The organism is Ectobacillus panaciterrae DSM 19096 (genome assembly GCF_000430785.1).
GTDB lineage: Bacteria > Bacillota > Bacilli > Bacillales > Bacillaceae_G > Ectobacillus > Ectobacillus panaciterrae.
This window is the reverse complement of record NZ_KE387246.1, coordinates 115,343-173,013: the sequence shown is the minus strand read 5'-3', so window position 1 is coordinate 173,013 and position 57,671 is coordinate 115,343. Positions and strand designations below refer to the sequence as shown.

Genomic DNA, 57,671 nt, shown 5'->3' with positions numbered 1-57,671 from the left:
CGGGAAGCCGTCTTCCATGCGCTTGTAAGAAAAAATTACGGCTGCACACATTTTATTGTCGGCCGCGATCATGCCGGAGTCGGAAATTACTATGGTACTTATGATTCTCAATTAATTTTTAACCGTTTTAAAAAAGATGAATTACAAATTGTTCCGCTCTTTTTTGAACATAGTTTTTATTGTAAAAAATGCCATGCAATGGCATCTTCAAAGACATGTCCGCATGATGAAACGGATCGATTCATTTTGTCTGGAACAAAGGTGAGAGAAATGTTAAGAAACGGAGAAAGACCTCCGATGGAATTCAGCCGTCCCGAAGTAATTGATACTTTAATAAAAGGACTAAGTTTGGAGGAATAAGCACGTGGACAAACCAAAAAAAGAGAATATTATTTGGCACGAAACGGCGATAACAAAAGAAGACCGTCAGAAATTACACGGCCAAAAAAGTTGTGTCCTATGGTTCACAGGATTATCAGGCTCGGGCAAGTCAACCTTAGCGAATAAAGTGGAAGAAAGGCTGCATTCTCTTGGGATTTCTACTTATTTATTAGATGGAGATAATATAAGATACGGGTTAAACAAAGATTTAGGCTTTCGGGAGGAAGATCGAAAAGAAAATATAAGACGTATCGGTGAAGTAGCCAAGCTATTTGTTGACAGTGGAATCATTGTCCTCTCCGCTTTTATTTCTCCATATACAGAAGACCGTCAAAAGGTAAGAGATCTTTTAAAAGAGGACGAGTTTATTGAAATATACACAAAATGTTCGTTAGAGGTTTGTGAGACACGAGACCCAAAGGGCTTATATAAAAAAGCAAGAAAGGGTGAGATTACCGATTTTACTGGTATCTCCTCACCCTATGAAGCCCCAGTTTCTCCTGAAATAACCGTCAATACGGAGAGTATGTCAATAGACAGTTGTACGGATCAAATCATTAGCTATTTGATGGATAAAAGATATATTTAGTATTTTGTTTAATGAAATAAAGTTCATTGTTGATTTTATTTTTAACTCTGAGTTCACATCCTACTTAATTTTATTCAGGGATGTGATCTCAGAGTTAAAACGTTTACTGTGAATAGTTTGCACTGATGCAGGCTGGCTTTATGTATTCCCTGAAAATCGAGGGGCAAATTTCTTTTGAAAAATATAGAAAGAGGCTGACGGGGAAACATAAAAAACATACTTCCCCGTCAGCTTCCAGAAAATGAATCATCATGAGAAATCTAGTAAAATCAAATATTAAAGAAGTTAATGATGAATCTACGGTGTTCTACTTAAAAAATTCTTTAAAGCTATATCCAAAAGCATTTATTTCCCTTTCGTACTTATTCACTATATTAGCTCTTTTAGTAGCGGGTAATTCCATCCACTTTTTTAAGTACTTCTCATTAGTGTTTGAATTGATTGGAAGTGCGACGTCGATAGGGTTACATTTAATAAAATTAGATATTGACTGTAATATATTTTCTGGATTAGCCGCCAATTCCTCATATTTAATTATAATGACGTTTTTTAGTAGTGGCAGATCTGTTTCCAGCTGCTTATGGCATAAAATCCAATGATCAATTAACTTTTCCAATTCTATATTTCTCCCTGAAAAAGCATTTGTGGCTAAAGAAACAGCGACAGGATGTCTTTTAATTACAATAAAATAGGAGTTCGGAAACATCTCCTGTAGAAAGCGGGTTCTAATTATATTTGGAGGTGACTTTTCCAACAAGATAGGCTTGGACAAATCCCAATGTTTTCCCCATTCAAAAAATAATTTATTTTTGTTTTCAGGTGTAATTAAATTAGAGTGTTCATCCAAATAAGAGGCTTGGTCAAAAGCGAAAACACCCGGTCCACCAAATCGCTTTGCCGGCGGGAATACTGTTTGTAAATGTTGTCCTTCGTCCATCGGCGAACCTGTATTACGGAAACCACTTACTTCATAATGTTCCCTAAGTAATTTAGATAAAATGGTCGTGCCGCTTCGGTGTAGACCACAAATGAATACAAATTTTTTCGAGTTCACGGTTTTCCCCCTATGAAATTTTTGATTTTTTGTTATACCAAAAAAATATAACATTTACATTGCGATACAAAAAATAAAAGGAGTAATTGGTATATTAGATCATTCCTTATTGTGCATGATGCTGGTATGCCTTCATAGTTGACAAATATATACGATAACATTATATGTGAATATATTTTTAGTGTTCGATAGGTGGCTTGTTCATTTTTCTTCACTTCCGTTGTTAAAATGATTAGGGGAATCTTACCATAAGTAACAGCGAGAATTAGCTTTCAAATGCAAAATCTAGGTTCAAGTTTGTTTATAGAAATGGCATTTCCATCCAATTTGTACACCCTTCCATTTCCATCTTCATATAAATAACATTAGGAACATTTTGAAACACAACAATCTTTAGATTATTTCTAGTTATATCTTCTCTGTACATTAATTTAAAAAGGGTGTGTGAAATGCGGAGAGCTGTTGTAGTGTTTGTAGAGGATAATAAACATTTATTGCTTCAATTGGGTTGCTTATATACCTCTCTAAAATATATACAATCGAATGATACTGATCTTGTTGTATTTGGAACAAAGGAAGCCTTAAAAAAAATTCCGGATGACTGTATAAAAGTTGAATGTGAGTTAGCCAGTAATCCTCCTGAATTTCTCCGTTATCGATTTATTAATTCAATTAGTTGTTTAGCGGGAGAGCAAGCAGCTTTTTTAGAGCATTACGATTATATTCTGAGAACCGATGCGGACACATTTTTAACACCCGCATGGAATTCCTTTTACCCTGCTTTCTATACTGTAGGACGAGGCGGTTATGTAAACGATGAAAAAACACGCTCCAATTTAAAAAGAATCTCATCACAATTTCATTTGCGTCATCAAGGGCTTCACAATCTAGGATCGACTCATTACGGTAATGGCTGGTTGGTAAGAGAAGTTTGTAAACTCGCGACAACTATTACAGCTCATATTTTGACAGAAGAATTTAAGGGTGATGAGGGAAAATGGCCTAGCTGGTATCGGGGGGTTGCGTCAATGTACGGTTGTGAAATTGCAGCTAACCATTTTGTAGATCAAATTACAATAGACCCAAAGAGACTTGATTATGGTAGTGCCTCATTAGAATCAATCGATAATCATCCGCACATACACTGTTGGCATACAAATAATATGTTTTCTAAGTTTCAATTTACGGCGGGAAAATATGATGATTTGAGTACCGATCATTTAGATATAAATAGGATCAGAGATTACTGTTTGTTTATAGCCTTAAAGTCGAAACAATTTTTCCATATTCAATAATTAAGTGTGTTTTAAAAACTTACATTACTTAAAATAACCTAAAGAATACTAGACAAGAAGAATCTAACTTCTTTTGGTTAATAAGTCACTTATGAAAGGCTGAATTTAAATGGAAAATAGAAAATTTTTAGTTTTAGGACATCCAAGAAGCGGTACCGGATTTATGGTGAAATTATTTCGGCAATTTGGGTATCAAATTGGACATGAAATTATGGGCAGGGATGGAATTAGCAGTTGGATGCTTGTAGTGGATGATTATCAAGTATATACTGACCTTACTCTTAACCGAAAAGATTTCACCTTTGACTACATTATAATGAATTTGAGACATCCTCTTGATATTATAAGCAGCAGTTATTTTACAGAAAATCCATCTAGGGTAAGTTTAGATTACCGTAAAAAACATCTAAATTTGGAAGGTTTAAATCGGGTAGAAGTAGCTGTAAAAAGTGTTCTTGATTGGTATAAAAAAATAGAACTGCAAAGACCTAATCTAAAAGTTTGTATCGATAAAAATCCAGAAGAAAAATTATTTTATTTTCTAAAGCGATTTGAAAATAAAGAATCATTATTACCAGTTGAAAAAATAGAGAGGAAAGTAAACGCAAGAAACCACCCTGATCTAACGTTCTCCTTTATAAAAGCAAATTGTAATAAGGATATCGTATTAGAGTTAGAGAATTTTTGTAATTTATACGAATATAAAATCGCGTAATCTCTCGAACAGTAAAGAGGAGGTTAGTCTAGCAAAATGATTATATCTCATAAACATAAATTTATCTTTTTGAAAACGAAAAAAACAGCCGGCACCAGTATCGAAATTTCATTGTCAAGATATTGCGGTGATAAGGATATCATAACGCCGATAAGTCCTGCTGATGAGGAGATTAGGGCCAAGCTTGGAATACAACCACAAAACTATCAAGGGAAATTTTATAATCATATTAGGGCAAAACACGTTAAGAATTTAATAGGAGAGGAAATATGGAACTCATATTATAAGTTTTGCTTTGATAGAAACCCGTGGGACAAAGTTATATCGCTTTATCACTATAGGAGTAATCCGGTCACTGTTACTTTCGATGATTTTTTAAAATCATCGGAGTTCCAGCTTTCATATAATTTTCCTATATATACGATTAATGATCAATTAGCCGTTGACTATATTGGAAAATATGAAAATTTAGAGAATGATTTGAAGATGATCTGTAATAAAATCGGTTTACCTTTTGATGGCTGGCTGCCCAGGGCAAAAGGGAACTTCAGGAAAAATCATCAACATTATAGAACGGTTTACAATAAACAACAAAAAGAATTAATCCAGCATTATTATAAAAAAGAAATTGATTTACTCGGATATGAATATTGAAACCCTTCCATTAACTTCTTAGCTAGACCATTCGCAGCCTCTTTCTAATCTACGCATCTCAAGCGTTAAGCTCTTTTACAGTAAGACCGATGATTACAACCGGGTATAATTTTGTCAAACACTCATATAAATTTTAAGGTAGATATTTTTAACAACGGGTTCGTAAAAGGGGGCTTGACGAATGAAAGTTGCGCTTCTAACCATGTTTAATGGTTTAGATAGTACGTACTCATTAGTAAATGTTGTAGCGGAACAAATAAGGATGTTGTTGGATGATCATAAACAGCCGATCATGCTTGTAAGTGAAAGTTGTCCGCTTGATGCGCGGCACGGAATTTTCTTGGATGAACGGATTGAATGGAGAAAAGTGACCAATCATCTCAACGGCAAGCAAATACATTGGAGAGACTATACACAGGCCAGTGGAAAAGTACATGATACCTTTTATCAGGAAGTGGATGTGATTGCGGATGATTTGGTAACAAAACTATCTGATGTAGATGCATGTATTATGCATGATATTCATTATCAAGGCTGGCATTTACTCCACAATGTGGCGGTGAGAAAAGCACAAGAAAAGCTGCCGCATGTCAAATTTATCGCTTTTACACATTCCGCTCCCGTAAATCGTCCCCCAAATCCTAAATGGCCGTTTTCAGCAAGGTTTACGCCCATGCCTAATACTTTATATATCTATCCTACCCAATCAGGAATTTCTGCGCTCTCCAAACAGTACAATGCTCCGGAAGGGAACTGCCGAGCAGTCAATAACAGCCTTGATTTGTTAAATTACATGAGCGATGAAGTCAAGCTGCTCGGACAGGAAGTTGACTTAATGTCCCCTGATATACTTGTCATTTACCCGGGGAGACTGACACCTGGAAAGAAATTTGAAAAAGTCGCATCGTTATGCGGGGCCATTAAGAAAAACTGCGAAAAGACGGTGAAAGTCATATTTTGCGATTTTCCAAGCGCGGATATCGGGACTAAGCAATATAAAGCTTTAATTAAGGCACAAGGAGCGGCATCCGGTTTAGAACATAATGATATGTTTTTTACTTCAGATATGAAAGCTTTTGAAAATGGATTCCCTAGAAAGGGTGTTTTAGAATTATTTTCCCTTTCTAATCTTTTTATATGTCCTTCTTTTTCTGAGTCGTTTGGACTAACCGTTTTAGAAGCGGCAAGTAAAGGGAATTTCATTGTATTGAATGAAAGGGTTCCTGCTTTGGAGGAAGTTGGAAAAGTATTGAATTCTTACTTTATGAAGTGGGATGCAAGAAATTTTGGGTATAATACCCACGAAACATACCACCCTTCCGAGGAAGCATATTTGAAAGAACATGCAGAAATTATTACCAATCTAATGCGTGAAAATCACGTAGTCCACGCGAAAACAATGGCAAGACAACGTTATAGTCCTCAATGGATATGGTTTAATCAACTAAAACCTATGCTGCAGCCCTTTTAAGTGTTAATCTTTCGCCAAAAGCGTTCGAAAAGGGTGAAAATCAACATTTTTTTACATGGCGTAATTGTAAGATAAGATAAAAGCAGATAGGTACAGTCCGATAGAAGTTCCTTTCCTTAAAATGGACCTATGTCAATAAAGTGGACATAGGTCCATTCGTCTGCGTATCGTATAAACTTGTGTCCGTGTCGCTCCAACTGTCATATTGCTTACTTAGAGAGACTATTCACAATCGTCGCAACTAAATTTTCTAATACACACCTTGACGATGTCTTTTTCGAGAACTTTCCAGAATACATCGACAGAGCCTATTCCTTCACGTCCTGGACGAGTTCCTCTATTTTGCAATCTTGGTGTACCTTCACATAAAACGGTAAATCCACAAACTTTGAACGGGTCTCCTTCATTTGCATCATCACGGTCAATGATACATTGAAATGGTCTTTCGTCACAAATGACTTTCGGACATTGGTTTCCTTGTTCATCCACCGCTGTGTACGTAATTCGTTTCGCTACCGTGCCGCAAACGATGACTTTTTCAGGGCAGACATCTTCCACAACAGGAGGCTGCGTGAAAAATACCTTAGTCGTAACGTCTGCCGAGGCCAATGCAGGCGGAACGAGCTGTGTTTTGAATTCAATAACAATTTGACAACATGTTCGGGGGTTGATGATTGGACAATTTCCTGTTGCAGAATGCCCAAAATGTCCAGAATGCCCACTACATTTACATCCCATAATAATCCCTCTCCTTTTCTGTATGATTAAATCATGCGGTACGACTTCATAAAATATCGATTCATGTTGCAAGTGAATCCCTAGTTTATAAGATTTATATAATATGGACATTGTCACCTACTAGTCATCTCTGAATATCGTACGAGATTCCCTAGCTCTCATTTACGTAATCGGTCACAAATCCCATTTACTTTAATCCTCCTTAGATATTGATACTATACTCTATGTCACCAGCACTCTTTTTGTATGGGTACACAAAGAGGTGTATTCCCCTTGATCCCGCTCATTTATTACACTGGCTTGAGATTGGGAAAAATCAGGAAACATTCCCTATCTCTTTGAATCTAGCCATGATTCAAGGGTTTTTTTATGAACAAGTATGAAGTCAAAAATATCCGTTACCAAGTGAAATAAAATCCCCATCAGTCGAATACCGATGGGGATTTCCGTCAATAGTTGGTTTATCTTACTTTTTTAACGCATATCTTAATAATATCTTTTTCTACAAACTTAAAGGCGATTGAATGGTCTGATCCGCCAAAATTCGCTTCATGCGCGAAAACCTCGCACAAAATATCCTGTTGGGTAATACGGAATCGATCCCCTTCTTTGATGCTATCCTGTTGAATAATACAGAATTTATCCTCTTCCTTTTCCTTGATGTCATCTTGTTCAATCAGACATTGAAATGGGATGTCGTCTTTAATTATATGGTTCGGACACTCCTTACCATCTATTATTGCCGTATAGGTTATGGTCTTATGAAGCACGCCGCAAATGACAACCGTTTCCGGACATACCTTTTCAATTTTAGCCTCTACAGTTTTAGTGGCTCTGGCAGTCCCCCTTTTTGCAGGAGGCACCAGTTGCGTCTTATGTTCCACTATAATTCTACAGCATAGTTCTTTCCGGGGAGGACGGGGTGAAAACGCGCAAATACAATCACAACTTAATTTCTTAATAATTCCATCACAATCTTTCCCTGTAATACAGCCATCCTCAGGATCGAATTTTATAAAAGTCAGGATTGTTGTTCTAGGGGTTCCTCTTAATAAAAAATCTATCTCAGTTCCTGGTTTTAATTTACATAATTGATTACAGAGGCCATTCATTTCGAGCACCTCCTTTACTTAGATGTTAATACTATATACTTATATGCCATTGGCATTGTTGTTGTATGGGCATACAAACAGGCGGATAAGCCTTGATATAACTAAGTGGGTCTGTCAATCATTTCTGTAATTGTGTTGACGGCTAGTGATGTTTTTTGATCTTATTGTTTGTATGTTTTAGGGTATGTTGAGGAGTCTCGATGAGCTACTACTAATGATAAACTTTAATAGACAAAAAAGAGGCACTAATAATAGTAGCTTAATCAAATAGAAATGAATATATTAAATAGAATTTAAAATTTAACGCAATTACTAGAGATTCATCGATTTTGAGCCGATGAATCTCTTATTATGAAAGGATGATAAAATGGAACAAAATCAGAATCACGAAAATAAATTAGGGCAAGCCCATGCGGCAAAGATGAACGTAAACAAAGGAAAATCGTGCGAAATCGGACCTTTAAATGCACAGAAGCGTCGTGAAGAGGCATTTCAAGTCCGTCTCAAAGCAGCGCGTTTCCAAAAGAACCTTCCTCTCCCGAACCATCCATGTAACGGAGACGAAAATTTGTTTTGTAATAAGATCGGGAATTTTTCTAAGGGATTGCCGCATAATTGCCTCGGTGAGGTTGACCTCTGTGCTTATAAAGCATTGATTCAGGCACTGAAGACTGGCAATCCGAACGATTTTGAATCCATACCTCTTGGCGGTGTTGTCAAACTTGCCAATCCCCAAGCCGCCTATGCATATGATCTGACAGGACCTGATAGCCATCATCTGGGCGTGACTGTGCCGCCAGCCTTCAGCAGTGCTTGGGAGGCTGGCGAGATGGCTGAACTTTACTGGCAGGCATTGACTCGCGATGTGCCTTTCTCAGAATATGAAACCAATCCGCTTATCCTAGCGGCTGCTTCTGAGTTATCAGGATTTTCGGATTTTCGCGGCCCGAAGGTCAATGGGGCCGTTGCCGCGGGTACCTTGTTCCGCGGAGATACGCCCGGTGATCTCATAGGGCCTTATATCTCCCAGTTCCTGTGGAAGGACATCCCCTACGGAGCTACAACAATTGTCCAGCAATATCGTACTACGGCGGTTGGCACCGACTATATGACCTCTTATAAGGAATGGTTGGACATCCAAAATGGTTCATCTCCGAATGCCCCATTATTCGACCCCACACTCCGTTATATCCGCAGTGGCCGTGATTTGACTGCATTTGTTCATCAGGATTTCACCTACCAAGGCTGTCTTTCTGCTTGTTTGATTTTGCTTAGTTTTGGGAAGAGCGCACTCAATCCGGACAACCCCTACCTGAATTCAAAAACCCAGGGCGGTTTCATCACTTTCGGCGCCCCGCATATTTTGGATTTGGTGGCTAAGACAGCACAGGCCGCACTAGAGGCCGCTTGGTTCCAAAAGTTTCTCGTTCATCGCAGACTCCGGCCTGAAGAGTTCGGGGGCCGTGTTCACAACCGTTTGACAGGCGGCGCCAACTACCCGATTCACTCAGAACTGCTCAATTCACAGGCGGTTTCTGAAGTCTTCAGCAAGTTTGACACTTATTTGCTTCCTATGGCCTATCCGGAAGGCTGTCCCACTCATCCCGCTTATCCTGCTGGCCATGCCTGCATTGCAGGAGCCGGGGTCACTGTACTGAAGGCGTTCTTTAATGAATCGTTTGTTATCCCTAATCCGGTCGTAGCCAATTCTGATGGTCGCTCGTTGCTTTCTTACTCGGGGTCACCTTTGACGATAGGCGGGGAATTGAACAAGCTTGCCGCCAATATCGCTATTGGCCGCGACACGGCCGGGGTCCACTGGCGCTCCGACGGGATCGAGGGTCTAAAGCTAGGCGAAGCAGTCGCAATCGGGATCCTTCAGGATTACAAGGCGGCCTTCAATGAAAATTTTAGCGGTTTCTCCTTTACTAAGTTTGATGGGACTACTGTAACGATCTGATAGAATGACAGCAATACGGAGTCCTTCAATTTACCTGCTATAAGGGTATGGTTTTATAACCATATCCTTATTAGCGTAGCAAGGTTTTCAGTGAAAACATCCATAACATGTAAATAAAAAAGCAACTAGCTGCATGCAGCCAGTTGCTTTTTATAGTTACCCTAAAATATGATATCCAGAATCCACATGCAAATTCTCGCCAGTAATGCCGCGTGACATATCACTGAACAAGAACATCGCCGCATCCCCAACCTCTTCCTGCGTCACATTGCGGCGAAGCGGAGCCCTCTCTTCAATATCTTTTAAAATACTGTTAAAGTCGCCTATACCCTTCGCAGACAATGTACGAATCGGACCTGCTGAGACAGAGTTTACGCGAATATTGTGCTGACCTAAGTCATTCGCCAAGTATCTCACGCTTGCTTCTAATGCCGCTTTCGCTACACCCATAAGGTTATAGTTCTTCACTACGCGCTCTCCGCCAAGGTATGTCAGTGTCACGATGCTGCCGCCTTCTGTCATCAATTCCTTCGCAGCCTTCGCTACAGCCGTTAAGGAGAATGCGCTGATGTCTAAAGAAAGAGCAAATCCGTCACGGGATGTGTCTACAAATTCGCCTTTAAGATCTTCTTTGTTTGCGAATGCGATACAATGTGCCACACCATGGATTGTGCCGACTTCTTCTTTGATTGCCGCAAAGCATTTTGCGATGTCTTCGTCGCTTGTTACGTCGCATGGCAAGATTAAAGATTGTTGCCCCTCTAATGTTTCAGATAATTCACGTACGTTTCTCTCCAGACGCTCTCCTGCGTATGTAAAGATTAAGTTCGCGCCTGCGTCATGCAGGGAGCGTGCGATGCCCCAGGCGATGCTTCGCTGGTTGGCTACGCCCATTACAACGATGTTTTTTCCTTTTACGTTGAGAAGATTCATGATTATATCCTCCTATTATATATATAAGTAGTTATTAGTACCTGATACTATAAATAGTGTATCATATTTTTTTTCTGATGGAAACGAGAAAAGAAAATATGTATGAAGTGTTTTTCGCCATCATCACTTCATTTCCCTTCTATCTGCCAAATGACGATTTTATCTTTCATTTTGTTGGATACTAGGAATACAATAGCTTATATACTTTAACTGAGAGTAAAAGGGTTTGCAAACCCTCAAAAATTCGTTAAGATAGTAATAATGTCTTTTACATGATGCGACACTAATAGAAAGGATTGAACCATGGATAAAGAAAAAAATTCGCAATTTCAAATAGATTACGCATTATTGTTCATATTGTTTGTTATCGCTGCAGTGAGCTGCTTTGCGATTGCAGCGGCACAGTCACATCCGTCGTTTCCGGGGAACTTGAAGTCCATCAATTTCGTTGCCCAGCAAATTAAATGGTACGTGATCGGACTTGTTGCTATCGCGGGCATTATGGTGATCGACTTTGACCGTTACAAGCAGATTTCATGGTATTTGTACACTTTTGCGATGGTTCTGCTTCTTGGTCTTGAACTAAAGATACCGGGTGCGCAGACGATTAAAGGTGCTACTGCTTGGTACAGCTTGCCGGGAATCGGAAACTTCCAGCCATCTGAATTCATGAAGCTGTTCATGATTCTTGTTTTGAGCCGGATCGTTGTGAACCATAATGAAAAATATTCGTTTCGTTCTCCGCGTGAGGATGCGATTTTGCTTGGGAAAATTTTTGCCGCAAGCTTGCCTCCTCTTCTTCTGATTGCGAAAGAACCGGATCTTGGGAATACGATGGTTATGACGTCTATTATCGCCTCCATTATTCTCGTTTCCGGTATTCGCTGGCGTTTCGTTCTCGGTTTGACAGGCTTTGCGACAATAACGGCATCGATTCTTGTATACATTTATTTCGCGCATACAGCATTTTTTAAAGCGCATATTCTAAGAGAGTATCAGCTGGACCGCTTCTATGGCTGGCTGGCACCTTATGAATACCAAACACAGGGCTATCAGCTGAGACAAGCTATTTTGGCTTCCGGGTCGGGAGAGCTTTACGGGAAAGGATATGGGAACGGAGCGGTGTACTTTCCTGAACCGCATACAGACTTTATCTTCACAAATGTTGCGGAGCAATTCGGCTTTTTGGGAGGAAGTATAATCGTTTCTCTCTTCTTCCTGCTGATTTACCGTATGATTCACATCGCGCTCGAAAGCAATGACCCATTCGGAAGCTATATCTGCGCGGGCACAATTGGAATGTTCACCTTCCAGGTGTTCCAAAACATTGGCATGACGCTCGGGCTTCTGCCGATTACCGGGATTACGCTCCCGTTCATGAGCTACGGGGGAAGCTCCTTGCTGACGTATATGATTGCAATTGGATTCATCTTAAATGTGCGCTCCCGCACGAAGAAATATATGTTTGATTAAAAAAAGCTCCTATCCTTTTTGCAGGATGGGAGCTTTTTCTGTAAAATAATAGAAAATACATAAGCAGGTGAAATGATGCAATATGATGTAATCGGAGATATTCATGGATGCTTTGAGGAATTTACGGCGCTTACTAAGCAATTGGGCTATGAATGGGATGATGGTGTTCCTGTTCATCCGAATGGCAGAAAGCTGGCATTTGTAGGAGATTTAACAGATAGAGGCCCCGCTTCTTTGCAAACGGCAGAACTCGTTTGGGAGCTTGTCGTACACCGGAAGGAAGCCTATTATTCACCAGGAAATCACTGCAATAAGCTGTACCGCTTTTTTCTGGGGCGTAAAGTACAAGTTACGCATGGACTGGAGACAACTGCCGCAGAGTACGAGACGCTGCCCCCTAAAAAGCAAAAAGACATCCGCCGCAAGTTCATGGAACTGTACGAAAGCTCGCCGCTCTATCACCTTCTCGATGACGGCAAGCTCGTTGTTTGTCATGCGGGAATTCGGCAGGATTATATTGGACGCTCTGATAAAAAAGTGGAAACATTCGTATTGTACGGCGATATTTCAGGCGAAACACATCCTGACGGTTCACCTGTGCGCCGTGACTGGGCAAAACGCTACACCGGAAATGCTTGGATTGTTTACGGTCATACGCCTGTAAAAGAGCCTCGGTTCGTAAACAATACTGTCAACATTGATACGGGATGTGTATTTGGCGGAAAATTGACGGCGCTTCGTTATCCGGAGATGGAGACGGTATCTGTTCCTTCTTCCATGCCGCTTGTGCCGGAGAAATTCCGGCCTCTTGACTAAGAAAAGCGGAACCGGCTCGTTCAGGCGCAGAACCAGAGGTTCTTCGCCCTAAAAGGCGCTTTTTGCCTTTTTGTGGCGGAGGTTCTCTGGTGGCAGCGCCTAGCCGGTGGAGCTAGACACCACCGAAAAGCGGAACCGGCTCGTTCAGGCGCAGAACCAGAGGTTCTTCGCCCTAAAAGGCGCTTTTTGCCTTTTTGTGGCGGAGATTCTCTGGTTCTTCGCCTAGCCGGTGGAGCCGGACATACTCCCATATACTTTCTTGCCTTTTGAAAAAGGAGCTTCCTATGGAAGCTCCTTTTTCAGTACTTCTTTCATATCGGAAGGCAATGCAGCCGTAAACATGAGTTCCCGCTCCAAAACAGGATGATAGAACCTTAGCGCTTTACTATGAAGAGCCTGTCTGTCCATTTGGCCGCGTTCCCCACCGTACAAATCATCGCCTAATAAAGGATGACCAAGATGCGCCATATGGACGCGGATTTGATGCGTTCTTCCTGTTTCAAGCTCCAGCTCCACCCTGCTTATATGCTGAAACCTTTCCAGCACACGAAAATGGGTGACAGCACGCTGACCATCTTCATGCACAGTGCGCTCAATGATGCTGTCTGCTTTTCTTGCGATCGGCGCATCGATTGTGCCATTGTGCTGTTCGACTATACCATGAACGAGCGCTTCGTACGTACGCCGGATTTTCTTTTCCTTTTGCTGTTCGGACAAAAGGTGGTGCATGAAACGGTTTTTCGCAATGAGCATTAGACCGGATGTATCGCGGTCCAGCCTTGTAACAACATGGACAGTGCTTTGCAGCAGCTGCTGATCGTAGTGATATAAGAGCGCATTGGCGACCGTTCCATGCGGATGCTCCCGCGACGGAATGGTTGACATGTACGGCTCTTTATTAAGAACAACTACATATTCATCTTCATATACAACGTCAAGCGGGATGTTCTCGCTCGGCATTCCTTCGCTTCGCTCTTCGGGAGGAAACACGATGCGCAGCGTTTCTCCCTTTTGCAATCTATGCCGGACATTTACTGTGCTTTCGTCTACTGTAATGCTTCCGCCTTTAAATTTAATATCGGTTAAGGCAGCCTTAGAAATTCCTTTTGTACGTAGGAACTCCCGTATGAGCATACCTTCTTCTTGAATGCTCCATGTTAATGTAAAGCTCAATCAGCATAACCCTTTCTACTTATCCGCCACAAACGAGTCGCGCACGCGGTTCCAGAACGGAAACGGACGGAAGCGGACAAAGCGAACTTTTTGATTTGCGACGCGGCATTGAATTGATTTTACATGCTCATGCACAACAGTCAAATGATCGATGGTGAGCTGCAAACCTGTATCGTTTACAGACCTCAGCACACATGTATGATGCTTTGGCAGAACGAGCGGAGAGCCCACCGTACGAAAGACGCGGTTATTAATGGACGCCATTTCCGCAACTTGAATTGCTTCAATAGATGGATGGATGATGGCGCCGCCGAGCGCTTTGTTGTAGGCGGTGCTTCCTGACGGCGTGGAAATGCATAGGCCGTCTCCTCTGAAGGTTTCAAAGTACTCGCCGCGAATTTCCACATCAATGACGAGCGTTCCGTTACTGCTTTTGATTGTCGCTTCATTCAATGCCAAGTATTGCGTTTCCCTGCTTCCGTCTAAGTAGCGGATGATGACTTCAAGAAGCGGGTATTCCACAACTTGAAACGGAGTTTTAGCTATTGCAATGACAAGCTTCTCTACTTCATTTGGAAGCCAATCGGCATAAAATCCAAGGTGTCCCGTATGCACGCCGACAAATGCAGTTTTGTCCAGCCGCTTGTAATAGCGGTGAAACGCATGCAGGAGCGTTCCGTCTCCGCCTACGGAAATGACGATATCCGGCTCTTCTTCATCACTTACAAATTCGAAATCAAGCAAATACTCCCGCATCGTATCCGCAAGCGAATTTGATGCCTGGTCTCCCTTTGACGTGATTGCAAACTTCATTTATATACACCCTTTAAGAATTATTCTGATTCTGTTTTACGCGAAAAAATCTTCTGCGCTTCTTGAATTTCAAAACGAATGGAGGACATTTCTTCGTCGAGACGAAATGCCGCTTCCGCTGCACGCTGCAGGCGCTCTCTAATATCCTTCGGGAAACGTCCGCTATATTTATAGTTCAAAGAATGCTCAATCGTCGCCCAAAAATTCATGGCCAGTGTGCGAATTTGAATTTCTACCAACACTTTCTTTTCTCCGTAGATTGTTTGAACAGGATAGCGGACTACGACGTGATAGGAGCGATAGCCGCTTTCTTTATTTTGCATGACGTAATCGCGCTCTTCTACGATTTCAAAATCATTTCGCTTGCGAAGCAGCTCTATAACCGGCTTGATATCGTCTACAAATTGACACATCATGCGCAAACCGGCAATATCCTGCATCTCTTCTTCAAGCTTGTTTAAAGGAATATTCCGCTTGGCCGCTTTATCGATGATGCTTGGCACCGATTTGACTCGTCCTGTAACAAACTCAATCGGCGAATGCTGCACCGCTCGTTCAAACTGCGCTCGCATCCCCTTTAGCTTTACCTTTAATTCCCCTACAGCCTGTTGATAAGGAGCCAAAAATTCTTCCCAGTTTCGATCCATTTCTAACCACCATCCATTATGCCAAAAAAATTGCTTCTACTTTGCTCACTAATTCCTCCCCATAGTTTGCATTTCCTTCTATATTAGAAATTAAATACTCCAATTCCTCTTGCAGCTGTTCAAGCTCAAGTTCTGTTTCATTCACTCTCACATATGCCTTTTTATGCTCATCAAGCATTTGCTTGCATGCAGGCCATACTGTATGCGGAATGCTTACATACATATAGTCTCCATCGCCTTCAAGGATATATAAGAACGCTAAGTTATCTGAATCAACAAGCATATGATGTCTCGGTTTTAACTCTTCTGTTTGCAAGTCTGTATGTTCCGCACAAAATACAAGAGCATGCTCTGTTTGTTCCGCGCTCTTGACGCTAATCTTCTTTTGCATATTTTAATTCCTCCAATAACGCCAGTCATAATCACTCTTATTGTAACACAACAGGCGGCAGAACAAATAAAACATTGAATCAAAATTCACAAAAAGGGATAATAAGTAACGGATACCATAGGAGGGAAACTGTGATGAAACAAGAAATTGAAATCGAATTTAAAAATATGGTGACAAAGAACGAATTCCAAACACTGTGCGAAGCGTTCTCCATTACAAGCTTTATAGAGCAAACGAACCATTACTTTGAAACAAAAAACTTCGCTCTAAAAGAAACCGGATCAGCGCTGCGCATCCGTTTTAAGAGCGGTTCCTATATATTGACGCTTAAGCAGCCGGCAGAAATCGGATTATTGGAGACACATCAGCGTTTGACGGAGCAAGAAGCAGAGCAGATGATGGAAACAGGCATTGTCGTTCCGGGATCAGTCGCAAACCAGCTACAGGCTCTGCATATCCCGCTGCAGCTTTCCTATTTCGGCAGTCTGACAACAAAACGCGCAGAAACGATGTATAAAGAAGGTCTTCTTATTTTTGACCATAGTTTCTACTTTAATCATGATGATTATGAGCTGGAGTACGAAGTAAAGGACGAAAGCAAAAAAACGGATTTTCTTTCCCTGCTAGGGGCATACAATATTCCTGTACGTCCGACACAAAATAAAGTACAGCGCTTTTTTCTTGCAAAACAAAACAATGCGCTCTAAACTAGCATAAGACTGGGGCATCCAACTTTTGGAGAACAACTTTCAAAACGGTTTATTTGCTCTATATAACGAACGGTTGCTACAATAAGTATACATTTACGGAAAAAGGAGTAGCCAAAGTATGAATCAAAATTCAATGACACCATATGAAGCAATCGGCGGCGAAGAAGGAATTGCAGCGCTTGTTGATACATTTTATTCGTACGTGAGTCAGCATCCAGATTTAGCTCCCATCTTTCCGAAGGATTTAACGGAAACGGCCCGCAAGCAAAAGCAATTTTTGACACAATATTTTGGAGGACCGGCGCTTTATACAGAAGAACATGGCCATCCGATGCTGCGTGCCCGCCATCTTCCGTTTGCAATTACACCAAAGCGAAAAAACGCTTGGCTTTCCTGTATGGAGCAAGCAATGGACGATACAGGCATAGACGGCCCCCTTCGCGAATTTATATGGGAGCGTTTACGATTAACAGCGGAGCATATGATGAATACCCCGGATGAAATGGGTGAGGAATAATGAATAAACTAGAAGACAAGATTATGCCGATTTCTTTCCAAAAATGCGTGCATAGACCAATTGAAGCTTATTTATTCATTGATCCGCTCTGCAGGGACTGCTGGGTCATTGACCCTTTAGTTACAAAGCTTTTGCTCGAATACGGCCATTACTTTACGCTTCGTCACGTACTGACCGGCAAGGTTGAATCATCGCACAAATGGAATAAACCTGCTAATATTCGATTTGTGTGGGAGAAGACAACAAGCCTTCACGGCTTTTCGTGTGACGGCAAAATTAATATGCATAAGTCCGACTCTTCACCGTATATATCTTCGCTCGCAATTAAAGCAGCAGAGCTGCAAGGCCGAAAAGCAGGTTCAAAGTTTTTGCGAAAGCTGCAGGAAGCTATTTTTCTGTCTAATGTTCATAAACCGGACAGCGAAACGTTGCTTTCATGTGCTGAAAAGAGCGGTATAGATGTGAAGGAGTTTATGGATGATTTACATGCAGCAGGCGCACGAAAAGCATTTCAATGCGATTTAAAATTTACAAACGAAATGCATATAACAGAAATTCCATCCCTTGTCTTCTTTCATACGAACTCTGATGAAGAAGGCATTAAGATAGCCGGCATTTACTCTTATGATGTGTATGTACAAGTATTAAGAGAAATTGTAAACGAAGAGCTTGTGCCAAAATCGCTTCCTTCTATAGAAGAGCTTCTTCATGAATACGAATTTCTTTCAACGAGAGAAGTGGCGACTATTTACGGCATGTCACACGCAGAAGCTGAACGTGAGTTAAAAAAGCTTGTTTTAAAGCGAAAGGTGAGGCAACTTCCGACGGAACGAGAAATGTATTGGAAATTCACAAAAGAAAACGACCTGGTGTAAACACCAGGTCGTTTTCTTTTACGGCTTATAAAAATTTAAAGGGGATGGGAGAAATTTCACGTTCAAACAAAGGGGTATATGTTTGTTTGTGAATTCGTTCACAGTTATTATATTACAAGATTCGACGTTAGATGACAACAACTTTATTTTCTATTTCACAAAAATGTCACATTCTAAACGCTTTCATTTTTGAATACATTATAACAGGACTTTTTAAAGGAGTGAAAGTGCTTTGAAAACAAAAATCTTTATTAGTATAGCAATTATTGGTATTGCCTTTGTTCTCTACTTATTATCTTTATTGGAAGTTTTCCCGCTTCTTCTGTCTGTTCCTCTTCTATTCGGCGCTGTTTTTTTATCCGTTTCCTTTGTTAATGGCCGAAATCGTTTTAAAGGTTTTTAAGCATGAAAAAGACGCCCAAGGCGTCTTTTTTAAACGTAAGAAAGTATGAAATTCCGGAGTATGCTCCTGATCGAGCCGGTTCCGCTTTTCTTGATGTCCAGCTCCACCGGCTAGGCGCTGCCACCAGAGAACCTCACCCTCACAAAAGCAAAAAGCGCTTTTGAGGGGCGAGAACCTCTGGTTCTGCGCCTGATCGAGCCGGTTCCGCTTTTCTTATTTCTCAAACAAAAGCTGCTCCAATTCGTTCAGCTTTTCTTCAAACACTTGCAATGCTTCCTTCACAGGCGCAGGGGATGTCATGTCTACTCCTGCCTTTTTCAATACTTCAATCGGATAATCAGAGCTGCCTGCTTTCAAAAAGTTATTGATATAGCGTTCTACAGCCGGCTGCCCCTCTTCAAGAATTTGCTTGGACAGCGCCGTTGCAGCACTGAAGCCCGTTGCATATTGATATACATAATAGTTGTAATAGAAATGCGGAATACGGGACCATTCTAAGCCGATTTCCTCATCAATGACAAGAGCTTCGCCGAAATACTTTTTGTTTAAGTCATAGTAAAGGCTTGTAAATAAATCAGACGTTAACGCATGTCCTTCCTGTGCCTTCATATGAATTAAGTGCTCAAATTCCGCAAACATTGTTTGACGGAACACAGTGCCGCGGAAGCCTTCTAAATAATGATTCAGCAAGTATAAACGCTTTTTCTTGTCTTCTGTAGTTCTCAGCAAATAATCATTCAAAAGCGCCTCGTTGCACGTAGAAGCAACCTCTGCGACAAAGATGGAATAATCGCCGTACACATACGGTTGGTTTTTGCGCGTATAGTAGCTGTGTACGGAATGGCCGAACTCATGCGCTAATGTAAACAAGTTGTTTACGTTATCATGCCAGTTCATCAAAACGTATGGATTTGTTCCATAAGCTCCTGAAGAATAGGCGCCGCTTCGCTTGCCTTTGTTCTCATACACGTCTACCCAACCATTTTCATACGCTTCTTTTAAAATATCGACATACTCATCGCCAAGGACAGCAAGCGATTTTAAAAGAATATCTTGCGCTTCTTTATAAGAAACCTCCATCTTAACTTCCTTTACAAGCGGCGTGTACAAGTCGTACATATGCAGCTCATCTACCCCTAAAGCGCGCTTGCGGATATCGATATAGCGATGAAGCAAATGCAAATGATCACGCACAGTGTTCACAAGCTGATCGTATACGCTCTCCGGAATATTGTTGTTGCTTAGCGCTGCTTGACGTGCGGAATCGTATTTTCTCACACGCGCATAGAAATTGTTTCTCTTAACAGCGCCGCTCAATGTGCTGGCAAGCGTATTTTTGTATTTACCGTATGTTTCATACACCGCTTTAAATGCATCGTGACGAACGCGGCCATCTTCGCTTTCCAAAAATTGAATGTAACGGCCATGCGTAATTTCTACTTCATCGCCATTTTCATCTGTAATCTCAGGAAACTTCAAATCAGCATTGTTCAGCATGCCAAACGTATTGCTTGATGTACGCAATGCATCAGAAGCTTGCGCAAGAATCGCTTCCTCGTTTTCAGACAGCACATGCGGACGCTGACTATTGATTTCCTCCAGCGAGTGCTCATACAGCTTTAAATCAGCATTTTCTTGCAAGAAAGATTTTAATGTTTCTTCCGGAATAGATAAAATCTCCGGCACAATGTATGCCATTATGCTGGATGACTCTGTATATAAGTTTGTTGCACGGTCGTTCAGTGCCTGATAAAAGGAGTTCGTTGTATCCTGATCATATCGCATATGCGCATATGTATAAAGCTTTCCGAGACGAAGCGATACTTCATCTTGATACTGAAACAGTGCAAGCAAATCCCCTGCGGAGTTTCCAAGCTTTCCTTTAAATTCACCGAGCTTCGGAAGCATGCCCTTAATTGCAGTAAATTCCTTTTCCCATTCCTCATCTGATGCAAATATGTCTTCTAACCGCCACATATAGGCTTTATCTAATTCATCGCGTGCCGGCAACTTTTTTACTGTTTTTTGTTCCGTCATAACACGAGCCTCCTTTTTTCCATTTCCTAATTTACAATTCGATTTCTCCTGCTGTATTCCTGCTTTTCCTTTCCGTCGCTTATATTATATCCGTTTTTCATGTTCTAATGTTGCATGCGGTCCAAACAGCCGAAGGGCATAACCTATCATTTCCTCATCCATTCGATATGCCTCTTCTTCGTGCTGCGGAATAAGTGGTTCTCTCTTTTTGCGATACTTAAATGTGTCTACATGTTCAATATAGCCGGTAAAACAAAGAAAATGAAGATATTCAAGAAGTGCCTTTTTCGGCATGGAAGAGGATAAGTACGGGAGAGACCGGATCTTCACCTTTCCTTTTCGCACTAAACGGGTGTACATGTAGTGAGAAGAAAAGAAATCTCCGACACGGAGCTTTCCGATTTCCTCTATTAAGATGAAACTTTGCCATAGAAGCGCCGGTGTTTGGATGGAGAGAAGTGAGGGCAGCGGAATGAGAGATTCAGGAGGAAAACAAGAAAGAGGAATTCTTTTTTCATACAAATAAGCAAGAAAGGGATGATAATAAGGATGCATGACATATAGGCCGTTTCGGCGCCATGCCTTTTTCTTGTTGTTCCATTCCCGCTGAAGCTGTGAAAGAGTTACATGAGAAGGAGCTAACACACTTGATAAATTAGAAGAGCGAAGCGGATGAGGAACCATGTGAGAAAAAGCGGCAGCAGAAGAAAAAGGAATGAGCGAAGAGCATTGAAAGAAAGAGGATGCTTCAGGACAAAAATACAACAGATATGTTCCCGGCTGTACACATAACGTATGAAAGGCAGATAACCGAAGCCAATGTGCGCCTTGGCGTTTAAACTGATTGCCGCCAAGAATCCATAAAACCCGAATGCCTTCCTTCCAATAAGAACAGGTTCGTTTCATAAACACATCAGCTGATATCGTTGAGCATTGATATTCAATGGCCAGCTGTGTTTCGTCGGCTGTAATGAATAGATCGGGACGCTGTGCAATGGAAGGAAAATACCGCTCTACTTTCACGTCAAACCCTTGCTTATGAAGCCACTGATATAACAGTTCTTTCCCTTTCAAATGATAGGGAGATTCTCGCTCAAACTCCAACAAACAAGTATGCGCGCGCTTATGTGCAAAATGAGGCTGCTTGTGTTCGCCGATTTTCAGCTGCACCTCCTGTTTGCAAACCGGACAAAAAAACTGTTCCTCCCTGCGCAGCGATAACAGCCTCTCCTTATTTCGAATGTGCAGCAAGTTATATCGCTTTTCTTTATCATTGATCGCGACAAACAATGTTACCACGCTCCTTTCCTCGTTTACTTTCGACAGAAAACGAGAATCTCCTACCTTATATACAAAGAAAAACAGCGCCTAGCCGGCGGAGTTAGACAATAAGAAAAACGGCGCCGGCTCCTCAATTTATAAACTCTTACAAGTAAAGCCTGCAGTCAGCAGGCTTTACAATAACGGCGACAACAGGCGATAAGTAGATTCGACAATGCGCATGACAAGCCGTCTGTTTTTAAATCTCTCCATATGAATTTCTTCAGATACAGTGATATCCTCTTCAAAGTCTTTTACGAGCTTTTGAATGCTCGGCGTATCGTACAAGAAAGCATTCACTTCAAAATTCAGATGAAAGCTGCGCATATCCATATTCGCTGTTCCGATAGAGGCTAAAGTCGAATCGACAATGACAATTTTACTGTGCAAAAAGCCTTGCTTATACTCATATACTTTTACCCCAGCTTCAAGCAATTCCGGAAAGTAAGAGCGCGATGCATAAAAGACAGTGCGCTTATCCGGTTTGCTCGGCGTAAGCAGCCGAACATCTATGCCTGCCAGCGCAGCAACCCTTAAAGCAGATAAAATGTCATCATCCGGAATGAAGTACGGCGTTGCAATCCAAATCGATTTGCGCGCGGATGCAATCATAGTAAAATACAAATCCTTAATCGTTTCCCATTTGTTATCCGGTCCGCCTGCTATGAGCTGAACGCCGCCAAGATTTTCCTCTGTACGCTCTGCGCTCATAAACATTGTATCCAGTACTGCTTCCCCTGTCATATAAAACCAATCTTGCAGAAATATAAGCTGTAAGCTTTGTACTGCTTCTCCTCTTAAATATAAGTGCGTATCGCGCCAAAAGCCAAAGTACTCGTCTTTCCCTAAATATTCATCGCCAATGTTCAGTCCCCCGATAAATCCTTCATTTCCGTCTACGACGATGATTTTTCGATGATTGCGGTAATTGATTTTATCACTTAATATCGGAAACCGAACCGGAAAAAACGGAAAAATTTCCACACCGGCGTTCTTTAAATCCTGTATATACTCTTTTGAAAGGCGGAAGCTGCCGACCGCATCGTACAAAAAGCGTACTTTAACTCCCTCTTGCGCCTTTTCCATCAAAATGTCTTTAATCTCTGTGCCAATTTTATCATGACGTACAATATAATATTCCATATGTATATGACGCTTCGCTTTTTGCAGCACTTCTTTAATGGAAGAAAAGGTTTCCTCTCCATTTGTAAGAACTTTTGTTTCTGTATGAAATGAAATATTCAGGGTACCTAGACGATCTGCCAAGCGAAACAGCAAGCCCTGGTGCTCATTCTCCTCCAAATATTCCCTCTTTTGCTTCGCGTTTTCTTTATATTGCAGAAATGCCTGCTCATCTAGAAGCGCTTTCTTTTGAAACAAACGTTTTCTGCGGAAATTTTGACCGAACAATAAGTAAGCAAAAAAACCGATTACCGGAAAAATCCCTAATACGATCAGCCATGTCAGCGTTTTCGCTGGCTGCCTGTTTTCAAGGAAAATGACAAAGCCGATTAGGAAAGCGGATAGTGTGAATAATACGCTGAACACACCAAAAAACGTAATTCCTTTAATTTCCGTAAACTCAGAATAAAAGGCAACATCCTTAAATATACGCAGCGCGAGAAATACGCTAAATAATATAATAAGAAATAATCCCAGCTTTAATGTGTTTTTCAAACCCTGTCCTCCCTTCCATCCTCTTTCTATTATGCCACAGAAAAGCGGAGCCTTCGAGGCGCAGAGCCTGAGGTTCTCCGCCCTAAAAAGCGCTTTTTGCTTTTTTGTGGCGGAGGTTCTTAGGTGGCAGCGCCTAGCCGGCGGAGCTAGACATACCTAAATTTCACAATTTCAATACAAAAAAAACCGATTTCATCATAAAGAAATCGGTTTATGCTAGAGGAGGAAAATTATTGCGAATTGTTTCTAATGCTTGCTCTGCAATAATCTGCTTCCCATACTCCTGTACACGATAAACTGTCATAGCAGACTCTTCTCCGTATTCCAGTACAATGCTAAGTATACTATCTATATCTTCTTCTTCATGTAACGTTTCATCAAATTCTACATATAAATAGTATCGTTTATCAAATACATACAGTTCATTTTTAATATCTTCCAATTGCAGGCGGTGACTTAACGAGATAACATCCTCTAAATCTGCAAACTTCACAAGAAACCCTAAGATGCCGTCTTTGCTTAAGTACGTAAAGTCTTCTTGCTCTAATTGCTGCTCAAACAAGGATTCAAGACTTTCATCAAGCGGAATGTCGATGATTTTATCCAGAAGCGGAAGCTCGAGCTTCTGGCCGTCTTTTGAAAGCTGCGCTCTTGTTACAATTACTTCAATACCTTTATCAAGTGCCTGCACTTGGATCCAAAGCGGGCCGTCTACAAAGAAATCATCATGATCCCGCGCTTCATCCATCATCTCCCAAAACAGCTGCTCGCTCCGCTCGCGATTATACCAAATTTCATCACGGTTAAAGCCGCGTTCCTCGATATCGACGTATGATATATAAAACTTAACAGTATTCTCATTAATTCTTTCAATTTCCACTTAAGATCTCTCCCTTCTTTCTTATGCTTGTTCTATGAAGGGAAACCCCCTAGAATGTATTTGCATTATCATATCATGTTTACAGAAAATCACCTAAAAATCTTGTACTCTCATTTTATGATAAGACCGCGCATAATGGAAATAAAATTACTGCTTTTTTTGAAAAACAGTCATTTACCTATTCTCCTCTGTTCGACAAACTTAGAAAGTTTACCATTCTTGACACAGTGGACAGATTCCCTTATAGTGATTAAAGTACTTAGACAGAAAGCAAAACACCATCAGCAGAACGGGTTTATCGCAGATGTCAGTTGTTTCAATCAGGCTCTTAACTCCGGTTCTTACTCCTAAAAAAGAAGAGTTTGTGGACAAGTAGAGCGGAATTTATTTCGGTAAACGGGGGAAAATTATGGATTTAGATTTCCTGATGTCGGTGTTAATCATTATTGGGATAGACATTGTTTTAGGCGGAGATAACGCCATTGTAATTGCCTTGGCAAGCCGAAATTTGCCGGAAAAACAGCGTAATAAAGCAATTTTTCTTGGAACCGGCTTAGCAATTGTCATTCGTATTTTATTAACAATTGTAGCTGTTTACCTATTGCAAATTCCATTTTTACAGCTGGTCGGAGGTATTCTTCTTCTATTTATTGCCTACAACCTTCTTGCAGATGAAGGAGATGACCTATCAAATATTAAAGCCAGCACTACATTGATGGCTGCCGTACGTACCATTGTATTTGCTGATATTGTAATGGGATTTGATAACGTACTAGCGATTGCAGGCGCAGCAGAAGGTCATATCATTCTTGTTGTTCTCGGTTTGTTAGTATCTGTTCCGATTATCATCTGGGGAAGCAAGCTCATTTTGACTTTTATGGAGAGGTATCCTTCTTTAGTATATGTAGGTGCGGGCATCTTAGCGTATACAGCCGGAAAAATGATTCTGCATGAACATCGATTAGCAAACTTCTTTGCACAATATCCTTATTTAGATTTTGCATTGCCAATTATAACGGTAATTGCCGTTTTATCAGCTGGATATATTATGAATCAAATTAAGATGAAAAAAGCTCATAATTAAAGTTCAGGGCTGTACCGCTATGGTACAGCCCTTCTGTCTCATTCATTTTTATATAGTAAGAAACGCAGCACGGGTGAAATCTATGCTGTGTTCTTTGTTAGATGGGCATAGAGTGCCTGCCGAATATGTAACGGTCAAATCCTTTAAGACGGCGTCTGTATTACTAAACATATATTGTATACTGTGAGCATCATGAGTTTCAAACGAAGGAAAGTAATTGGTAGCATTACCGCGAAATTTTATCATTTCTTATGTTTACAAAAAAAAGCTCCTGAATCAGGAACTTTTTACACAAGGAAGGCCGATTAGTTAACCAGTTTTTGCGCCTCGCGCAACTGGAACGTTCTTACCGTACGCGGTAAGAAGCGGCGAATTTCATCTTCGTTATAGCCTACTTGCAAACGTTTCTCATCAATGATAATCGGACGGCGAAGAATGCCTGGATAATCATGGATCAGTTTATATAAATCTTGAAGCGGTAATGATTCTAGGTTAATGTCTAATTCTTGGAAAATCTTAGAACGAGTAGAGATAATTTCGTCTGTTCCGCTCTCAGTCATACGAAGAATTTCTTTAATTTCATTAATTGTTAACGGTTCAGAGAAAATATTTCTCTCTGTATAAGGAATGTGATTTTCCTCCAACCAAAGCTTTGCCTTTCTACAAGACGTGCAACTTGGTGAACTATATAATGTTACCATTATTTACTCACTCCTCTTTTGACGAGTATTGAACTACGCACTTACCTAAATGAAATCTAAGTAAAACCTAAGTGAAATTCGTTTTCAGTTTACAATTACTTTAAATAAGTAGCTTAATACTCATTATACAATAAGACAAGCAAGAAATATATATTAATTTCTTTAAAAAAACGAAAAAAAGGTTATACAAAATATATACAAAACGTAAGATATTTGCAAATTTTGTAATAAATTGTCGTTTGTAATTTTAAAAATAAGCTGAGAAAAACCGGGCAAAAACCGCCTAATCCTTTTTAGATGGGCATAGTGCTCCTGCCAAGTATAGTAGCGGTCAAATCCTTCAAGACGCCCTCCTTGTGTCTCTAAGCATATAGGCTTGTTCTTTTGTTTGTTGTGTACTGCAAGCATCATACGTTTCAAAATAGGGAGTATAATAAAATAATTTCACATTTTTGTTTTGCAAGATAAACAATTTTGAATGCTCTTCTTTTCTTCTCACAGCATTTCCAATACAATAGAAGAAAGGGGATTTTTTAACGAGGGGGAACAAAAATGGGGGCATACTTTTTGGATTTAGCGATTGTAGCCATCCTTGTCATTGGCATTACCGCTACGGTCGGCGTCATTACAAACGGAATCGGCGAGAAGATTTTCGGCGGGAAACGAAAAAGCGAGTTTATTGATCAAAGCGCTAAAACACAAACCGGCTGGAATGCTGTCGGTGGAAAAGGAATTTATAAAAAGCGGACATACTAATGTACAATATTTGTATAAACAGGGCATTTGCCCTGTTTTTTTATTTCTCTTATACAAAACTTGCATCTCATACAAAAGCTCATTCACCGTTTCTGTCTGTTATAGATGAATTGCTGGAACCCTATAGAACGTTTAATTCTTCGGTACAAAATAAATGCAATAAGGAATACTGGATACACATATTGCGGAACAGAATGCACATCACTCACTCCCCTATAAAAGGTAAATAGCAGAAATACATGTAAATTATATCTCAAAGTTCGAAATTTAAAAACAAATTTTACCAAAACAGCATTAAAAAAAGACCTGCGGAAACAAATTTCCTCAGGTCTTTTGAATTATTACTGATATAGCTCTTTATATTTTTTGTATTCCGCTTCGGAGCAAAGTACAAAGTGCTCCGGACGAACTTCGCGCATAACAGGCTCTTCGCTTCCGTAGTTATGCTGTGTCGGATCATAAATGATACGCTTGCGGTTGCGCTCATAATCTGGATCTGGAAGCGGGATCGCAGACAGCAATGATTTTGTGTAAGGATGAATCGGATGTTCGTACAGCTCTTCACTTGCTGCAAGCTCTACAATTCTCCCGTGATACATTACACCGATGCGATCGCTGATATATTTTACCATGGATAAATCATGAGCGATGAACAAATACGTTAATCCTTTTTCCTTTTGCAGCTGTTTAAGCAAGTTTACAACCTGGGCTTGGATCGATACGTCCAAAGCTGAAATCGGCTCGTCCGCGATAATAAATTCAGGCTCAACAGCCAGTGCACGAGCAATGCCGATACGCTGCCTTTGACCGCCGGAAAATTCATGCGGGTAACGGCTTGCATGCTCACGGTTCAAACCTACTGTTTCAAGCAAATCATACACACGCTTCATGCGATCTTCTCTGTTCTTCGCAAGACCGTGAATGTCAATTCCTTCTGCGATGATATCTGCAACTGTCATACGCGGATTTAAGGATGCATATGGATCTTGGAAGATCATTTGCATTTTGCGGTTAAATTTCTTTAACTCTGTTCTTGATTTTTTGCCGTGTACGTTTTCGCCGTTGAACAAAACCTCTCCGGCGGTTGCATCGTACAGGCGGATAATTGTGCGGCCTGTTGTAGACTTACCGGAACCGGATTCTCCTACAAGACCGAACGTTTCTCCTTTAAAGATGTCGAACGAAACATCGTCAATAGCTTTTACAACGCCGCCGCCAACTTTAAAGTATTGCTTTACGTTTTTAATTTCAATTAACTTTTCGCGCTTATCGGCCATTTCGCACACCTGCTTTCATTTGGCGAATACGATTTTGTACGATTTCAGGAGGCTCTACGTTTGGCGCATTTTCATGAAGCAGCCACGTTGCCGCATAGTGTGTTTCGCTCACCTTAAACATTGGCGGCTCCATTTCAAAATCAATCTTTAGCGCACGAGGGTTCCGTGCTGCAAAAGCATCGCCCTTCGGCGGCCTAATCAAGTCTGGAGGAGAACCAGAAATCGCATACAGCTCTTCATCTTTGCCGTCTAAGCTTGGCATGGATGCCAATAGTCCCCATGTATACGGATGCTTAGGATTGTAGAAAATTTCGTCAACCGTTCCGATTTCTACAATTTTCCCTGCATACATTACTGCAACGCGGTCAGCCACGTTTGCAACTACACCAAGGTCATGCGTAATGAAAATAATTGCTGCTTCTGTTTTTTGCTGAATATCCTTCATAAGCTCTAAAATTTGCGCTTGAATCGTTACGTCAAGAGCTGTCGTCGGTTCATCAGCAATCAATAATTTCGGGTTACAAGCAAGTGCCATCGCAATTACAACACGCTGTCTCATACCGCCGGAAAATTGGTGCGGATATTGCTTCAAACGAGCTTCAGGATTCGGAATGCCTACAAGGTCAATCAGCTCAATCGCTACTTTGCGAGCGTCTGCTTTGCTCATCTTTTGATGCTTGATCAAACCTTCCATAATTTGATTGCCGATTGTCATCGTCGGATTCAAAGATGTCATCGGATCTTGGAAGATCATAGAGATTTCTTTTCCGCGGATTTGCTGCATTTCCTTCTCTGGCAGCTTTGCAAGGTCACGGCCTTCAAATAAGATTTCGCCGCCTTTAATACGTCCCGGCGGATTTGGGATCAGCCCCATCAGCGCTTTAGAGGTTACTGATTTACCGGAACCTGATTCCCCTACGATTGCTATAGTTTCTCCCTTTTTCAAGTCAAAGCTGACACCGCGCACTGCAAACACCTCACCGGCATGCGTTTCAAAGGAGATTTGCAAATCTTTAACTTCCAATAGTTTTTCCATATATTTCTCTCCTTTCTGATTTACTTACGCATTTTCGGATCTAGTGCATCACGCAATCCGTCTGCCAATAAGTTCAAGCTTAAGATTAATGAACTGATGACTGCCGCAGGAATGAACATCACGTGCGGATATGTTTGAATGGATTTATATCCGTCACTTACGAGAGATCCTAGAGACGCGAACGGCGGACGAATACCAAGACCGATAAAGCTTAGGAATGCTTCAGTGAAAATTGCTGCAGGAATTGTGAACATTGCCATTACAATAATTGGTCCCATTACATTTGGAATCAAATGCTTTGCTATCAGCTTTCCGTTAGATGCGCCAAGCGTACGGGAAGCCAATACATATTCTTGGTTTTTCAGCTTTAATACTTGACCGCGCACAATCCGCGACATGTTGATCCAGCCGGTAATTACCAATGCTAAAGAAATAGAGATAACCCCAGGCTCTAGAATGATAACGAAAAGAATAACGATAATTAAGAACGGAATACCATTTAATATTTCAGCGATACGCTGCATAATATTGTCGACACGGCCGCCGTAGAATCCGGAAACCCCTCCGTATGTAACACCGATAATCATATCAATTAAAGCTGCTAGCAAACCAATATAGAGGGAAATGCGCGTACCTTCCCAAGTTCTTGTCCAAAGATCGCGGCCCAAGTCATCTGTACCGAACCAGAAGTTCTCTTTAATATCACGCTTCTTATATTGATCTACACCGTACTGGTCCGTACCGTTAAACGGCAGCCAAGAAATTTGCTCCAATACTGGAATTTTTGGAGGAAGCTTTGCACGGTTTAAATCTTGGTCTTTAAAGGAGTATTTGCTCATAGAAGGACCAAAAGCTGCAAAGAATATAACTATAATCAACATGATTAATCCGGCAATAGCGCCTTTATTTTGGAATAGACGTCTTTTTACATCCTGCCAATACGTCAAGCTTGGGCGGACAATTTTCTCGTTCTCTCCCGCGTTTCTATCAGCAGGCTGAAACAAATCTGGAGACAGGTTAACTTGTTTTTCTTTCATTATTCCCATTATTTCTTCCCTCCCGCTAAACGAATGCGCGGATCAACTACTCCATACAGCAAGTCTACAATAAAGATTACGATAACAAACAGTGCGCTGTAGAAAATAGTCGTTCCCATAATAACTGTATAGTCATTCAATCCAATAGAGGTGACGAACTGTTCCCCAAGACCTGGAACAGAGAAAATACGTTCAATAACGAGTGTTCCCGTCATTAAGTTAACGGCCATAGGACCAAGAATTGTGATAACAGGAATTAATGCGTTACGCAATGCGTGTTTGATGATAATGCCTAATTGGCTTACCCCTTTTGCTTTCGCTGTTAAAATATACTCAGAATTCATAACCTCAAGCAGTTCTGTACGTGCAAAACGAGCGATATTTGCAGTTACAAACACCGAAAGGGCGATTGTCGGAAGAATGGTATAGGAGAATCCCTTCCAGAATGCTACAGGCAGCCAGCCTAACTTAACGCCCACATAATATTGCAAAAGAGCGGCGAATACGAAAGACGGTACGGAAATACCGATTACGGAAACGACTGTTGCACCATAGTCGACCCACGTATTATTTCTAAGTGCAGCAACAATACCTAGCAGCAAACCTACAAATGTCCCCAGTACTAAAGCTTGGAAACCTAATTGGGCAGACGGCCCAATACGAGTTCCAATCATTTCTGTTACAGGACGATTGTCATATTTAAAAGATATGCCTAAATCACCTTGCACCAAATTGGACATGTAATGAGCATACTGTACAGGTACAGGGTCATTCAGTCCATATTTTTCCAATATTATCTCTCTTTGCTCCGGTGTCAGCTTCTCTTGGTTTTGCAGTGGAGAACCTGGCAATAACTTCATTAAAAAGAACGTGAATGTTGTAATCAAAAACAAAGTGATAATCATGTAAACGAAACGTTGTAATGTATAACGTCCCACACCAGCACCCCCTCATATTTTACGAAATGTTCTAACAACTTTTCAAAAAAACACCTTTGCTTATATGTAGTAAAAGAAGAGTACATGTCTTCCTGAGACATATACCTACTTGAACTGCTCAAAGTTTAGTATTTTCTTACTTTTTAATATTATCCCACTTAAACTGCTGAAAGTTCAGTATTTTCTTACTATTTAACATGAGCCTACTTGAAGCTGAAGTCTCCGCCGAATTTATGCTCAATAACTCCCTTAACATAATCCTTTTGTAAATACGCTCTTCCGCATTGAATTACAGGAGCAATCGCTGCGTCTTCAAACAGAATTTTTTCAGCTTTTAGCATGTCGTTCCAACGAGTCTGTAAATCAGACGTATCTGTTGTTTTCGCTTTCTTAATTAGATCATCGTATTTGAGGTTAGAATAGCTCATTTGGTTATAAGAGCTGTTTGTTACAAACATGTCCGCGAATATCATCGGATCCGGATGATCAGGATTCCAGCCCGTTAATGCCATATCGTATCGTCCGCTAGACTCAAGCAACAGCTTTTGTGCAAATAGCTGTTGCTTGATTGCTACAGTTAAGCCAGGTAAGTTCTTTTCAAGCTGCTCTTCAATTTTTTTAATTTTCTTAAAATTACCATTACCATAGTTTGGAAATACTGTCAACTCCAGCTTCTTTCTTACCAGCTTCCCACAATTTTTGTGCTTCTTTGACATTTATTTTCACAAATTTACCATTCGCTTCGCGGAAGTCTTTTTTGTCCGGACCTGCTACGAAACCTTTTGGCATTAATCCGTAGCACCGATAGAACCGCTGTTCAGAAGTACGTTTTCGATTCCTTCCTTATAATGGATAGAACGTTGGAAATACAGTTAAGCTTACGAAATACGGTACTGCCGTTTCAAGCTCAATTTCCAATATGTAGTCATCCACTGTTTTTACACCAAGCTGACCGGCCGGCACTTCACCTTTGTTTGTCTTCTCTGTATTTTTTACGTCGAACATAATGTAAGCGCATTCATGATTTAATGCATGCTGCCAAACATACACGAAATTTTTCGCTGTTACCAGGGCGCCGTTAGACCATTTCGCATCTTCGTGAAGCTTGAATACATACTTCTTTTCATCTTCGAGCTTCTCGTAAGATTTTGCAACGGCCGGAACTGGCTTATCATCTTTGTCGAGCGTGTAAAGATCTTCCATCGTGTTGTTCAAGCTTAAAGGAAACAGCGCATAAATGTTAAAAATGCAGAAATGACAAAGCTGGCGAAATTTGTCGCTTGGTTCCTACAATTTCAATTATACATATAATCAGACAATTGTGAACATAGTTTTTTTAGTTTTTATTAAAATTTTTTAGATATAATTATTTTTTTTAGTTTTTCCAAAAAATTCATTTTCATATTTTAAGATAAATAAGTAGATAAAAATACAGCAAAGTGCATAATATTACTGCTTTTTTCATGTAGTGCTGCTTACGAAATTTATAGTATAATATGTACAATGATTTTCCAGCATATCGGAGGTAGAAGCTTTTGAACAGCAACGTTTCTTTGCTTGGAATTATGACAGGAATAGGAATTGCAGCTTCAGCAGCGCTTGCTTTTCTCGTCAATCCCAGTAGTTTTTTGTTGAAATTTGTCGATTTTATGTTTTTAATTTCTCTTCCTTTCGTTATAGTCGGCGGCTTTTTATTTATAATCGAACGGGGCGCATTTAATATTACGCGCTATGCATTTCGAAAGACATTTAATAAAAAAGAAGCTTCTCTTATCGAAGAAGAGGAAGAGCAGCCGCTGGATAATAAAGAGCTGTTATACCGCACCTATTCGTTTCGTCTGACATATCCTATTTTGCTTACAGGAATTGTACTTGCGGTTATCTCCACGATTATGAGTGTTACAGTTTTTGTGTAGCTTGCATTCATTTTGGGAATTTTGCTATAATGTGTTTTAACATACTTTATATTGTGCGATGAAAAAGAAGAGTACATATTGAGGCGGTTTCAGAGAGCTTGTGGGTGGTGCGAACAAGTACTTGCGCAATATGGAATGGGCTTTTGAGCACCAAACCGAACTGACAGTAGGCTTTGGCGTTTCGTCCGACGTTAATGGATTAGAAGTAAGAGATTTTGCTTATGCAAAATAATTAGGGTGGCACCGCGGTCCATTCGTCCCTATGTTCAGGGAGGAATGGGCTTTTTATTATGTTGTTAGGAGGAATTACAATGGCAGTTATCTTTTCAGGCATTCAGCCAAGCGGAACAATTACCATCGGCAATTACTTAGGAGCTATGAAACAATTTACCGAGCTGCAGGAGGAGCATGATTGCTACTTCTGCATCGTGAACCAGCACGCCATTACTGTAGCGCAAGACCCAATCGAATTGCGTAAAAATATTCGCAGCTTAGCTGCTTTATATCTTGCATGCGGCATCGATCCTGATAAATCCACTTTGTTTGTCCAGTCTGAAGTACCGGCGCACGGTCAGCTCGGATGGATTATGCAATGCATCACATACATCGGCGAATTAGAGCGCATGACACAATTCAAAGATAAATCTAAAGGCAAAGAGGCTGTTTCAGCAGGTCTCCTTACCTATCCGCCTCTTATGGCCGCGGACATTTTACTTTATAACACGGAGATTGTTCCTGTAGGCGACGATCAAAAGCAGCACATCGAACTTACCCGCGACTTGGCTGAGCGCTTCAACAACCGCTTCCGCGAAGTGTTCACAATTCCGGAAATCCGTATTCCAAAGGTTGGCGCGCGCGTAATGTCATTAACTGAGCCAACGAAAAAAATGAGCAAATCCGATCCAAATGTAAAATCTATGATCAGCTTGCTTGATGAACCGAAAACAATTGAAAAGAAAATTAAAAGCGCCGTTACCGATTCTGATGGTATCGTAAAATACGATAAAGAAAACAAGCCAGGCGTTTCTAACCTTCTTACCATTTACTCTTCCTTATCTGAAAAAACGATTGAGGAGCTGGAGGCACATTACGCTGGCAAAGGCTACGGCGAGTTTAAATCCGATTTGGCTCAAGTCGTTGTAGATGCATTAAAACCAATCCAAGATCGCTACCACGAGCTGATCAAGTCTCCTGAACTCGATGATATTTTAGATAAAGGGGCAGAAAAAGCAAACCGCGTTGCAATGAAGCAGCTACGCAAAGTAGAGAATGCAATGGGATTAAGCCGGAAGCGTAGATAATCACGAAAAGCGGAATCGACCCGCTTAGCTCCCTCGTCAAAATGTTCTTCACCATCAAAGCCGCTTTTTGGCTTTGTATGGGGAAGGTTATTTTGGCGTTGGGAGCTGGCCAATGGAGCTGGACATCACGAAAAGCGGAATCGGCTCGTTCAGTTCCCCTCACTTTCTATCTTTTAAAAAGATGAGCATTTGTATGCTCATCTTTTTTGTACACAGAAAAAGGAACTCCTCAAAAGAGCTCCTTTTTACCTAGTTGACTTTCTGTTCTTTTTCAATCTCCCACAGCTTTTCAAAAAAAGGTTGTCCTTTTACGAGCCGTTCGCAAAGATTTTCGTGCTTTTCCGTCCAGCCATATTTCGTTTCTTCGTACAGACGTCTCCAAACATCCTCAAACGGCATGTTCTGAACATCTTGATAAGCGCCTGGCTCCCACTCTGTGTACCAGTAACGGATTTCAGAAGGATTTCTTGTTGTATGTAATTGATCCAGTGCCATAAATAGCAATTGCTTCAGCTGTCTTTCTTTTCGTGTTAACCCGCTCATCATGTATGGCGAAGGAGAAAGAATGTGGTGTTCTTTCTTCTCCAACACGGAGCGAAGTTCATAGTGTTCAGTTTGGGCATTCTCAATCATTTCATATACCATTTGTTCTTGCCGAGGAATAAGTCTGCTTTTGCGAATCGGTATATTATATCCAATTGTGTCGACCGCGAGAATGCCTTTGCCGTCTGAAACAACAAAGCAATAATCAAGTTGAAGACGCTCATGATTCTTGCGGATATATGCCTTTTGATGTACGTCTTCCAATAATTTGGCCGGAAGCTCCAACAGCTCATTTTCAATATAATGGTACAGGATGGAATCTACCTTTAATAAAGGAACTTGGTCTAACAGTTCAATTGTGTCATCCTTACGCCATTCGTAAAAATGGCAGACATTATAACCATTCTCTTCACCTTCAAACCAATTTACCCATACATCATGCAGATACAACATGTCTTACCCCTCACTTCACAACTGTTTGTAGATATCAGTATGGTCACGCTCTGGGAAGTTTATTCCACAGAAGAGAATATATTCATCTTACTTACTTATATTTTCTTCATTTCTCTTCATTTTCATGCTTAGAATCTCTTACTTTTATATGAAATCTTATGACACCAAACTCCAAATATGTATAAGAACCGCTTATCACGTATGATTAGCGGCAAAGGATACAGCATATTTTAAAATATCCCGCGATTTCATGTTTAAAAGTTTCTTCGTTTGAAAGTTCGTATGTTTGATACAATCGCTTACGATATGATAGCCAACGCAATATCCGAGCATTTTCGGATAAAAACGCAAGCCGTTCAGCAGCTCTTCATGCTTTCTCGTCCCTTTTTTGCAATCTTTATCATCAGCTAGAAACCGATGCCAAAGATAGATTGCTTCTTTTTTCGTATAATATCGAACCCAGGCTGCATGATAGGTTTCTGTATGACGCTCTGCAACTGCTGCTTCCGCCAACCCCTCTAAAATAACAGTATCAAGCAAAGTATATTCTTTTTCTTTCTTGCGCAGCACATGCAGGCGGCTTACATGATGATATTCGTGTGTTAACATCGCTTTCAGCTCTTTAATGGAATTTTGACTGGACACAAACAAGAAAATGCATGTATTGAAGGCGAGACCGGCTTTCCCGTTATATTCACGCTGCATATATCTGTTATGTGAATCGGAAGGCAAAATGAATACAGGTACATCAGGTCCATTGAACCAGCTGCGCAGTTCACTATATTCCCGCTTCAATTCTTTCCATATGTTTTGCTGATGGAGCTTTTTGACCTCTTCTATTCCGTTTCTGACAGGACGGTACATCCCTCTGGATAAAAGATAATCATACGTGGCAGCTGGCGAGAGCGATATATGTTTTTTAAAGTTTCTGCAAATCTCTTCAGGATCTTTATAATGTTCTTTCAGCCAAGTGTAGGTATCGACAATTCCCATGCTATCCCCCTTTTGACCCCGTTCTGACCGTCCGATTTTAATGCATGCAAGTGGCAGAACGGACACTGGGAGTCCGATTAGTTCGACTGGCATTAGCGAGCCCCCCCGCTAATGAAGTTTCACCTTATACATATGCCAACCGAAAGGAGAATGATTCAATATAAATAAAAAAACGTGCAGATATCTGCACGTTTACTCGTATTTCTTGAATACCAATGCGGCATTATGTCCGCCAAACCCTAAGGAGTTGCTCAATACCGCGCGTACCTCCTGCTTTCTTGCACTGTTTGGAACATAATCCAAATCACATTCCGGATCTGGTGTTTCATAGTTAATTGTCGGCGGGATAACACCATCTGTAATAGCTTTAATAGAGAAGATTGCCTCTACGGCACCTGCTGCTCCAAGCAAGTGGCCCGTCATCGATTTTGTAGAGCTGACCGCTACTTTGTAAGCATGCTCACCGAATACTTCTTTAATCGCCATTGTTTCATATTTTTCGTTTGCTTCCGTACTTGTTCCATGAGCGTTAATGTAATCCACATCATTAGGCTTCAATCCGGCATCGTCCAATGCTTGGCGCATCGCACGCACGCCGCCTTCTCCGCCTGGTGCAGGCAGTGTAATGTGGAATGCATCTCCTGTCGCACCGTAACCTACGATTTCCGCATAAATGTGGGCTCCGCGCTGCAGGGCATGTTCTAACTCTTCCAAAATGAGAATGCCCGCTCCTTCTCCCATGACGAAGCCGCTGCGGTTCTTGTCAAACGGACGGCATGCCGTTTTTGGATCTTCATTGAAGGATAACGCTTTTGCAGAGCTGAAACCAGCAAACGCCATATGCGATAGAGGTGCTTCCGCTCCTCCTGTTACCATCGCGACTGCATCGCCGCGCTGAATTACTTTAAAAGCGTCTCCAATTGAATTTGCTCCAGATGCACACGCTGTTACTGAACAGGAATTGATTCCTTTCGCTCCTAATGCGATGGACACTTGACCTGCCGCCATATCCGGAATCATCATCGGTACGAAGAATGGGCTCACGCGTCGAGGTCCTTTTTCCAGCAAAATGCGATGCTGTTCTTCAAATGTTTCCATACCGCCGATTCCAGAACCGACCCATACGCCAATTTTAGGCGCGTTTTCTTCTGTAATTTCCAATTTCGCATCCTGTACTGCCATTTTAGCAGCCGCTACCGCATATTGTGTGAAGCGGTCCATTTTACGTGCCTCTTTTTTGTCTACATACTCTTCCACGTTAAAATCACGAATCTCAGCCGCAACCTTTGCCGGATATTGCTCCGGATCTAAGCGTGTAAGACGTCCTATACCGGACACGCCGTTTACGACACTCTGCCAAGACTCTTCTGCATTCTTTCCTACTGGAGTAATAGCTCCCAATCCTGTAACTACAACACGCTTTTTTTCCATCACTCTCAACTCTCCTTTACAATCTTATCTGCCCCAGCGAAGAGCTACCGCTCCCCAAGTTAATCCGCCGCCGAATCCCACAAGAACGACGATATCATCGTCTTTGATTCGTCCGTTTCTCTGCTCTTCTGCAAGTGCAAGCGGGATGGATGATGCGGATGTATTGCCAAACTTCGCAATCGTCTTACTCATTTTTTCTTCTGGTAAATCCAGGCGTTGTCTCGCCGATTCCATGATACGGATATTTGCTTGATGCGGCACAAGGAAATCTACATCTTCTTTTGTAAGTCCCGCTTTCTCCAATACGCGGACAGAAGAATCCCCCATTTTTCGCACTGCGAATTTAAAGACCTCTCTACCGTTCATGCTAATGAACTCGTCTTGATATAAGTGAATTCCGCCTGTTCCATCTGCACCAAGCTCGAATGATAAAATACCTCTCCCTTCCGAAACAGGTCCCATTACCGCAGCTCCAGCTCCGTCGCCGAATAGCACCGCTGTATTTCGGTCACTCCAATCGGTAATCTTAGATAGTTTGTCACTTCCTATTACTAGGATATACTTATAAGCACCCGTTTGGATAAATTGCTGTGCCGTAATCATTCCGTACATAAAGCCGGCACAGGCTGCGCTAACATCCATCGCTGCTGCATGCTTTGCCCCAAGCTGTTCCTGAACCATGCATGATACAGTCGGAAACGGACGGTCAGGCGTTACCGTCGCAACTAAAATTAATTCGATTTGCTCAGCACTAATTCCTGCATCACGAATCGCTTCTCTTGCTGCCTCAACCGCCATATGAGACGTATTCATATCATCTGCAGCAATGCGGCGCTCCTCTATTCCAGTCCTAGTCCGAATCCACTCATCTGATGTATCTACGATTTTTTCTAAGTCTTGATTGGTTACGATTTTTTCCGGTACGTATCTCCCAATTCCTAAAATGCCCGCATTCACACGGCATCCCTCCACTTTATATCAATTATTATGACTTGGTACTAATATTATCGCATGATTCTCCATTTGTCTATATGAATGAGAATGAAAAAGCCGGCATATTTGCCGACTTCATTCTTCCTTCTCTGTCAAAGCTTCTTCTCTTCCCAGCTCATATGCATCATTCATTACCTTCATTAGCAGTTCGAGAACAGGCTGTGCTTTCGCCATATCCACCTCTACGCCGCTGCCTTCTAATACAGCTTTCGCTTCCGGTAAATACTGCAGAGCGATTTGCAGAAATTGCATGTTTTTTTGCGGATTCATGATTTATCTTCCTTTCGTGCTCGTTTCTCTTCATATTATACCAGACACTGCATATTTATGTTGAGCATTATATCGGAAGAAAAAACGTTCGATTCTTTTTAAATCGACGTAGAGCATCTGCAAAGTATAGTAGCGATCCAAGCCTTTAAGGCGCTTTCTCATGTGTCTTTTTACTAATCATTTAGGCTTGTGTTATATACTGCGAACAGAAGGAAGGAATGGAAAGCATTGGCGCGGAATTTTATACTTATCTAAAAAAAGAAGCAGCGAGTGCTTCCTTCCTTTATCCTATATATAATGCCTGATATTTCTTCATATGAAGCATTTGCTGCTGCAATCCCTCTTTCAAGGAGTATTTCGGCTGAAATGGATAGCGAGGAACGCTCTTTTTTTCTATTTGTTTTCCTCGAATCACAATCTTATTGCTCCCGTTCAATAAAGCTACGCCTTTATGCCACAATCCCGTTTCTCCGCTTCCTATATAATAGGCGCCCGTCTGCTTCTTTTTTCCGAATTCATATAGGCATTCCGCCACGTCCGTCACATATAGAATGTCCTCATTGTTTTCTTTCACTTCAATATTTACATCGCGCTGCATCATCTCGGTTAAAATTAATTGATGGTATGTCATAAAGTCAGGCTGCCATGGGCCATATACAGCAGGCACCTGCAAGATTGCGCAATCTCCTCCGGACGTTTCAGCCAGCTTCTCCATCTCATAAAAAAAGCTTCCATTTCCGGTTCCTTCTACACCCTTTTCGTCATAAAAGCGCGCTGTTGCTGCGCTTGCAGAGGATAATAAAACAAAGCGTTTGCCATGCTTTTTACAAAGCGACAACGTACGCTGCAAGTATGAATGGACAGTTTTTTGGTTTAGGATTTCTGTATATTGGTTGGGCTCGCATAAGCAAAAATACACAACATTAAACTCACGCATCTCCTTCCAAGCTTCCCGTTCCTCCAGCGAACGATACGCAAATCCGGCATGACGGCCGATCAGCAGCAGCTTTTCTTCGTTCATTTCAGACGGACGGAACAAATCATCTGTATCAAAAGCCAGTACCTCTGCCTCCTCTGTCAGCAGCTTCTGCACGAGATGATAACCGATAAATGTCAATGCGCCGATTACAACCGCTCCTCTCATCCTTTATCCCCCCTGTTGTATGTACACCAGCTTCCTATGTATTAGGAAGCTAGTCATAAATACGTTTCATACTTTTTAAAAAACTGACTGATAGAACCTGTCATTTTATATTTATTGTCCTGCAAGTGAAACGAAAGCGAAATGGGATTCCCTTCTTTTTGCCTCTTCTGTTCATATTCCCGATAAATTAACTTTCGTTCTTTGCGCTCATGGATGGGAATAAACATTTTTACTGGGACAGAAGACGCATATCGGTGAAATGATTTTTGCACGGTTGCCTGCCGAATCTTTTCTTCCGTTGTTTCATATGCTATCTGCAATTCGCGCATCAGCCGTTTATAGAAAAATTTATGTTCCTTTTCAAGCTCCAGATGAGCAGATAAATCCAAACATGGATTGAACATAACAGACGAACGCACCAATTCCGGCATACTGTGCATGATTTCCAGGGCAACGAGAGCGCCCATCCCCTCTGCTATCATATGAATCTTTTCATTTAAAATTTCCTTTTTCATCACAATATGATACAACCGCTTTGCTAACTGAACAGCTTTCTCCGAGCCCCAGTGCCGGCCGTACAGATTGGAAGAAAAAATGGTATAACCCTGCTTGCGCAAATCCTCCAGCATCTGTGCCTTGCCGATATGCTGCATCCACAAACTTGTACCATTCTCAACAAAATAATTATAGTCCCCTAATACCAATACTCCGAATCCATTCGGCTTTTCTGGCAGATGAATGACGCACGGCTCTTGTTCCAGATAAAAGAAACGTTCCATTATACACATATCTCCCCCGCCCTAATGCCAACATGAAATACATTCTTCTATAATGTATGTGAAAAGGCGGAATTTGCCCTAGTACGCAAAAATATTTTCTATATTCCCCCGGTCTTTGTGTTACAATAGGGGGGAATTGAACAATAAGGGTGTGAAAAGCATGCGTTTCATTTGGACATTCATCTGGTCATTTTTCCTCATGCAAATGGCTAGTTACGTAATCGGTGCCATGACAGGCACTACATACGACTTCGTACAAGCTACAATGCTATCAGTTGTTATGAGCGTCTTGGTAATCGTTATCTCCGCTGTACTACCGAACGAACCTGTAGAGCAACATCACTAAGAAGAAGCTGTCAAGAGGACAGCTTCTTTTCGTTTATAAGAGGAATGAAAAAAATCCTTTCTTTTTAGATTGGTGTAGCGAATCCGCCGAGCATAATAACGGTCAAATCCCTTCAGACGCTTTTCCCTGTGTCTAAAAAAAGAGGCCCCATATTAATGAGACCTCTTGCATCTTATACAGTTTTCACGACAAGCTCCCCGTTTTCCGCATCAACCGCAACCGTACTATTGTCCCGAATCGTTCCGGCAATCAATGCTCGTGCCAGCTTCGTTTCAATTTGCCGCTGGATATATCGCTTCAACGGCCGAGCGCCGTATGCCGGGTCAAATCCTGCTTCCGCCACAAATGTCTTGGCTTCATCTGTCAAACGAAGCGTAATGTGCCGTTCTGTAAGACGCCCTTGCAGTTCACTCATAATTTTGTCAACAATGCGAGTAATTTCTTTCGTCGTTAACGGCTTGAACAAAATGATTTCATCCACGCGGTTCAGAAACTCCGGACGGAAATGGCCGCGAAGCTGGCTCATCACTTGTTCGCGTGCTTCTTCTTTTATGCTTCCATCTTCGTCTAATCCCTCTAACAAGTAGTGAGAACCAATATTGGACGTCATGATAATGACCGTATTCTTAAAATCCACTGTTCTGCCCTGTGAGTCAGTTACACGGCCGTCGTCGAGCATTTGCAGTAAAATGTTAAATACTTCCGGATGCGCTTTTTCAATCTCATCAAGCAAAATCACAGAGTACGGCTTGCGGCGGACTGCTTCCGTCAGCTGTCCTCCTTCTTCGTATCCCACGTATCCAGGAGGCGCACCGATTAAACGAGACACCGCATGCTTCTCCATATACTCAGACATGTCGATGCGGATGATTTGCTCTTCGCTGTCAAACAGCGATTGGGCTAGTGTTTTCGCGAGCTCCGTCTTTCCGACGCCTGTAGGACCGAGGAAAATAAATGAACCGATTGGACGGTTCGGGTCTTTGATGCCGGCCCGTGCCCGCAGAACTGCATCCGCGACAAGCTGTACAGCTTCTTCTTGTCCCACGACACGGTCAGATAAAATTTGTTCCAAGCGAAGAAGCTTTTCCCGCTCTCCTTCGACAAGCTTCGTGACTGGAATACCGGTCCATCTTGATACGATGCTTGCGATTTCCTCTTCCGTTACTTCTTCGCGGAGAAGACGATTCTCGCTTTGCTTTTGCATCGTTTCTTCTTCCGCTTGCTTCAACTCTTTTTCAAGCGCAGGAATCCGTCCGTGGCGAAGCTCAGCCGCTTTGTTCAAATCGTAATTCCCTTCAGCTTCTTCCAGTTCACGGCGCAAACGTTCTAATTGCTCGCGCAAACCGCGCACTGTTTGAATTTCTTCTTTTTCCTGCTGCCACTGCGCCCGCATCGTATGCGCTTTGTCCTTCAATTCCGCCAATTCGCGCTGCAAGGTTTGCAGGCGCAGCTTGCTTGCCTCGTCCGTTTCCTTGCTTAACGCCGCTTCTTCAATTTCAAGCTGCATCATGCGGCGCGTAACTTCATCCAGTTCCGTCGGCAGCGAATCGATTTCTGTACGTATAGTTGCACATGCTTCATCAACTAAGTCAATCGCCTTATCCGGCAGAAAACGGTCCGAAATATATCTATCGGATAATGTTGCCGCTGCAACGATAGCACGGTCATGAATATTGACACCATGATGAATTTCAAACCGTTCCTTTAAACCGCGCAAAATCGAAACCGTATCTTCGACTGTCGGCTCCTCTACTAATACTTGCTGGAAACGGCGTTCTAATGCCGGATCTTTCTCGATATATTTTCTGTATTCATCAAGCGTGGTTGCCCCAATGCAATGCAGCTCGCCGCGCGCCAGCATCGGCTTCAGCATATTGCCGGCATCCATGGCTCCTTCCGTTTTTCCGGCACCAACAATCGTATGCAGTTCGTCAATGAACAGAAGAATGCGACCTTCGCTCTTTTTCACTTCATTTAATACAGCCTGCAGACGTTCCTCAAATTCCCCGTGGAACTTTGCACCTGCGATAAGAGAACCTATATCGAGGGAAAAAACGGTTTTATCCTTCAGCCCCTCCGGCACATCCTTGCGAACAATACGCTGTGCCAAACCTTCCACGATGGCAGTTTTACCGACACCCGGTTCACCGATCAGCACCGGATTGTTTTTCGTTTTACGTGATAAAATGCGAATCACTCGACGGATTTCACTGTCTCGTCCGATAACCGGATCAATTTTGCCTTGGCGCACCTCTTGCACGAGGTCACGCCCATATTTTTGCAGCGCTTCATAAGTAGCTTCCGGATTTTGACTCGTCACGCGCTGATTCCCCCTTACTTCCATTAATGCACGAAGCAAATGCTCCTTTTGTATATGATGCTTTGCAAGCAGCCTTCCAATGTCGCTTCCAGGTTTTTCATCGCACACCGCAAGCAGGACATGCTCAATTGATAAATAGTCATCTTTTAAGCGTTTCTTTTCTTCCTCTGCTCTCACGAATAACTGCCCGAGAGCAGACGTAATATATATCTTGCCGGCTTCTGCGCCGCTGCCCGTCACTTTCGGTTTTTTATCCAAAAGCAACTGCACATCTTCAAAAAAGCGTGTTGCGTCTATGTTTAATTTCTGCAGAATTCTTCTTGTTAACCCATCTTCTTGCTCAAGCAATGCCGAAAGAACGTGAATCGTGTCCACCTCTTGATGCTGGTGAGACGTCGCAATTGACTGCGCTCTTGAAACGGCTTCCTGTGTCTTTTGCGTCATTTGATTCAAATCCATCTTTTTTCCCTTCCTTCACTAACTTTGACTTTTTTTGACCTTTAGTTATATTATATACAAAATTTGTTATTTTACAAACGAAAAGCGCAGCCGGCTTGCCCTGGTGCAGAACCTAAGGTTCTCCGCCCTAAAAAGCGCTTTTTGCTTTTTTGCGGCGGAGGTTCTTAGGTGGCAGCACCTAGCCGGTGGAGCTAGACACCAACGAAAAGCGTAGCCGCCGACGTGCAGAAGCGCTCAAACCTTTGTAGTGGTTCATGCAAGGGTGTAAACCAGAGCGAAGAAGCATGCAATACTCCCTTTTGGCTGCACATAGCACACGGACATGTCGAAATTATCATTCACTCATATACAAAAACGTCTCCTAAGAGAAGACGCTGAAAAAGTCTGTTTAAAGAGAAAAAGAAGCTAATCACCTATTATATATAGATGGTTAACTTCTTTTCATTTTCTGTATGTTGATGAAAATCCCCATTCTTTACTCAAAGCAGATACTTTTTCAGCAGCCTCCCCCTAAGGAGACGTTTTTTTATTTGAATTTGCTCTTATATGTCCATTGACGATTATGATTGGACGTGTCCGGAAACACATCGCCCGTATTTAGCTTGATCATTTTCGGTTTCTTTACCATGCTGCCGGTTTCGCCGATTTCCACGTATGTTCCATCGTTCGGCGCTTTTTGCCCTGGGCGGAATCGATGACTTTGACCCATGTGCGTCTCTCCTTCCAAGAAGTATTATACGCTTAGTGTGTCCCGCTTTTCTTGTTCAAAAGCTGTTATGTTTAGGAAATTGTGAGCGCTTCATATGCTGCGGCGAGCTCAATAAGATTGTTCATGCTGCCGATTGTAAACTGTTCTGTTGCATCGTAATGGTCTGCAGGCAATGACATGCGTACCGCGTTGCTCAAGCCCTTGGAGATGAACGGAAGCAAGAGATGACTCGGCCATCGTGAGCATCCCGCTGTTCATGCAGAAACTTGCATACGGCACCTGCTCCCTTTGCTTTAACAGCGTAAAAAACGTCTCAAGAATCGTTTCTCCCAATTCATCGTTCCCTCGTACGCGCGTACTCGAAGACACTAAAAGGACTTTGTTCTTCAAAACGTTCCCCTTCTTTTTCCGCAACGGGTAGACAGCAAAAGCATAAAAGGCGTAAGATGAAATTGTAAAAATATTTCAAACAAAAGGTGAAACTATGCGAAACCAACATTTAATTGCGGTAGATTTAGACGGCACGTTATTAAAGGACAATAAGACGATTTCCGCTCGAACAAAAGCTGCCCTGCAAAAAGCGCGGGCGCAAGGACACCTTGTTGCAATTTCAACGGGGCGTCCATATCGGGCAAGCAACGTATATTACCAAGAGCTGCAGCTCGATACACCGATAGTCAATTTCAACGGCGCATACGTTCATCATCCGTTAGACTCTTCTTGGGGAACATATCATACTCCTTTAGAATTAAAAACAGCAAAAGCAATTGTAGAAGCATGCGCCGGGTTCGGTGTGAAAAATGTATACGCGGAAGTGATTGATGACGTATATGTGCGGCAGATTGACGAGGGCATGAAGCATATCTTCCAGTTCGGTTCTCCTAAAGTGTATACAGGAGATTTATTGCATATTCTAGAGGACAGCCCGACATGCTTGCTCATTGATACAAATGAACATGAGGTAGAAGCAATTCGCCGGCATCTGACAGATGTACACGCAGAAGTAATCGATCACCGCCGCTGGGCTGCTCCGTGGCATATTATTGAAATTGTAAAAAGCGGCATGAATAAGGCTATTGGCTTACAAAAGCTGACTGACTATTATGGCATTCCCAAGGAACGCGTAATTGCGTTCGGCGATGAGGATAATGATTTTGAAATGATTGAATTTGCGGGACGCGGTGTTGCAATGGGCAACGCGATCGACCAGCTGAAGTCTCTTGCGAACGACGTGACTCTTTCCAATGAAGAAGATGGGATTGCGATTTATTTAGAGGAATTACTTGGCTTGTAATGCTTTCCACTTATACTCCCTTTTTAGCGGCACATACTATAGAAGACACAACAACGTGTCGCTTCAGCTTTCCTTATAAAAAAGGGGGAATACATGATGGGTAAGAAGAACAAATCGAAACGTTTTGTACAGCAAGGTTCCGATTCTGTGACGAAGCATGATCAACAATTCCCTTACCGGCTGACGCTGGCAGCAGCAGAGGCTCAAAAAGAACGAGATGACTCTTCTCTTGGAGGTATTTAATGGGCAACATGCTATTTCAACAAGCAAGAGATGCAGTGACACAAGCAGTGCAATGCTCTGACAGTGCCGAGCAGAAAAGCTTGACAGAAAAGGCGAAAAACGCTCTTTCTTCTGCATACGCAAACTCTTCCACTGCCGAGAAGACACAATTGCGTGAAATGCAGCAGGAGCTGCAGAGTATTTCAACCATAGAATAAGAAAAAACGAGAACCCTTTCAGGTTCTCGTTTTAATCTTTTCGGAACAAACCAAGCACACTTTCTGTATGTACAACATTCGTAAACGCGTTCGGATCTACTTCATGAATAATTCGCTGCAAATCATACAATTCATAACGGGTGATAACAATCATCAGCATTTCTTTGTTTTTATTCGTAAACGCACCTGTCGCAGGCAATGTAGTAATGCCCCTTACAAGATGCGAATGAACGGCTTTTCGCAATTCGACGCCTTTTTTTGTGACGATGAACGCAGTGAGTTTCACATGGCGTGTATGAATCGTGTCGATGACACGCGTGGATGCATATAATGATACAAGCGTGTACAATGCCTTCTCCCATCCGTATAAATAACCTGCTGTCAGAATGATAAAAGCATTGAATATAAAGAAATATGTACCAAGCGGTTTATCCTTAATACGCGACAAAATCATTGCCACAATATCCAATCCGCCTGTTGAAGCGCCCCATTTCAGCGTTAAACCAACTCCGATGGCTGCAATTACCCCGCCAAACACTGCATTTAAAATAATATCGGTCGATACGGTCTTAATAGGTATGATTTCCAGAAACAGCGTGGTAAAAGCGATGCTGATAAAGCTGAACAGCGTGAACGATTTTCCGACCTTTATCCACGCTAAAATAACAACAGGAATATTAAATATAATGTACAATATACCAGTTGAAATGCTGATCGCCGTAAAATCGCCGAGCACGCGTGACAAAAGCTGCGCCAAGCCGGCAAAGCCGCTTGCATATACGTTGGCCGGAATTAAAAACAAATTCATGGCAACGGCATTCAACACGCCTCCAAGCAGCACAATAAACAGCTTCTTCGCAAGCTCTGCATAGTTCAATTTAACATCCAAACTTACGTCCTCCTCCCACTGCCGCCTCTTCTTATACATAGTCTGTACGGAAACGGGGAAGCTAAACACAGAACCGTACAAGGAGGTATAAGTATGGCAAAGACAAGCGACAACGATAAAAAAGCAAAAGATAATAACGCAAAAAGGCATCAAAAAAATATGAAAGCAGCTGAGAATGCCCGCCGCGGCAAGAATTCTTATTCTGAGAAAACAGATCATTTATAAGAAGGACTTAGCACGGGAGAAGCCCGTGCTCATTTCTTTTTAGATGGCATAGTGTGCCTGCCAAGTTTAGCTGCGGTCAAAGCCTTCACGATGCCCTCTCCTATGTTTTTTGCTGAACACACAGGTTTATTCTTTTATATGTCATATACTGCACGCCTGATGTTTAAAAGAAGGAGCCGAAAACATCGCAAGCGCAACCATCCAAAATACAGCTATACATCCTCGGATGCCACATTGTTTATCACGCAAGAAAAAACCCTGCATCAGCAGGGTTTTTCTTATCTTTTAAAGTACGTCCAGCCCTCTTCTTGGTATACTTTCCCATCTTTCATAAGCTTGCCGAGAGCGCGCTTGAACGCTGCTTTGCTCATATTGAAGCGCTCTTGGATATCCTCTGGAAAACTTTTATCCCAATAAGGCATCGCTCCGCCGCGATCTTCCATATAGCTGTAAATCGTCTGCGAATCCTCGTCCATTCCTTCTTGTTTACGAGGCAGAAGCGAAACGTTGATAGTCCCGTCTTCCTTTACATTAATAATGCGGCCTGATACACGCTCGCCCATGCACGGCTCTGCTTTGCGCTCTGTATGATGAATAAAGCCGATAAAATGCTCGTCCGTGAAAATGGCAGAGCCCTCGTGCATCGTTTTATAAATACGGCCGCTTATATTTTTATTATGCATCGATTCAGTTGCAGCCACAGCCAATTCCTCAATCTCTTCATCCGCAGCTCGAATCGCTATTAAATTCCCTCTGCCTGTCGCCTTTAAGCGGCAGTACAGCTCATCTCCTTCATTCGGCCATACGCCTCTATATCCTGGCAGTTCGTCGTGCGGCATCAAAATATCCTTTGAGACGCCGATGTCGACAAATACGCCTGAACGAGGCATAACTTTTACAACCTTTGCCCAGTTATAATCCTCTGTCGTGATAAGCGGCGTTTTCATCGTAGATGTAAGACGTCCTTGATGATCGTAATACAAGAACACATCGATTGAATCTCCTTCTTCGATTTCGCCTGCCACTTCGTTTCTATGTAAAAACACTTCTTCTGTGCCGTATCCTACCATATAGCCGATTTCCGTTTCGCGGAGCACGGTCACCATTTGAATACTTCCTGGTTGCAGTATCATAGCTACATCCCTTTCTTAATTAAATATCCTCTTCCTAGTGTGCCAAACAACGAATCATTATAACATGTTTTTTCCTGCATTTGTCCATTTTACCAAATTTCCTTATAATGAAGATAGACAAGTTTGATGGAGGTGTCCTTATGTCAAAAGAAAGTTCATTTGATATTGTATCCAAAGTAGAAATGCCAGAGGTTACAAACGCGGTAAGTCTTGCCTTGAAGGAAATTCAAACCCGCTACGATTTTAAGGGAAGCAAAAGCAATATTTCCCTTGAAAAAGAAGAGCTTATTCTCGTTTCTGATGATGAATATAAGCTTGGTCAATTAAAGGATGTGCTGATCAGCAAGCTCGTGAAGCGCGGCATCCCTATTAAAAATATGGACTACGGCAAAATTGAAAATGCCTCAGGCGGAACAGTGCGCCAGCGCGCATCGTTGAAGCAAGGCATTGATAGAGATAACGCCAAGAAAATCAATAACATCATCAAAGATTTAAAGCTTAAAGTAAAAAGCCAAGTACAGGACGACCAAGTTCGTGTAACCGGCAAAAACCGTGATGATCTGCAAGCGGTCATTGCAGCAGTTCGCCAAGCTGATTTATCAGTTGATGTGCAATTTATTAACTATCGTTAACAAAAAAAGCGCCTCACGTGTGAGGCGCTTTTCTTATTGCTTGCTTTTCTTTGCTTCAGCAATTTCATCCACAAGCTTTTCTGCCGCTTTTCTATATAAATTGCTAATGTTGACAAGCGAGGCAATCAATAAAACTTTCTCTAGATATTCCGCATTTTCATCTTCCATCTTCACCGCTTCTTCATTTGCCCCTTTAGCCCGATCTTGTATATCCTCTTTGAAGCTCTCTACATTTTTAGTGAAGAGACTAAGGTAGCTATTATATAAAGCATCTAAATTGAAATTCCCTTCAAGTATCTTTTCGTTTATCCCGTCCAATACAGTCTTTATATCATTTATAGATAATGCACCTTTTAACTGATAAATGAAGCTGATTAAAATAAGATGCTCCTTCGAATACTTTTTATTTTTAATGGGAACAAGCAGCTTCCCTTTGGCATAGTTGTTAATCATCGTTTTTGTTAAAACCTTTTCATCTTCATTTCTTGTCGATTTGCCAAATTTGCTTTCGAATAACTGAATCACCTGATCCATGTACAAGTCTATTTTAGGGATATCTTCCAACCTAATGTTATTTTCCACGTTAAGCTGCTCGAGCATATCATCTAATTTTCCCACAGTAAAACACCTATTTCCTCATTTTATAGCATTTATTATAGCTTAGATAAATTCCTAAGTAAATATTGACTACATATCATTATACGTATAATATTATATGTAGTATCAATAACTACATATAATGGTTAAGGGGGATTTTTATGAAGTATTATATTCGGGAACCGATTAACGGACTTACACATTTAGCCGGCGCCATTTTATCCTTTGTCGCCCTGCTCGCTATGGTAATTAAAGCTTCCGTTACTACAGCATCCGCAGTTGCGATAACAGCTGTAATCATTTTTGGAGTAAGCATGATCCTTCTCTACTCTGCTTCCGCAACCTACCATATGGTAATCGCTAAAGATCATGTCATCGCATTTCTCAGACGCTTGGACCATTCCATGATTTTCGTGTTAATCGCGGGCTCCTATACGCCTTTTTGCCTGATTAGCTTAAACGGAACGACAGGATGGATCTTGTTTTCGACCGTAGTCTTTGTAGCTTTATGCGGAATCATTTTCAAGATGGTTTGGTTCGCTTGCCCAAGATGGCTGTCCACAGCCCTGTATATCGCGATGGGATGGATGATCGTTTTTGCCGCTTCACCGCTCGCTGCAGCTTTAAGCGCTAAAGGCCTGTTCCTATTAATGCTTGGCGGAATTTTCTATACAATCGGCGGAGTTATTTACGGGGTTAAGCCAAAATTTCTAGAATTCAAATATATGGGCTTCCATGAGATTTTTCATATATTCATCCTGCTTGGAAGCTTGGCTCATTTCTTATGTGTGTTTTTGTTTGTAATTGGATGAGGTTTATGAAAATAAGGTGCAGGGCAGAGATATGTATCTGCCTTGCACCTTAAAATACGTTTGAACTATTGATATGATCATGTTCCATATGAAATTCTGTTTCAATGATCTTCCACTTATCTACTTGAAATAATCGTTTTATAGCCTCACACCTTTTCCCTTATGACAAATGCAACCGATTGCGCTTTTATCGAGAAACAGCTATGTTAAAACGTACATAGCTGACCCCTATCAATTTGTTTGCATGTTTGCCGCTTTACAATCTTATACGGTACAACAATGCTTCTAGACGATTGCTGCGGAGACTCAACTTTTTCAATTAAGCTCTTGGCAGCTTCGAAGCCGAGCTGAAAAATACGGATATCCACAGAGGTTAACGGCGGGCAGGCAATTTCCGAGAAAATAACGTTGTTAAAGCTGATGACCGAGACGTCGTCAGGCACACTGTAGCCTTTTTCTGAAAGAGTGCTCAACACCCCGAGAGCCATTAAATCGTCCGTTACGACAATCGCTGTAGGAGGCTGTTCGTATGACATAAGCTGTTCGACAGCCTCCTGTCCTCCTTCTCGTAAAAACTCCATGTAGAAAACGTATTCTTCCGGCAATTGAAGATCGGCAAGCTTGATGGCCTCTTTAAAGCCCGTCAGCCGTTCTTTCGTTACCATAAGATCCGGACTTCCTCCGATAAAAGCAATTCGCTCATGACCGAGAGATTAAGTATTCGGTCACCTCTCGACCAGCCAAATAATTATCGTTATCAATATATGTAATCTCTTCGCTGGAATGGTGCGGCTTTCCAATCAAAACAAATGGAAAGCTTTGCGCTTCATTCGGACAGTTGTGAAGAATCAATTGCATGCTTTTCCAGAATGATTTATACGCACCCGCTTCATCTGTCCAATAGTTTACCCAGCTTCCCTCCGGTAAATAAACAATTCTTTGATTTGTGTCCGGACGCGAAAATTATTGTTTATGCTCTCTGCTCTTTCTTTTAACTAACAGAATGAAAATTATAAACAGCACACACATACCAATCAATGAAAAAATAAAGGGCAAATTGAGCCCTGTTTTCTCTGCAAGGGCGTATACGTTCGCTTTTTCACGATCGATGACGAGCGTATATCCGTCCTTTTCAGAACGAACAAGATCATCTTCCAACAGACCACGGAGCTCTTTATTTGTTTCCAGCTGCTCTGTTGTAAAGTGGACTTTTTGTGCTTTCGTCGTATTATTGATTGCGACAACAATCGTTTCATTCTTATAAGTACGTTTAAATACACTCATTCCGTCTTTGTCATACAGCAAATCAAATGTACCGCGGCGCAAGGCAGGAAGCTGATTGCGCAGTTCCCCAAGCTTGGTAATAAACCCTAAAAACTTCTCATCTGTGTTAAAATCCATTAAACGGCGGTTATCCGGAGCTTCTCCCCCGTCAAGCGCGATCTCTGTTCCATAGTACACAATGGGAATCCCGGGAGATGTATATAAGTATGTGAGCGCCAGTTTCAAACGCGTCGGAGGATAATACTTATTCTCCTTAGCAACCCGCGTAAAACGCTTTACATCATGGTTATCAATGAATGTGCCGAGCATGTAAGGATTCTTGTAGAATTGTTCATCTCGCTTCCATTCATTATAAAGACGGTCTGCTGATACATCCGGCTTGCCAAAAGCGTCTGTAATTTCTTTTTGATAAGGGAAATTCAAAAATGCATCAATTCCCGTTTCTTCATAGGCTGCGATATACGTCGGATCGTTGTTAGATACTTCACCCATTAAGAAAAAATTCGGCTTTACAGATTTCACTTCTTTGCTAAACTCACTCCAGAACTCTTTCGGAACATGTTTTACTGCGTCTAAACGAAAGCCGTCTACATCCGTTTGTCGAATCCACCACTTCGCATTATCAATAAGAAACTTCTTCACTTCTGGATTTTCTTGTTTTAAATCAGGCAGTCCGGCCAGCCACCCGTTTTCTACAGATTGTTGATCCTCACCAAGAATGGGCTGCTTCTCATGGTACCAATCCTTTTTTGTAGGATCGTTCAGCCACGGATGCTTATATCCCGTATGGTTCCCGACAAAATCAAGAATTATCTTCATATCGCGCTTGTGCACTTCTTTCACAAGCTGCTTCAAGTCTTTCATGGATCCGAAATGTTCTTCTACCTTAAAGTAATCATTTGGCCAATAGCCGTGATATCCGCCCTCTTCATTATCGACGACCGGCGTCAGGCAAATCGCTGTAAATCCCATCTTTTGAATATAATCAAGGCGCTCGATAATCCCCTGCAGGTCGCCCCCATTATACGCTTTCAAATTTGTCGGATCCACATTGTAATCATTTTTCTTATCCCCATTGTTGAACCTGTCGACCATAATGAAATATATTATTTCATCCTGCCAAGTTCTTTCTTCTTTTTCAGCAGCCTTCGCAGACTGTCCATAAAAAAGAAGAAACGGGATTAGCAATAGCGTCATCACTCTTTTGCACATCTCCGCTCCTCCTTCCTCCCCCACTATTCTTTTTCGTACCCCCAGCTGTTGAACTGAAGTACTTTTGCAATGACAAGAATAGTATAGCAATTGGAACTGCAATTAGGACAGACCTTACGGAAAATTTCGTGAATTCATTTCTGTTTCACAGTTTCATTACTTTTAGTAATTTATTTTGATATTTGTCCCGATTTGCTTCACCGCTTCGTCAAGAGCTCTTTTAGGCTCTGATTTGCCGGTCACGATTAATTGAAGAGCGTCATTAGCAGGCTTCCATACTTTGTCCATTTCTAAGTTATTCGGCATTAGAACTGCATATTTAGATTGTGCAGCCACAGCTTTTACACCTGGATCTTCAGCGATACTTGGATCGTTAGCCAATGCTTTTATCGGCGGAATTTCTTTTGTTTTCTCAAAACGAATTTTCGCATTTTCTTCATTTGTAATAAATTCTACGAACTTAACTGCAAGATCTTTGTTTTTAGAGTAAGAAGATACGTGCCACCCTGTAACGCCTATGAAAGATTTCTGCGGCTCGCCGTTAGGAAGCTTCGGAAGCGGAGCTACACCGTAATCGATGTTCGCTGCTTTATACGGAAATGACCATCGGTTGGAAATCATAGAAGCTGCTTTTCCGCTAGTGAATAAGTCATCCATTTGTGTTCCACCCTTTTCACCGATGATTTCTTTCGGGAATAGCCCTTCTTTATACCATTTTCGAATGTAGTCTGCGCCTGTTACTGCGCCGTCGTTGTTCACCCCAAGCTTAGTAGGATCGTATATTCCATCTTTTTGCTCAAATACATATCCGCCGAAACCGCCGATTGGACCATACGCAAAGTAAAAGTTATTCCAAGGTGCAAGGAAGCCGTAGTTACCGTTCTTTGTGAAACCTTTAGCGAAGTTATAAACCTCGTCCATTGTAGCTGGAGCATTTGGCATTAACTTTTTATTATAGATAAATACAGCTGTTTCAATTGCTTTTGGAAGACCATATAGTTTGCCATTATAAGTTTCTGCTTGAATTGCAGACTCAGTATATTTATTTGTCACAGATGAATCAACTTTTAATTCACTGATTAATCCTTCTGTTACCGCACCACCGATTTGGTCATACGGAATTGTAAATACATCCGCTCCTGTTCCGGCAGGACCGTCAAGACGAAGCAGCTTCAATTGCTTTTTCATGCTGATTTCTTTTACTTTTATTGTGACGTTGTTTTCTTTTTCAAACTTTGCAACAGCACTCATTAAACCGATTTTCTTGTCCTTATCTTCCCAAACTATAAGGGTCTTGTCGGCTGCATCTTTATCCCCAGCAGCTTTTTTATCACCGTCTTTCGATTCGCAAGCAACGAGCATACTAGCTGCTAAAACAGATATAGTTAATAAGGATAATGCTTTCTTCATAAGGTAAAGACCCCTCTCCCAAAATAATAAAACAAATGAGTAAACTTTTAATCAATCGTTTATACAAACTTCTTGCGAGTTTGTAAAGCTATCAAAAACGATTTCTTCTTTCATGTCCTTATTATAATGAATCTTTTTCATTCGACAATTCCCTTCAAATCCAAGGGGGGCATTTTTCGAAATTTAAAATTTTCTGCGGACTTTACCATCCTTCCTTCTTTATATACAGGAAAACATTTATCAGTATATTACAATTGACTTGAGGAACAACAAATAATAAATAATCTTAACAATTGAGAAAAACCATCCGCTCTTTTTTAAATGGGTGTAGAGTGTCTGCCAAGTATAATAGCTTCCCTCTGTCTTTTTACTAAGTGTTTCATAATGCGAACAGAAGGAAGGAACACATGGGCGCGAAATTTTATACTTTCTTATAAAAAAGCAAACGCTTGCCTTATACAAGGAGGAGTACATCGTGATAAAAGAAGCTATTTACCATCGTCCAAAAAACAATTTCGCATACGCTTACGACACAAAAACATTGCATATTCGTTTACGAACAAAGAAAAATGATGTTGAAAAAGTAACACTCATTCATGGCGACCCGTACAAATGGGGTGAAGGAGCTTGGCAATACGAAGCAGCTCCAATGAAAAAAATGGCGGCAACCGAGATGTTTGATTATTGGTTTATTGCCATTGAACCTGACTTCCGCCGACTTCGCTACGGATTTGAGCTAAAGAGCGGTGATGAATCGTTAGTTTATACAGAAAAAGGCTTTTTCCGTGAGCCTGTGACTGACGATATAGCTCCCTATTTCTGTTTCCCCTACTTGAACCCGGAAGATGTCTTTTCCGCTCCGTCATGGGTACGCGACACCGTTTGGTATCAAATCTTCCCGGAACGCTTCGGAAACGGTGATCTGTCGAACGATCCGGAAGGTGCTTTACCATGGGGAAGCGAGGATCCGACACCGACCAACTTCTTTGGAGGCGACTTTGAAGGTGTAATCCAGCATATTGATTACCTCGTTCAATTAGGTGTAACGGGTATTTATTTCACGCCGATTTTCAAAGCTACAACAAATCATAAATACGATACAGTAGACTATATGGAAATTGACCCGCAGTTCGGAGACAAAGAAACCTTTAAACGGCTCGTACACGTTTGCCACGAAAATGGAATTAAAGTCATGCTTGACGCTGTTTTCAATCATAGCGGCTTCCATTTCCCTCAGTTCCAGGATGTGCTTAAAAACGGAGAAAACTCCCCATATAAGGATTGGTTCTATGTATGGGATTACCCTGTTCAAACAGAGCCTATGCCAAACTATGATACCTTCGCATTCACCCCTATGATGCCAAAATTAAATACGGCTCATCCAGAAGCGCGCGAATATTTATTGGAGGTCGGCCGTTACTGGGTAAGAGAATTCGATATTGACGGCTGGCGCCTTGACGTTGCCAATGAAGTCGGTCATGATTTCTGGCGCGAATTCCGCAAAGAAGTAAAAGCGATTAAACCGGATGTATATATCCTTGGGGAAATTTGGCATGACTCTATGCCATGGCTGCAGGGAGACCAGTTCGACGCAGTAATGAACTACCCGTATTCGCATGCGGCTATCCAATTCTTTGCAAAAGAAGAGATTACTGCACAAGAGTTTATATATAAAACAACAGAAGCTCTCATCAGGTATCCGGAAAACGCGATGGAAGCAGCATTTAACCTGCTCGGAAGCCATGATACATCTCGTATCTTAACTGTATGTAAAGACAATAAAGAAAAAACGAAGCAATTGTTCACCTTCCTTCTTTCTTCCCCAGGTACTCCGTGTATTTACTATGGAGATGAAATCAGCATGACCGGCGAGCAAGACCCAGGCTGCCGCAAATGCATGATTTGGGATAAAGAACAACAAGACCGCGAAATGTTTGACTATATCGCCCGCATCGTTCGCTTGCGCAAAGAAAGCCCGGCATTTGGAAACCGCGGTACATTCCAATTTGTTACAGCAAATAATGAAACAAATCATGTGATGTACACGAAAACGTTCGAAGATCAAACCCTGCTGTTTGCCTTTAACAACTCAGATCAAGAAATTACAGCAATTATACCGCTTGACTTAAAAGGCAAAAAAGTAACAAACGTACTGACAGGCGAGGAATTCGCATACGAAGCAAAAAGCGTAGCTGCAGTCCTTGCGCCGCACGGCTTTATCATACTAGAGTTTTAATAGCAAAAGGGAACCTCGACAGGTTCCCTTTTTCAAAACATAAATTATAAAACCCTTAAGTTCCTGTGCAGGAGCTTAAGGGTTTTATTTTTATGCAAATAAACGCACTATGCATACATGTCATGTTTTATTACATGTGTTAGCGTTTTCAAATAAATCAGGCTCATTCACAATGTAATTTTTACATTTTTTCGATAATTTAGTCTTGCAAACTTTAGGTAAATTGAATATGATACTAAATATAACATATAGTGTTAGGAAACCTAACATAAGAAATACTAATTTACGAACTTATTGTTTTTTTTCTAACGCTTTACGAAATTTATATGAAACGGAGGAGTTACAAGATGGCAGGTATTAATATCGGCGATACGGTCTTTCTCTTTT

58 protein-coding genes, 3 pseudogenes and 1 other annotated feature (2 of these 62 running past the window's edge) are annotated in these 57,671 nt (G+C 41.5%); of the genes and pseudogenes, 26 read left to right on the top strand and 35 right to left on the bottom strand.

Going from position 1 to position 57,671, the window contains the following annotated elements; genetic code table 11:
- Both sat and cysC read left to right on the top strand, forming a co-directional pair.
- Positions 1-360, top strand: the 3' end of a protein-coding gene (gene sat, locus H540_RS0123305) for a sulfate adenylyltransferase (protein ID WP_028402606.1). 777 nt of this gene lie to the left of the window's left edge; only the last 360 of its 1,137 coding nucleotides appear in the window; its start codon lies beyond the left edge, outside the window; its stop codon occupies positions 358-360.
- Between the two features lie 4 nt (positions 361-364).
- Complete coding sequence (gene cysC / locus H540_RS0123300) at positions 365-970, top strand: adenylyl-sulfate kinase (protein ID WP_028402605.1); 606 nt, start codon at positions 365-367, stop codon at positions 968-970.
- Between the two features lie 307 nt (positions 971-1,277).
- Here cysC and H540_RS0123295 read toward each other — a convergent pair whose 3' ends face one another.
- Positions 1,278-2,024: a sulfotransferase family protein gene (locus tag H540_RS0123295; RefSeq protein WP_028402604.1), complete on the bottom strand. Its 747-nt coding sequence runs from the start codon at positions 2,022-2,024 to the stop codon at positions 1,278-1,280.
- A gap of 449 nt (positions 2,025-2,473) precedes the next feature.
- Here H540_RS0123295 and H540_RS0123290 point away from each other — a divergent pair, with 449 nt between their 5' ends.
- The 4 genes from H540_RS0123290 to H540_RS0123275 all read left to right on the top strand — a co-directional run bounded on the left by H540_RS0123290 (position 2,474) and on the right by H540_RS0123275 (position 6,159).
- On the top strand, positions 2,474-3,319 hold the full coding sequence (locus tag H540_RS0123290; protein WP_028402603.1) for a DUF7164 domain-containing protein: 846 nt from the start codon (positions 2,474-2,476) through the stop codon (positions 3,317-3,319).
- A 109-nt stretch (positions 3,320-3,428) separates the two neighbouring features.
- Positions 3,429-4,034, top strand: a complete 606-nt coding sequence (locus tag H540_RS0123285; RefSeq protein ID WP_028402602.1) for a sulfotransferase family protein — start codon at positions 3,429-3,431, stop codon at positions 4,032-4,034.
- 36 nt (positions 4,035-4,070) lie between these two features.
- Positions 4,071-4,688: a sulfotransferase family 2 domain-containing protein gene (locus tag H540_RS0123280; RefSeq protein ID WP_028402601.1), complete on the top strand. Its 618-nt coding sequence runs from the start codon at positions 4,071-4,073 to the stop codon at positions 4,686-4,688.
- Positions 4,689-4,869: 181 nt separating this feature from the next.
- Positions 4,870-6,159 carry a glycosyltransferase gene (locus tag H540_RS0123275; RefSeq protein ID WP_028402600.1) on the top strand — a complete coding sequence of 430 codons (1,290 nt, stop codon included), beginning with the start codon at positions 4,870-4,872 and terminating at the stop codon, positions 6,157-6,159.
- Between the two features lie 222 nt (positions 6,160-6,381).
- Here H540_RS0123275 and H540_RS30725 read toward each other — a convergent pair whose 3' ends face one another.
- Both H540_RS30725 and H540_RS30720 read right to left on the bottom strand, forming a co-directional pair.
- Entirely contained in the window at positions 6,382-6,897 is a 516-nt protein-coding gene (locus tag H540_RS30725) for a hypothetical protein (RefSeq protein ID WP_051317248.1), read from the bottom strand.
- Positions 6,898-7,358: 461 nt separating this feature from the next.
- The gene (locus tag H540_RS30720; RefSeq protein ID WP_051317247.1) at positions 7,359-8,009 is read right to left on the bottom strand and encodes a hypothetical protein; all 651 of its coding nucleotides are present in this window, start codon (positions 8,007-8,009) and stop codon (positions 7,359-7,361) included.
- Positions 8,010-8,430: 421 nt separating this feature from the next.
- Between H540_RS30720 and H540_RS0123260 the strand changes: the two genes are divergently transcribed.
- A complete protein-coding gene (locus tag H540_RS0123260; protein ID WP_034671820.1) occupies positions 8,431-9,969 on the top strand; it encodes a vanadium-dependent haloperoxidase in 1,539 nt (512 codons plus the stop codon).
- A gap of 156 nt (positions 9,970-10,125) precedes the next feature.
- Here the strand turns inward: H540_RS0123260 and fabI are convergent, their stop codons facing one another.
- Positions 10,126-10,902 carry an enoyl-ACP reductase FabI gene (gene fabI, locus H540_RS0123255; RefSeq protein WP_028402598.1) on the bottom strand — a complete coding sequence of 259 codons (777 nt, stop codon included), beginning with the start codon at positions 10,900-10,902 and terminating at the stop codon, positions 10,126-10,128.
- Between the two features lie 303 nt (positions 10,903-11,205).
- Between fabI and H540_RS0123250 the strand changes: the two genes are divergently transcribed.
- On the top strand, positions 11,206-12,375 hold the full coding sequence (locus tag H540_RS0123250) for an FtsW/RodA/SpoVE family cell cycle protein (RefSeq protein WP_034671783.1): 1,170 nt from the start codon (positions 11,206-11,208) through the stop codon (positions 12,373-12,375).
- Between the two features lie 75 nt (positions 12,376-12,450).
- A complete protein-coding gene (gene prpE / locus H540_RS0123245; protein WP_028402596.1) occupies positions 12,451-13,191 on the top strand; it encodes a bis(5'-nucleosyl)-tetraphosphatase PrpE in 741 nt (246 codons plus the stop codon).
- A 282-nt stretch (positions 13,192-13,473) separates the two neighbouring features.
- Here the strand turns inward: prpE and H540_RS0123240 are convergent, their stop codons facing one another.
- Genes H540_RS0123240 through H540_RS0123225 form a run of 4 tightly spaced genes read right to left on the bottom strand, consistent with a single transcriptional unit; the run spans position 13,474 to position 16,215 of the window.
- Positions 13,474-14,325, bottom strand: coding sequence for an RluA family pseudouridine synthase (locus H540_RS0123240; protein WP_051317260.1), 852 nt, complete (start codon positions 14,323-14,325; stop codon positions 13,474-13,476).
- 54 nt (positions 14,326-14,379) lie between these two features.
- Positions 14,380-15,177, bottom strand: a complete 798-nt coding sequence (locus tag H540_RS0123235; protein WP_028402594.1) for an NAD kinase — start codon at positions 15,175-15,177, stop codon at positions 14,380-14,382.
- 20 nt (positions 15,178-15,197) lie between these two features.
- Entirely contained in the window at positions 15,198-15,824 is a 627-nt protein-coding gene (yjbM, locus tag H540_RS0123230) for a GTP diphosphokinase (protein ID WP_028402593.1), read from the bottom strand.
- A 16-nt stretch (positions 15,825-15,840) separates the two neighbouring features.
- Positions 15,841-16,215, bottom strand: coding sequence for a UPF0738 family protein (locus H540_RS0123225; RefSeq protein ID WP_028402592.1), 375 nt, complete (start codon positions 16,213-16,215; stop codon positions 15,841-15,843).
- A 134-nt stretch (positions 16,216-16,349) separates the two neighbouring features.
- Here H540_RS0123225 and H540_RS0123220 point away from each other — a divergent pair, with 134 nt between their 5' ends.
- The 4 genes from H540_RS0123220 (at position 16,350) to H540_RS34140 (ending at position 18,720) form a co-directional block, all read left to right on the top strand.
- Entirely contained in the window at positions 16,350-16,922 is a 573-nt protein-coding gene (locus H540_RS0123220; RefSeq protein ID WP_028402591.1) for a CYTH domain-containing protein, read from the top strand.
- A gap of 121 nt (positions 16,923-17,043) precedes the next feature.
- The gene (locus H540_RS0123215) at positions 17,044-17,442 is read left to right on the top strand and encodes a globin domain-containing protein (RefSeq protein ID WP_028402590.1); all 399 of its coding nucleotides are present in this window, start codon (positions 17,044-17,046) and stop codon (positions 17,440-17,442) included.
- A complete protein-coding gene (locus H540_RS0123210; RefSeq protein WP_028402589.1) occupies positions 17,442-18,317 on the top strand; it encodes a ClpXP adapter SpxH family protein in 876 nt (291 codons plus the stop codon). Before H540_RS0123215 ends, H540_RS0123210 begins: the two co-directional genes overlap by 1 nt.
- 232 nt (positions 18,318-18,549) lie before the next feature.
- A complete protein-coding gene (locus H540_RS34140) occupies positions 18,550-18,720 on the top strand; it encodes a hypothetical protein (protein WP_169729587.1) in 171 nt (56 codons plus the stop codon).
- Between the two features lie 213 nt (positions 18,721-18,933).
- Here H540_RS34140 and pepF read toward each other — a convergent pair whose 3' ends face one another.
- The 4 genes from pepF to mecA form a co-directional block, all read right to left on the bottom strand.
- Positions 18,934-20,757, bottom strand: a complete 1,824-nt coding sequence (gene pepF, locus H540_RS0123200; protein WP_028402588.1) for an oligoendopeptidase F — start codon at positions 20,755-20,757, stop codon at positions 18,934-18,936.
- Positions 20,758-20,841: 84 nt separating this feature from the next.
- On the bottom strand, positions 20,842-22,056 hold the full coding sequence (locus tag H540_RS30715; RefSeq protein ID WP_162144553.1) for a competence protein CoiA: 1,215 nt from the start codon (positions 22,054-22,056) through the stop codon (positions 20,842-20,844).
- Between the two features lie 156 nt (positions 22,057-22,212).
- On the bottom strand, positions 22,213-23,754 hold the full coding sequence (gene cls / locus H540_RS0123190; RefSeq protein ID WP_028402587.1) for a cardiolipin synthase: 1,542 nt from the start codon (positions 23,752-23,754) through the stop codon (positions 22,213-22,215).
- Between the two features lie 211 nt (positions 23,755-23,965).
- On the bottom strand, positions 23,966-24,634 hold the full coding sequence (mecA, locus tag H540_RS0123185) for an adaptor protein MecA (RefSeq protein WP_028402586.1): 669 nt from the start codon (positions 24,632-24,634) through the stop codon (positions 23,966-23,968).
- A 409-nt stretch (positions 24,635-25,043) separates the two neighbouring features.
- Between mecA and H540_RS0123180 the strand changes: the two genes are divergently transcribed.
- Positions 25,044-25,718: a TerC family protein gene (locus H540_RS0123180; RefSeq protein ID WP_028402585.1), complete on the top strand. Its 675-nt coding sequence runs from the start codon at positions 25,044-25,046 to the stop codon at positions 25,716-25,718.
- Between the two features lie 305 nt (positions 25,719-26,023).
- Here the strand turns inward: H540_RS0123180 and spxA are convergent, their stop codons facing one another.
- Positions 26,024-26,419: a transcriptional regulator SpxA gene (gene spxA, locus H540_RS0123175; RefSeq protein WP_028402584.1), complete on the bottom strand. Its 396-nt coding sequence runs from the start codon at positions 26,417-26,419 to the stop codon at positions 26,024-26,026.
- Positions 26,420-26,971: 552 nt separating this feature from the next.
- Between spxA and H540_RS0123170 the strand changes: the two genes are divergently transcribed.
- Positions 26,972-27,175 (top strand): hypothetical protein, encoded by a 204-nt coding sequence (locus tag H540_RS0123170; protein ID WP_028402583.1) that lies wholly within the window; start codon positions 26,972-26,974, stop codon positions 27,173-27,175.
- Between the two features lie 341 nt (positions 27,176-27,516).
- Here the strand turns inward: H540_RS0123170 and H540_RS0123165 are convergent, their stop codons facing one another.
- The 5 genes and pseudogenes from H540_RS0123165 to H540_RS32580 all read right to left on the bottom strand — a co-directional run.
- Positions 27,517-28,452: an ABC transporter ATP-binding protein gene (locus H540_RS0123165; RefSeq protein WP_028402582.1), complete on the bottom strand. Its 936-nt coding sequence runs from the start codon at positions 28,450-28,452 to the stop codon at positions 27,517-27,519.
- The gene (locus H540_RS0123160) at positions 28,442-29,488 is read right to left on the bottom strand and encodes an ABC transporter ATP-binding protein (RefSeq protein WP_028402581.1); all 1,047 of its coding nucleotides are present in this window, start codon (positions 29,486-29,488) and stop codon (positions 28,442-28,444) included. The genes H540_RS0123165 and H540_RS0123160 overlap by 11 nt, the downstream gene beginning before the upstream one ends.
- Before the next feature lie 20 nt (positions 29,489-29,508).
- Positions 29,509-30,528 carry an oligopeptide ABC transporter permease gene (gene opp3C / locus H540_RS0123155; RefSeq protein ID WP_028402580.1) on the bottom strand — a complete coding sequence of 340 codons (1,020 nt, stop codon included), beginning with the start codon at positions 30,526-30,528 and terminating at the stop codon, positions 29,509-29,511.
- A gap of 5 nt (positions 30,529-30,533) precedes the next feature.
- On the bottom strand, positions 30,534-31,463 hold the full coding sequence (opp3b, locus tag H540_RS0123150) for an oligopeptide ABC transporter permease (RefSeq protein ID WP_028402579.1): 930 nt from the start codon (positions 31,461-31,463) through the stop codon (positions 30,534-30,536).
- A 203-nt stretch (positions 31,464-31,666) separates the two neighbouring features.
- Positions 31,667-32,678 (bottom strand): annotated as a pseudogene (locus H540_RS32580) (peptide ABC transporter substrate-binding protein); the annotation flags it as partial.
- Positions 32,679-33,028: 350 nt separating this feature from the next.
- Here H540_RS32580 and H540_RS0123130 point away from each other — a divergent pair.
- The gene (locus H540_RS0123130) at positions 33,029-33,379 is read left to right on the top strand and encodes a DUF3899 domain-containing protein (protein WP_034671816.1); all 351 of its coding nucleotides are present in this window, start codon (positions 33,029-33,031) and stop codon (positions 33,377-33,379) included.
- A gap of 49 nt (positions 33,380-33,428) precedes the next feature.
- Positions 33,429-33,644, top strand: a binding site (T-box leader).
- A 46-nt stretch (positions 33,645-33,690) separates the two neighbouring features.
- Positions 33,691-34,680 carry a tryptophan--tRNA ligase gene (gene trpS / locus H540_RS0123120; protein WP_028402575.1) on the top strand — a complete coding sequence of 330 codons (990 nt, stop codon included), beginning with the start codon at positions 33,691-33,693 and terminating at the stop codon, positions 34,678-34,680.
- Positions 34,681-34,929: 249 nt separating this feature from the next.
- Here trpS and H540_RS0123110 read toward each other — a convergent pair whose 3' ends face one another.
- The 7 genes from H540_RS0123110 to H540_RS0123080 all read right to left on the bottom strand — a co-directional run bounded on the left by H540_RS0123110 (position 34,930) and on the right by H540_RS0123080 (position 41,295).
- Entirely contained in the window at positions 34,930-35,676 is a 747-nt protein-coding gene (locus tag H540_RS0123110; RefSeq protein WP_028402574.1) for a YjbA family protein, read from the bottom strand.
- Between the two features lie 195 nt (positions 35,677-35,871).
- Positions 35,872-36,669, bottom strand: a complete 798-nt coding sequence (locus tag H540_RS0123105) for a DUF2268 domain-containing putative Zn-dependent protease (protein WP_028402573.1) — start codon at positions 36,667-36,669, stop codon at positions 35,872-35,874.
- A gap of 192 nt (positions 36,670-36,861) precedes the next feature.
- On the bottom strand, positions 36,862-38,100 hold the full coding sequence (gene fabF / locus H540_RS0123100) for a beta-ketoacyl-ACP synthase II (protein ID WP_028402572.1): 1,239 nt from the start codon (positions 38,098-38,100) through the stop codon (positions 36,862-36,864).
- A gap of 24 nt (positions 38,101-38,124) precedes the next feature.
- A complete protein-coding gene (locus tag H540_RS0123095; RefSeq protein WP_028402571.1) occupies positions 38,125-39,057 on the bottom strand; it encodes a beta-ketoacyl-ACP synthase III in 933 nt (310 codons plus the stop codon).
- Between the two features lie 111 nt (positions 39,058-39,168).
- On the bottom strand, positions 39,169-39,363 hold the full coding sequence (locus tag H540_RS0123090) for a ComZ family protein (RefSeq protein ID WP_028402570.1): 195 nt from the start codon (positions 39,361-39,363) through the stop codon (positions 39,169-39,171).
- A gap of 283 nt (positions 39,364-39,646) precedes the next feature.
- A complete protein-coding gene (locus H540_RS0123085; protein WP_028402569.1) occupies positions 39,647-40,507 on the bottom strand; it encodes an NAD-dependent epimerase/dehydratase family protein in 861 nt (286 codons plus the stop codon).
- A 53-nt stretch (positions 40,508-40,560) separates the two neighbouring features.
- A complete protein-coding gene (locus tag H540_RS0123080) occupies positions 40,561-41,295 on the bottom strand; it encodes a lipase family protein (RefSeq protein ID WP_028402568.1) in 735 nt (244 codons plus the stop codon).
- Between the two features lie 151 nt (positions 41,296-41,446).
- Between H540_RS0123080 and H540_RS0123075 the strand changes: the two genes are divergently transcribed.
- Entirely contained in the window at positions 41,447-41,632 is a 186-nt protein-coding gene (locus H540_RS0123075) for a YjzD family protein (RefSeq protein ID WP_028402567.1), read from the top strand.
- A gap of 172 nt (positions 41,633-41,804) precedes the next feature.
- Here the strand turns inward: H540_RS0123075 and clpB are convergent, their stop codons facing one another.
- The 3 genes from clpB to H540_RS30705 form a co-directional block, all read right to left on the bottom strand.
- Entirely contained in the window at positions 41,805-44,411 is a 2,607-nt protein-coding gene (gene clpB, locus H540_RS0123070) for an ATP-dependent chaperone ClpB (RefSeq protein WP_028402566.1), read from the bottom strand.
- Positions 44,412-44,937: 526 nt separating this feature from the next.
- Positions 44,938-45,120: a YjzC family protein gene (locus H540_RS0123065; protein ID WP_028402565.1), complete on the bottom strand. Its 183-nt coding sequence runs from the start codon at positions 45,118-45,120 to the stop codon at positions 44,938-44,940.
- A gap of 108 nt (positions 45,121-45,228) precedes the next feature.
- Positions 45,229-45,510, bottom strand: coding sequence for a hypothetical protein (locus H540_RS30705; RefSeq protein ID WP_425388167.1), 282 nt, complete (start codon positions 45,508-45,510; stop codon positions 45,229-45,231).
- A gap of 94 nt (positions 45,511-45,604) precedes the next feature.
- Between H540_RS30705 and H540_RS0123055 the strand changes: the two genes are divergently transcribed.
- The 3 genes from H540_RS0123055 to H540_RS0123045 all read left to right on the top strand — a co-directional run bounded on the left by H540_RS0123055 (position 45,605) and on the right by H540_RS0123045 (position 46,854).
- Entirely contained in the window at positions 45,605-46,414 is an 810-nt protein-coding gene (locus H540_RS0123055) for a Cof-type HAD-IIB family hydrolase (protein WP_028402564.1), read from the top strand.
- A gap of 96 nt (positions 46,415-46,510) precedes the next feature.
- Positions 46,511-46,657 carry a hypothetical protein gene (locus H540_RS0123050; RefSeq protein ID WP_028402563.1) on the top strand — a complete coding sequence of 49 codons (147 nt, stop codon included), beginning with the start codon at positions 46,511-46,513 and terminating at the stop codon, positions 46,655-46,657.
- The gene (locus H540_RS0123045; protein WP_028402562.1) at positions 46,657-46,854 is read left to right on the top strand and encodes a DUF3813 domain-containing protein; all 198 of its coding nucleotides are present in this window, start codon (positions 46,657-46,659) and stop codon (positions 46,852-46,854) included. Before H540_RS0123050 ends, H540_RS0123045 begins: the two co-directional genes overlap by 1 nt.
- A gap of 31 nt (positions 46,855-46,885) precedes the next feature.
- On the opposite strand, the gene H540_RS0123040 is transcribed toward H540_RS0123045, so the two are convergent.
- On the bottom strand, positions 46,886-47,743 hold the full coding sequence (locus H540_RS0123040) for a YitT family protein (RefSeq protein ID WP_028402561.1): 858 nt from the start codon (positions 47,741-47,743) through the stop codon (positions 46,886-46,888).
- 93 nt (positions 47,744-47,836) lie between these two features.
- Between H540_RS0123040 and H540_RS32575 the strand changes: the two genes are divergently transcribed.
- Positions 47,837-47,968, top strand: a complete 132-nt coding sequence (locus H540_RS32575; protein ID WP_081415249.1) for a DUF3941 domain-containing protein — start codon at positions 47,837-47,839, stop codon at positions 47,966-47,968.
- Between the two features lie 278 nt (positions 47,969-48,246).
- Here H540_RS32575 and H540_RS0123030 read toward each other — a convergent pair whose 3' ends face one another.
- The gene (locus tag H540_RS0123030; RefSeq protein ID WP_028402560.1) at positions 48,247-49,101 is read right to left on the bottom strand and encodes a CvfB family protein; all 855 of its coding nucleotides are present in this window, start codon (positions 49,099-49,101) and stop codon (positions 48,247-48,249) included.
- Between the two features lie 140 nt (positions 49,102-49,241).
- Here H540_RS0123030 and H540_RS0123025 point away from each other — a divergent pair, with 140 nt between their 5' ends.
- Entirely contained in the window at positions 49,242-49,733 is a 492-nt protein-coding gene (locus H540_RS0123025) for a YajQ family cyclic di-GMP-binding protein (RefSeq protein WP_028402559.1), read from the top strand.
- A gap of 33 nt (positions 49,734-49,766) precedes the next feature.
- Here H540_RS0123025 and H540_RS0123020 read toward each other — a convergent pair whose 3' ends face one another.
- A complete protein-coding gene (locus tag H540_RS0123020) occupies positions 49,767-50,351 on the bottom strand; it encodes a DUF1836 domain-containing protein (RefSeq protein WP_028402558.1) in 585 nt (194 codons plus the stop codon).
- A gap of 140 nt (positions 50,352-50,491) precedes the next feature.
- Between H540_RS0123020 and trhA the strand changes: the two genes are divergently transcribed.
- Entirely contained in the window at positions 50,492-51,142 is a 651-nt protein-coding gene (gene trhA, locus H540_RS0123015) for a PAQR family membrane homeostasis protein TrhA (protein ID WP_028402557.1), read from the top strand.
- Positions 51,143-51,348: 206 nt separating this feature from the next.
- On the opposite strand, the pseudogene H540_RS30700 reads toward trhA, so the two are convergent.
- The 4 genes and pseudogenes from H540_RS30700 to H540_RS0123000 form a co-directional block, all read right to left on the bottom strand.
- A pseudogene (locus H540_RS30700) lies at positions 51,349-51,964 on the bottom strand (substrate-binding domain-containing protein); the annotation flags it as partial.
- A 141-nt stretch (positions 51,965-52,105) separates the two neighbouring features.
- Positions 52,106-53,638 carry an alpha-amylase family glycosyl hydrolase gene (locus H540_RS0123005; RefSeq protein WP_028402556.1) on the bottom strand — a complete coding sequence of 511 codons (1,533 nt, stop codon included), beginning with the start codon at positions 53,636-53,638 and terminating at the stop codon, positions 52,106-52,108.
- Positions 53,639-53,666: 28 nt separating this feature from the next.
- Positions 53,667-53,777 (bottom strand): annotated as a pseudogene (locus tag H540_RS32570) (sugar ABC transporter permease); the annotation flags it as partial.
- A 23-nt stretch (positions 53,778-53,800) separates the two neighbouring features.
- A complete protein-coding gene (locus tag H540_RS0123000; RefSeq protein ID WP_028402555.1) occupies positions 53,801-55,048 on the bottom strand; it encodes an extracellular solute-binding protein in 1,248 nt (415 codons plus the stop codon).
- Between the two features lie 475 nt (positions 55,049-55,523).
- Between H540_RS0123000 and H540_RS0122990 the strand changes: the two genes are divergently transcribed.
- Together H540_RS0122990 and H540_RS0122985 are read left to right on the top strand one after the other, a co-directional pair.
- Positions 55,524-57,284: an alpha-glycosidase gene (locus H540_RS0122990; RefSeq protein WP_028402554.1), complete on the top strand. Its 1,761-nt coding sequence runs from the start codon at positions 55,524-55,526 to the stop codon at positions 57,282-57,284.
- 356 nt (positions 57,285-57,640) lie between these two features.
- Positions 57,641-57,671: the 5' end (the start) of an ammonium transporter gene (locus tag H540_RS0122985; protein ID WP_028402553.1), read on the top strand. 1,193 nt of this gene lie beyond the right edge of the window; only the first 31 of its 1,224 coding nucleotides appear in the window; its start codon is at positions 57,641-57,643; its stop codon lies off the right edge, out of view.

Coding starts and splice junctions, on each gene's coding strand:
- H540_RS0123025 (WP_028402559.1), top strand. CDS start 49,242: ATGTCAAAAGAAAGTTCATTTGATATTGTATCCAAAGTAGAAATGCCA.
- prpE (WP_028402596.1), top strand. CDS start 12,451: ATGCAATATGATGTAATCGGAGATATTCATGGATGCTTTGAGGAATTT.
- H540_RS0123160 (WP_028402581.1), bottom strand. CDS start 29,488: ATGGAAAAACTATTGGAAGTTAAAGATTTGCAAATCTCCTTTGAAACG.
- trhA (WP_028402557.1), top strand. CDS start 50,492: ATGAAGTATTATATTCGGGAACCGATTAACGGACTTACACATTTAGCC.
- H540_RS0123275 (WP_028402600.1), top strand. CDS start 4,870: ATGAAAGTTGCGCTTCTAACCATGTTTAATGGTTTAGATAGTACGTAC.
- H540_RS0123000 (WP_028402555.1), bottom strand. CDS start 55,048: ATGAAGAAAGCATTATCCTTATTAACTATATCTGTTTTAGCAGCTAGT.
- H540_RS0123240 (WP_051317260.1), bottom strand. CDS start 14,325: ATGCTCATACGGGAGTTCCTACGTACAAAAGGAATTTCTAAGGCTGCC.
- H540_RS0123065 (WP_028402565.1), bottom strand. CDS start 45,120: ATGGGTCAAAGTCATCGATTCCGCCCAGGGCAAAAAGCGCCGAACGAT.
- H540_RS0123210 (WP_028402589.1), top strand. CDS start 17,442: ATGAATAAACTAGAAGACAAGATTATGCCGATTTCTTTCCAAAAATGC.
- H540_RS0123090 (WP_028402570.1), bottom strand. CDS start 39,363: ATGAATCCGCAAAAAAACATGCAATTTCTGCAAATCGCTCTGCAGTAT.
- H540_RS30720 (WP_051317247.1), bottom strand. CDS start 8,009: ATGAATGGCCTCTGTAATCAATTATGTAAATTAAAACCAGGAACTGAG.
- H540_RS32575 (WP_081415249.1), top strand. CDS start 47,837: ATGGCAAAGACAAGCGACAACGATAAAAAAGCAAAAGATAATAACGCA.
- fabI (WP_028402598.1), bottom strand. CDS start 10,902: ATGAATCTTCTCAACGTAAAAGGAAAAAACATCGTTGTAATGGGCGTA.
- yjbM (WP_028402593.1), bottom strand. CDS start 15,824: ATGGATCGAAACTGGGAAGAATTTTTGGCTCCTTATCAACAGGCTGTA.
- H540_RS0123285 (WP_028402602.1), top strand. CDS start 3,429: ATGGAAAATAGAAAATTTTTAGTTTTAGGACATCCAAGAAGCGGTACC.
- pepF (WP_028402588.1), bottom strand. CDS start 20,757: ATGACGGAACAAAAAACAGTAAAAAAGTTGCCGGCACGCGATGAATTA.
- H540_RS0123055 (WP_028402564.1), top strand. CDS start 45,605: ATGCGAAACCAACATTTAATTGCGGTAGATTTAGACGGCACGTTATTA.
- H540_RS0123225 (WP_028402592.1), bottom strand. CDS start 16,215: ATGCAAAAGAAGATTAGCGTCAAGAGCGCGGAACAAACAGAGCATGCT.
- H540_RS0123050 (WP_028402563.1), top strand. CDS start 46,511: ATGGGTAAGAAGAACAAATCGAAACGTTTTGTACAGCAAGGTTCCGAT.
- H540_RS0123080 (WP_028402568.1), bottom strand. CDS start 41,295: ATGTGTATAATGGAACGTTTCTTTTATCTGGAACAAGAGCCGTGCGTC.
- H540_RS0123045 (WP_028402562.1), top strand. CDS start 46,657: ATGGGCAACATGCTATTTCAACAAGCAAGAGATGCAGTGACACAAGCA.
- H540_RS0123165 (WP_028402582.1), bottom strand. CDS start 28,452: ATGGCCGATAAGCGCGAAAAGTTAATTGAAATTAAAAACGTAAAGCAA.
- H540_RS0123170 (WP_028402583.1), top strand. CDS start 26,972: ATGGGGGCATACTTTTTGGATTTAGCGATTGTAGCCATCCTTGTCATT.
- fabF (WP_028402572.1), bottom strand. CDS start 38,100: ATGGAAAAAAAGCGTGTTGTAGTTACAGGATTGGGAGCTATTACTCCA.
- H540_RS0123085 (WP_028402569.1), bottom strand. CDS start 40,507: ATGAGAGGAGCGGTTGTAATCGGCGCATTGACATTTATCGGTTATCAT.
- H540_RS0123250 (WP_034671783.1), top strand. CDS start 11,206: ATGGATAAAGAAAAAAATTCGCAATTTCAAATAGATTACGCATTATTG.
- spxA (WP_028402584.1), bottom strand. CDS start 26,419: ATGGTAACATTATATAGTTCACCAAGTTGCACGTCTTGTAGAAAGGCA.
- H540_RS0123105 (WP_028402573.1), bottom strand. CDS start 36,669: ATGGGAATTGTCGATACCTACACTTGGCTGAAAGAACATTATAAAGAT.
- H540_RS0123030 (WP_028402560.1), bottom strand. CDS start 49,101: ATGATACTGCAACCAGGAAGTATTCAAATGGTGACCGTGCTCCGCGAA.
- H540_RS0123280 (WP_028402601.1), top strand. CDS start 4,071: ATGATTATATCTCATAAACATAAATTTATCTTTTTGAAAACGAAAAAA.
- H540_RS0123235 (WP_028402594.1), bottom strand. CDS start 15,177: ATGAAGTTTGCAATCACGTCAAAGGGAGACCAGGCATCAAATTCGCTT.
- H540_RS0123220 (WP_028402591.1), top strand. CDS start 16,350: ATGAAACAAGAAATTGAAATCGAATTTAAAAATATGGTGACAAAGAAC.
- H540_RS30725 (WP_051317248.1), bottom strand. CDS start 6,897: ATGGGATGTAAATGTAGTGGGCATTCTGGACATTTTGGGCATTCTGCA.
- H540_RS0123005 (WP_028402556.1), bottom strand. CDS start 53,638: ATGTGCAAAAGAGTGATGACGCTATTGCTAATCCCGTTTCTTCTTTTT.
- H540_RS0123180 (WP_028402585.1), top strand. CDS start 25,044: ATGGATTTAGATTTCCTGATGTCGGTGTTAATCATTATTGGGATAGAC.
- H540_RS0123290 (WP_028402603.1), top strand. CDS start 2,474: ATGCGGAGAGCTGTTGTAGTGTTTGTAGAGGATAATAAACATTTATTG.
- H540_RS0123075 (WP_028402567.1), top strand. CDS start 41,447: ATGCGTTTCATTTGGACATTCATCTGGTCATTTTTCCTCATGCAAATG.
- H540_RS0123260 (WP_034671820.1), top strand. CDS start 8,431: ATGAACGTAAACAAAGGAAAATCGTGCGAAATCGGACCTTTAAATGCA.
- H540_RS0123110 (WP_028402574.1), bottom strand. CDS start 35,676: ATGTTGTATCTGCATGATGTATGGGTAAATTGGTTTGAAGGTGAAGAG.
- clpB (WP_028402566.1), bottom strand. CDS start 44,411: ATGGATTTGAATCAAATGACGCAAAAGACACAGGAAGCCGTTTCAAGA.
- trpS (WP_028402575.1), top strand. CDS start 33,691: ATGGCAGTTATCTTTTCAGGCATTCAGCCAAGCGGAACAATTACCATC.
- H540_RS0123215 (WP_028402590.1), top strand. CDS start 17,044: ATGAATCAAAATTCAATGACACCATATGAAGCAATCGGCGGCGAAGAA.
- H540_RS0123130 (WP_034671816.1), top strand. CDS start 33,029: ATGACAGGAATAGGAATTGCAGCTTCAGCAGCGCTTGCTTTTCTCGTC.